At 68.9% G+C, this 57,671-nt stretch carries 50 protein-coding genes and 2 tRNA genes (2 of these 52 running past the window's edge); 28 read left to right on the forward strand and 24 right to left on the reverse strand.

Annotation, left to right across the window (positions count from 1 at the left end; all coding sequences use genetic code 11):
• Window positions 1–1,275, reverse strand: partial view of a replicative DNA helicase gene (gene dnaB, locus ACH4VO_RS13340; RefSeq protein ID WP_360994414.1) — the 5' portion only. Its footprint begins 204 nt before the window's first position; 1,275 of the gene's 1,479 nt are visible here — the first part of the coding sequence; its start codon is at window positions 1,273–1,275; its stop codon lies off the left edge, out of view.
• 458 nt (window positions 1,276–1,733) lie between these two features.
• On the opposite strand from dnaB, the gene ACH4VO_RS13345 reads away from it, so the two are divergent.
• Window positions 1,734–3,071: an MATE family efflux transporter gene (locus tag ACH4VO_RS13345; RefSeq protein ID WP_360994417.1), complete on the forward strand. Its 1,338-nt coding sequence runs from the start codon at window positions 1,734–1,736 to the stop codon at window positions 3,069–3,071.
• A gap of 272 nt (window positions 3,072–3,343) precedes the next feature.
• Here ACH4VO_RS13345 and rplI read toward each other — a convergent pair whose 3' ends face one another.
• From rplI to rpsF, 4 genes are all read right to left on the reverse strand, one after another.
• Entirely contained in the window at window positions 3,344–3,790 is a 447-nt protein-coding gene (gene rplI / locus ACH4VO_RS13350) for a 50S ribosomal protein L9 (RefSeq protein ID WP_014155197.1), read from the reverse strand.
• Window positions 3,791–3,808: 18 nt separating this feature from the next.
• Window positions 3,809–4,045, reverse strand: coding sequence for a 30S ribosomal protein S18 (gene rpsR, locus ACH4VO_RS13355; RefSeq protein ID WP_003967857.1), 237 nt, complete (start codon window positions 4,043–4,045; stop codon window positions 3,809–3,811).
• Between the two features lie 43 nt (window positions 4,046–4,088).
• Complete coding sequence (locus ACH4VO_RS13360) at window positions 4,089–4,706, reverse strand: single-stranded DNA-binding protein (RefSeq protein ID WP_360994420.1); 618 nt, start codon at window positions 4,704–4,706, stop codon at window positions 4,089–4,091.
• A 71-nt stretch (window positions 4,707–4,777) separates the two neighbouring features.
• Entirely contained in the window at window positions 4,778–5,068 is a 291-nt protein-coding gene (gene rpsF / locus ACH4VO_RS13365; protein WP_016644628.1) for a 30S ribosomal protein S6, read from the reverse strand.
• A gap of 287 nt (window positions 5,069–5,355) precedes the next feature.
• Between rpsF and ACH4VO_RS13370 the strand changes: the two genes are divergently transcribed.
• The 3 genes from ACH4VO_RS13370 (at window position 5,356) to ACH4VO_RS13380 (ending at window position 8,119) form a co-directional block, all read left to right on the forward strand.
• Complete coding sequence (locus ACH4VO_RS13370) at window positions 5,356–5,712, forward strand: hypothetical protein (RefSeq protein ID WP_360994423.1); 357 nt, start codon at window positions 5,356–5,358, stop codon at window positions 5,710–5,712.
• A 183-nt stretch (window positions 5,713–5,895) separates the two neighbouring features.
• Complete coding sequence (locus ACH4VO_RS13375) at window positions 5,896–7,014, forward strand: peptidoglycan bridge formation glycyltransferase FemA/FemB family protein (protein ID WP_360994426.1); 1,119 nt, start codon at window positions 5,896–5,898, stop codon at window positions 7,012–7,014.
• Between the two features lie 73 nt (window positions 7,015–7,087).
• Window positions 7,088–8,119: an alanine racemase gene (locus ACH4VO_RS13380; protein ID WP_360994429.1), complete on the forward strand. Its 1,032-nt coding sequence runs from the start codon at window positions 7,088–7,090 to the stop codon at window positions 8,117–8,119.
• Window positions 8,120–8,126: 7 nt separating this feature from the next.
• On the opposite strand, the gene ACH4VO_RS13385 is transcribed toward ACH4VO_RS13380, so the two are convergent.
• Both ACH4VO_RS13385 and ACH4VO_RS13390 read right to left on the reverse strand, forming a co-directional pair.
• On the reverse strand, window positions 8,127–9,641 hold the full coding sequence (locus ACH4VO_RS13385) for a glycosyltransferase family 87 protein (RefSeq protein ID WP_398440947.1): 1,515 nt from the start codon (window positions 9,639–9,641) through the stop codon (window positions 8,127–8,129).
• 130 nt (window positions 9,642–9,771) lie between these two features.
• Complete coding sequence (locus ACH4VO_RS13390; protein WP_360994435.1) at window positions 9,772–12,498, reverse strand: transglycosylase domain-containing protein; 2,727 nt, start codon at window positions 12,496–12,498, stop codon at window positions 9,772–9,774.
• Window positions 12,499–12,885: 387 nt separating this feature from the next.
• Here ACH4VO_RS13390 and ACH4VO_RS13395 point away from each other — a divergent pair, with 387 nt between their 5' ends.
• The 3 genes from ACH4VO_RS13395 (at window position 12,886) to ACH4VO_RS13405 (ending at window position 16,142) form a co-directional block, all read left to right on the forward strand.
• On the forward strand, window positions 12,886–13,587 hold the full coding sequence (locus ACH4VO_RS13395) for a helix-turn-helix transcriptional regulator (RefSeq protein ID WP_360994438.1): 702 nt from the start codon (window positions 12,886–12,888) through the stop codon (window positions 13,585–13,587).
• Between the two features lie 62 nt (window positions 13,588–13,649).
• Window positions 13,650–14,732, forward strand: coding sequence for an inositol-3-phosphate synthase (locus ACH4VO_RS13400; protein ID WP_360994440.1), 1,083 nt, complete (start codon window positions 13,650–13,652; stop codon window positions 14,730–14,732).
• 120 nt (window positions 14,733–14,852) lie between these two features.
• Window positions 14,853–16,142, forward strand: coding sequence for an MFS transporter (locus ACH4VO_RS13405; RefSeq protein ID WP_360998301.1), 1,290 nt, complete (start codon window positions 14,853–14,855; stop codon window positions 16,140–16,142).
• A 147-nt stretch (window positions 16,143–16,289) separates the two neighbouring features.
• On the opposite strand, the gene ACH4VO_RS13410 is transcribed toward ACH4VO_RS13405, so the two are convergent.
• Window positions 16,290–17,732, reverse strand: a complete 1,443-nt coding sequence (locus ACH4VO_RS13410; protein WP_360995647.1) for a CCA tRNA nucleotidyltransferase — start codon at window positions 17,730–17,732, stop codon at window positions 16,290–16,292.
• A gap of 180 nt (window positions 17,733–17,912) precedes the next feature.
• On the opposite strand from ACH4VO_RS13410, the gene ACH4VO_RS13415 reads away from it, so the two are divergent.
• The 3 genes from ACH4VO_RS13415 to ACH4VO_RS13425 all read left to right on the forward strand — a co-directional run bounded on the left by ACH4VO_RS13415 (window position 17,913) and on the right by ACH4VO_RS13425 (window position 24,282).
• A complete protein-coding gene (locus tag ACH4VO_RS13415) occupies window positions 17,913–20,210 on the forward strand; it encodes a DUF6049 family protein (RefSeq protein WP_360995645.1) in 2,298 nt (765 codons plus the stop codon).
• Between the two features lie 49 nt (window positions 20,211–20,259).
• Window positions 20,260–22,422, forward strand: coding sequence for a murein biosynthesis integral membrane protein MurJ (gene murJ / locus ACH4VO_RS13420; RefSeq protein WP_360995642.1), 2,163 nt, complete (start codon window positions 20,260–20,262; stop codon window positions 22,420–22,422).
• A gap of 153 nt (window positions 22,423–22,575) precedes the next feature.
• The gene (locus ACH4VO_RS13425) at window positions 22,576–24,282 is read left to right on the forward strand and encodes a protein kinase family protein (RefSeq protein WP_360995640.1); all 1,707 of its coding nucleotides are present in this window, start codon (window positions 22,576–22,578) and stop codon (window positions 24,280–24,282) included.
• A gap of 96 nt (window positions 24,283–24,378) precedes the next feature.
• Here the strand turns inward: ACH4VO_RS13425 and ACH4VO_RS13430 are convergent, their stop codons facing one another.
• Window positions 24,379–24,570 carry a hypothetical protein gene (locus tag ACH4VO_RS13430; protein WP_360995638.1) on the reverse strand — a complete coding sequence of 64 codons (192 nt, stop codon included), beginning with the start codon at window positions 24,568–24,570 and terminating at the stop codon, window positions 24,379–24,381.
• Between the two features lie 349 nt (window positions 24,571–24,919).
• On the opposite strand from ACH4VO_RS13430, the gene sigM reads away from it, so the two are divergent.
• The 4 genes from sigM to trxA all read left to right on the forward strand — a co-directional run bounded on the left by sigM (window position 24,920) and on the right by trxA (window position 27,986).
• Window positions 24,920–25,615: an RNA polymerase sigma factor SigM gene (gene sigM / locus ACH4VO_RS13435; protein WP_360995635.1), complete on the forward strand. Its 696-nt coding sequence runs from the start codon at window positions 24,920–24,922 to the stop codon at window positions 25,613–25,615.
• Window positions 25,612–26,520, forward strand: coding sequence for a hypothetical protein (locus ACH4VO_RS13440; protein WP_360995632.1), 909 nt, complete (start codon window positions 25,612–25,614; stop codon window positions 26,518–26,520). Before sigM ends, ACH4VO_RS13440 begins: the two co-directional genes overlap by 4 nt.
• Before the next feature lie 116 nt (window positions 26,521–26,636).
• The gene (gene trxB / locus ACH4VO_RS13445) at window positions 26,637–27,608 is read left to right on the forward strand and encodes a thioredoxin-disulfide reductase (RefSeq protein ID WP_360995630.1); all 972 of its coding nucleotides are present in this window, start codon (window positions 26,637–26,639) and stop codon (window positions 27,606–27,608) included.
• 45 nt (window positions 27,609–27,653) lie between these two features.
• Window positions 27,654–27,986: a thioredoxin gene (gene trxA / locus ACH4VO_RS13450; RefSeq protein ID WP_360995628.1), complete on the forward strand. Its 333-nt coding sequence runs from the start codon at window positions 27,654–27,656 to the stop codon at window positions 27,984–27,986.
• Window positions 27,987–28,078: 92 nt separating this feature from the next.
• Here trxA and ACH4VO_RS13455 read toward each other — a convergent pair whose 3' ends face one another.
• The 9 genes from ACH4VO_RS13455 to rpmH all read right to left on the reverse strand — a co-directional run bounded on the left by ACH4VO_RS13455 (window position 28,079) and on the right by rpmH (window position 34,975).
• The gene (locus ACH4VO_RS13455) at window positions 28,079–28,696 is read right to left on the reverse strand and encodes a GNAT family N-acetyltransferase (protein ID WP_360995626.1); all 618 of its coding nucleotides are present in this window, start codon (window positions 28,694–28,696) and stop codon (window positions 28,079–28,081) included.
• A gap of 308 nt (window positions 28,697–29,004) precedes the next feature.
• Window positions 29,005–30,078, reverse strand: a complete 1,074-nt coding sequence (locus ACH4VO_RS13460; RefSeq protein ID WP_360995623.1) for a ParB/RepB/Spo0J family partition protein — start codon at window positions 30,076–30,078, stop codon at window positions 29,005–29,007.
• Window positions 30,075–31,151 (reverse strand): ParA family protein, encoded by a 1,077-nt coding sequence (locus ACH4VO_RS13465; RefSeq protein WP_360995664.1) that lies wholly within the window; start codon window positions 31,149–31,151, stop codon window positions 30,075–30,077. Before ACH4VO_RS13465 ends, ACH4VO_RS13460 begins: the two co-directional genes overlap by 4 nt.
• A gap of 294 nt (window positions 31,152–31,445) precedes the next feature.
• The gene (rsmG, locus tag ACH4VO_RS13470; RefSeq protein ID WP_360995621.1) at window positions 31,446–32,168 is read right to left on the reverse strand and encodes a 16S rRNA (guanine(527)-N(7))-methyltransferase RsmG; all 723 of its coding nucleotides are present in this window, start codon (window positions 32,166–32,168) and stop codon (window positions 31,446–31,448) included.
• Window positions 32,169–32,277: 109 nt separating this feature from the next.
• Complete coding sequence (locus ACH4VO_RS13475; RefSeq protein ID WP_360995618.1) at window positions 32,278–32,787, reverse strand: R3H domain-containing nucleic acid-binding protein; 510 nt, start codon at window positions 32,785–32,787, stop codon at window positions 32,278–32,280.
• A 14-nt stretch (window positions 32,788–32,801) separates the two neighbouring features.
• Window positions 32,802–34,088 carry a membrane protein insertase YidC gene (yidC, locus tag ACH4VO_RS13480; protein ID WP_360995615.1) on the reverse strand — a complete coding sequence of 429 codons (1,287 nt, stop codon included), beginning with the start codon at window positions 34,086–34,088 and terminating at the stop codon, window positions 32,802–32,804.
• A 3-nt stretch (window positions 34,089–34,091) separates the two neighbouring features.
• Window positions 34,092–34,451, reverse strand: coding sequence for a membrane protein insertion efficiency factor YidD (yidD, locus tag ACH4VO_RS13485; protein WP_360995612.1), 360 nt, complete (start codon window positions 34,449–34,451; stop codon window positions 34,092–34,094).
• Window positions 34,448–34,819: a ribonuclease P protein component gene (gene rnpA, locus ACH4VO_RS13490; protein ID WP_360995609.1), complete on the reverse strand. Its 372-nt coding sequence runs from the start codon at window positions 34,817–34,819 to the stop codon at window positions 34,448–34,450. Before rnpA ends, yidD begins: the two co-directional genes overlap by 4 nt.
• Before the next feature lie 18 nt (window positions 34,820–34,837).
• Window positions 34,838–34,975, reverse strand: coding sequence for a 50S ribosomal protein L34 (gene rpmH, locus ACH4VO_RS13495; RefSeq protein ID WP_014047156.1), 138 nt, complete (start codon window positions 34,973–34,975; stop codon window positions 34,838–34,840).
• A 381-nt stretch (window positions 34,976–35,356) separates the two neighbouring features.
• On the opposite strand from rpmH, the gene dnaA reads away from it, so the two are divergent.
• From dnaA to ACH4VO_RS13540, 9 genes are all read left to right on the forward strand, one after another.
• Window positions 35,357–37,132 (forward strand): chromosomal replication initiator protein DnaA, encoded by a 1,776-nt coding sequence (gene dnaA / locus ACH4VO_RS13500; protein WP_360995607.1) that lies wholly within the window; start codon window positions 35,357–35,359, stop codon window positions 37,130–37,132.
• 1,162 nt (window positions 37,133–38,294) lie between these two features.
• Window positions 38,295–39,425, forward strand: a complete 1,131-nt coding sequence (dnaN, locus tag ACH4VO_RS13505) for a DNA polymerase III subunit beta (RefSeq protein ID WP_360995605.1) — start codon at window positions 38,295–38,297, stop codon at window positions 39,423–39,425.
• 130 nt (window positions 39,426–39,555) lie between these two features.
• The gene (gnd, locus tag ACH4VO_RS13510; protein WP_360995603.1) at window positions 39,556–40,434 is read left to right on the forward strand and encodes a phosphogluconate dehydrogenase (NAD(+)-dependent, decarboxylating); all 879 of its coding nucleotides are present in this window, start codon (window positions 39,556–39,558) and stop codon (window positions 40,432–40,434) included.
• Between the two features lie 52 nt (window positions 40,435–40,486).
• Window positions 40,487–41,617, forward strand: a complete 1,131-nt coding sequence (recF, locus tag ACH4VO_RS13515) for a DNA replication/repair protein RecF (protein ID WP_360995600.1) — start codon at window positions 40,487–40,489, stop codon at window positions 41,615–41,617.
• A 26-nt stretch (window positions 41,618–41,643) separates the two neighbouring features.
• Window positions 41,644–42,204, forward strand: coding sequence for a DciA family protein (locus ACH4VO_RS13520; RefSeq protein WP_360995661.1), 561 nt, complete (start codon window positions 41,644–41,646; stop codon window positions 42,202–42,204).
• Window positions 42,205–42,633: 429 nt separating this feature from the next.
• Entirely contained in the window at window positions 42,634–44,703 is a 2,070-nt protein-coding gene (gene gyrB / locus ACH4VO_RS13525) for a DNA topoisomerase (ATP-hydrolyzing) subunit B (protein WP_360995597.1), read from the forward strand.
• Between the two features lie 46 nt (window positions 44,704–44,749).
• On the forward strand, window positions 44,750–47,377 hold the full coding sequence (gene gyrA / locus ACH4VO_RS13530; RefSeq protein ID WP_360995595.1) for a DNA gyrase subunit A: 2,628 nt from the start codon (window positions 44,750–44,752) through the stop codon (window positions 47,375–47,377).
• Window positions 47,378–47,470: 93 nt separating this feature from the next.
• A complete protein-coding gene (locus ACH4VO_RS13535; RefSeq protein ID WP_069171627.1) occupies window positions 47,471–48,070 on the forward strand; it encodes a DUF3566 domain-containing protein in 600 nt (199 codons plus the stop codon).
• Between the two features lie 71 nt (window positions 48,071–48,141).
• Window positions 48,142–48,218, forward strand: a tRNA-Ile gene (locus ACH4VO_RS13540).
• 295 nt (window positions 48,219–48,513) lie between these two features.
• Here ACH4VO_RS13540 and ACH4VO_RS13545 read toward each other — a convergent pair.
• Window positions 48,514–48,876 carry a DUF6344 domain-containing protein gene (locus ACH4VO_RS13545; RefSeq protein WP_360995592.1) on the reverse strand — a complete coding sequence of 121 codons (363 nt, stop codon included), beginning with the start codon at window positions 48,874–48,876 and terminating at the stop codon, window positions 48,514–48,516.
• Window positions 48,877–49,193: 317 nt separating this feature from the next.
• On the opposite strand from ACH4VO_RS13545, the gene ACH4VO_RS13550 reads away from it, so the two are divergent.
• A complete protein-coding gene (locus tag ACH4VO_RS13550; protein WP_003958712.1) occupies window positions 49,194–49,328 on the forward strand; it encodes a DLW-39 family protein in 135 nt (44 codons plus the stop codon).
• A gap of 270 nt (window positions 49,329–49,598) precedes the next feature.
• Here the strand turns inward: ACH4VO_RS13550 and ACH4VO_RS13555 are convergent, their stop codons facing one another.
• A complete protein-coding gene (locus tag ACH4VO_RS13555) occupies window positions 49,599–51,020 on the reverse strand; it encodes a protein kinase (protein ID WP_360995589.1) in 1,422 nt (473 codons plus the stop codon).
• Window positions 51,021–51,138: 118 nt separating this feature from the next.
• Window positions 51,139–51,687, reverse strand: a complete 549-nt coding sequence (locus tag ACH4VO_RS13560; protein ID WP_360995586.1) for a DNA-binding protein — start codon at window positions 51,685–51,687, stop codon at window positions 51,139–51,141.
• Window positions 51,688–51,857: 170 nt separating this feature from the next.
• On the opposite strand from ACH4VO_RS13560, the gene ACH4VO_RS13565 reads away from it, so the two are divergent.
• A tRNA-Ala gene (locus ACH4VO_RS13565) sits at window positions 51,858–51,930 on the forward strand.
• Between the two features lie 102 nt (window positions 51,931–52,032).
• Here the strand turns inward: ACH4VO_RS13565 and ACH4VO_RS13570 are convergent.
• Window positions 52,033–52,632, reverse strand: coding sequence for a TetR/AcrR family transcriptional regulator (locus ACH4VO_RS13570; RefSeq protein ID WP_360995583.1), 600 nt, complete (start codon window positions 52,630–52,632; stop codon window positions 52,033–52,035).
• Between the two features lie 80 nt (window positions 52,633–52,712).
• Between ACH4VO_RS13570 and ACH4VO_RS13575 the strand changes: the two genes are divergently transcribed.
• The gene (locus ACH4VO_RS13575) at window positions 52,713–53,534 is read left to right on the forward strand and encodes an NAD(P)H-binding protein (protein WP_360995581.1); all 822 of its coding nucleotides are present in this window, start codon (window positions 52,713–52,715) and stop codon (window positions 53,532–53,534) included.
• 24 nt (window positions 53,535–53,558) lie between these two features.
• Here ACH4VO_RS13575 and ACH4VO_RS13580 read toward each other — a convergent pair whose 3' ends face one another.
• Window positions 53,559–54,473, reverse strand: a complete 915-nt coding sequence (locus tag ACH4VO_RS13580) for a serine hydrolase (protein WP_360995579.1) — start codon at window positions 54,471–54,473, stop codon at window positions 53,559–53,561.
• Window positions 54,470–55,342, reverse strand: coding sequence for a LysR family transcriptional regulator (locus ACH4VO_RS13585; protein WP_360995577.1), 873 nt, complete (start codon window positions 55,340–55,342; stop codon window positions 54,470–54,472). The genes ACH4VO_RS13580 and ACH4VO_RS13585 overlap by 4 nt, the downstream gene beginning before the upstream one ends.
• A gap of 221 nt (window positions 55,343–55,563) precedes the next feature.
• Between ACH4VO_RS13585 and ACH4VO_RS13590 the strand changes: the two genes are divergently transcribed.
• Entirely contained in the window at window positions 55,564–57,213 is a 1,650-nt protein-coding gene (locus ACH4VO_RS13590; RefSeq protein WP_398440938.1) for a penicillin-binding transpeptidase domain-containing protein, read from the forward strand.
• 123 nt (window positions 57,214–57,336) lie between these two features.
• Window positions 57,337–57,671 carry the 5' end (the start) of a class A beta-lactamase gene (gene bla / locus ACH4VO_RS13595; protein ID WP_360995575.1) on the forward strand. Its footprint extends 655 nt past the window's final position, so the window shows 335 of its 990 coding nt (coding positions 1–335); the start codon lies at window positions 57,337–57,339; its stop codon lies beyond the right edge, outside the window.

Consider the following 57,671-nt stretch of genomic DNA (forward strand, 5'->3'; position numbering starts at 1 on the left):
GACCATCGGCTTCTTGTCGGTGCGCTGTTCGGGGCCACGGTTCAGCTGGGAGAGCGCGATGACGGGGAGCTCCAGCTCCTTGGCGAGGAGTTTGAGGTTTCGGGACATGTCCGAGACTTCCTGCTGCCGGCTCTCGGCGCGCTTGGCGCCGCCGGACTGCATCAGCTGCAGATAGTCGATGACCACCAGCTTGAGATCGTTGCGCTGCTTGAGGCGACGGCACTTCGCCCGGATCTCCATCATGGACAGGTTCGGCGAGTCGTCGATGTACAGCGGTGCCGCCGAGACGTCCGGCATGCGCCGCGCCAACCGCGTCCAGTCCTCGTCCGTCATCGTGCCGGAGCGCATGTGGTGCAGCGCGACCCTCGCCTCGGCGGACAGCAGGCGCATCGCGATCTCGTTGCGTCCCATCTCGAGGGAGAAGATGACGCTCGGCAGGTTGCTCTTGATCGAACAGGCGCGGGCGAAGTCCAGAGCGAGCGTGGACTTACCCATGGCGGGCCGCGCCGCGATGACGATCATCTGGCCGGGGTGGAGGCCGTTGGTCAAGGAGTCGAGATCGGTGAACCCCGTCGGCACTCCGGTCATCTCGCCGCTGCGCGAACCGATGGCCTCGATCTCGTCGAGCGCACCCTCCATGATGTCGCCGAGCGGCAGGTAGTCCTCGCTGGTGCGCTGCTCGGTGACGGCGTAGATCTCGGCCTGCGCCGAGTTGACGATCTCGTCCACGTCGCCGTCGGCCGCGTAACCCATCTGCGTGATCTTCGTGCCGGCCTCGACGAGGCGCCGGAGCACGGCGCGTTCGTGGACGATCTCGGCGTAGTACGACGCGTTGGCCGCGGTCGGCACCGACTGGACCAGGGTGTGGAGATAGGGGGCGCCGCCCACCTTGGTGATCTCACCGCGTTTGACCAGTTCGGCCGCCACCGTGATCGGGTCGGCCGGCTCACCCTTGGCATACAGGTCCAGGATCGCCGTGTAGACGGTCTCGTGGGCCGGGCGGTAGAAGTCGTGGCCCTTGATGATCTCCACGACGTCGGCAATGGCGTCCTTGGACAGCAGCATGCCGCCGAGGACGGACTGCTCCGCGTCGAGATCCTGTGGTGGCACCCGCTCGAAGCCGGACGAGCCACTGTCCCAGCCGCTCTCCCGCCCGCGCTCGTGCTGCTCCTCGCGCCCCCTGCCGCCCTCTCCGCGGCGCTGACGGGACACAGGCAGACGGTCGCTGGGACCGACATCGGCCCAGGGGTCGTCCAACGGCTCGGGAATGCTCACCCGGCCACCTCCTCCCGTCCGCTTCGCGGACCTAGCCGTGCCACTCTTTCTTACGGCACGGCACCGACAAACAAGACGCCCGACTCCGGTTCCGGCGCGTCAAGTTCTGCGGACTTCCAGGCCGGAACGGAGTGCGGGCGCCGCACCACGGTAGGCCGGTCCGCACCGTCAGCCAATCCGGTTATCCACAGGGCATGTGGATGACCAACCAGATGCTGTGGAGAACTCACCGGATCCTGTGCACGGAGCGGGGGACAGCACTGTGGACAAACTCATATCCCCTCCCCCGGAACCGCCCTGACCTGCCACTTCTCCGTCCACCGGCTGTGGGGGAGAAAAACTTTTCCCCTTCTCTCAAGATCACGGGGAGCGGCCGACCACGCCGGTGCGGACCACGCCCAAAGTAAGGACTCCTACTGCATTGCATCTCTTACCTGTGGAAGATTAGATTGGCAGCCATGACCCAGGCCCCCGCGACCCCACCACCGTCCCGCCGTCGGCATGACCGCGAGATCATCGCCCTCGCCGTTCCGGCCTTCGGCGCGCTCGTGGCCGAGCCGCTCTTCGTCATGGTCGACAGCGCCATCGTCGGCCATCTCGGCACCCCGCAGCTTGCCGGCCTGGGAGTCGCGGCCGCCCTGCTCACCACCGCTGTGAGCATCTTCGTCTTCCTGGCCTACGCCACTACCTCCGCGGTTGCCCGCCGGGTCGGCGCAGGGAACCTCCCCGCCGCGATCCGCCAGGGCGTGGACGGCATCTGGCTCGCTCTGCTGCTCGGGGCCGTGGTGGTCGCCGTCGCACTCCCCTCGGCCCCCTGGCTGGTCCAGGCGTTCGGGGCGTCCGACACGGCCGCGCCGTACGCCACCACCTACCTGCGGATCTCCAGCCTCGGCATCCCCGCGATGCTCGTCGTGCTCGCGGCGACCGGCGTGCTGCGCGGTCTTCAGGACACCAGGACACCTCTATACGTGGCCATCGGCGGCTTCACGGCCAACGCGGCCCTCAATGTGGGGCTCGTGTACGGGGCCGGTCTGGGCATCGCCGGCTCGGCCTGGGGCACCGTCATCGCCCAGGCGGGCATGGCACTCGTCTATCTCGTTGTCGTGGTGCGCGGAGCCCGACGGCACGGGGCGTCCCTGCGGCCCGACACCGCAGGGATCCGGGCCAGTGCACAGGCGGGTGTTCCGCTCCTGGTCCGTACACTCTCCCTTCGCGCGGTCCTGATGATCGCCACTGCCGTGGCCGCGCGGCTGGGTGACACCGAGATCGCCGCTCACCAGATCGTCCTGTCCCTCTGGAGCCTCACGGCCTTCGCCCTCGACGCCATCGCCATCGCAGGGCAGGCCATCATCGGCCGCTACCTGGGCGCGAACGATGCCAAGGGCGCCCGGGATGCCTGTCGCCGCATGGTCCAGTGGGGCATCGTCTCCGGGGTGGTCCTCGGAGTGCTGATCGTCCTGGCCAGGTCCCTGTTCGTGCCGATCTTCACAGACGACAGCCATGTCCAGGACACGCTCCTCCCGGCACTGCTGGTCGTGGCTCTCTCCCAGCCCGTCGCCGGAGTGGTCTTCGTCCTGGACGGCGTACTCATGGGGGCCGGCGACGGCCGCTACCTCGCCGGGGCCATGCTCCTGACACTGGCGGTCTTCGCCCCGGTGGCGCTGCTGGTCCCCAGCTTCGGAGGCGGCCTCACCGCACTCTGGTGGGCGATGACGCTGATGATGACCGTCCGGCTGGCAACGCTCTGGCTTCGGACCCGCTCGGGCCGGTGGATCGTCACCGGCGCCACCCGCTGAACAGCGGTCACCGAGTGGACGCCGGCGGATCGGCCTGGTGTGCAGGGGCCGCATCTGCCCGGCCGCGATCGCGGACGGGGCTGTTTCACGTGAAACAGCGCCCTGTGCTCGGAGCCCCAGCTCCCCGGACGTCCCCACGCCACGGCACTACGGCACCCAGGGCACCACGCCCACCGGGACGCCGCGGCGCACGACGGCACCCCGGCGCGGCGCACGACGAAGGGCCGCACCCAGGGGTGCGGCCCTTCACCTAGCTCTGCTGAGCTGCGCCCTTAGGCAGCAACGACCTCGATACCGAGCTTCGCGGCAACCTCGGGGTGCAGACGGACGGACACCTGGTGCCCACCCAGCGTCTTGATCGGCGAGCCGAGCTCGACGCGACGCTTGTCGACGTCCGGACCACCGGCGGACTTGATCGCCGAGGCGATGTCAGCCGGGGTGACGGAGCCGAAGAGACGGCCGGCGTCGCCGGAGCGAACAGCCAGACGCACCTTCACGGCCTCGAGCTTGGCCTTGATCTCGTTGGCCTGCTCGATCGTCGCGATCTCGTGGATCTTGCGGGCGCGGCGGATCTGCGCCACGTCCTTCTCGCCACCCTTGGTCCAGCGGATGGCGAAGCCACGCGGAACCAGGTAGTTACGGGCGTACCCGTCCTTGACGTCCACGACGTCGCCGGCGGCACCGAGGCCAGTGACCTCGTGGGTGAGGATGATCTTCATGATTCGGTCACCCTTCCCTTATCGCGCGGTGGACGTGTAGGGCAGCAGCGCCATCTCACGGCTGTTCTTGACTGCCGTGGCGACGTCACGCTGGTGCTGCGTGCAGTTGCCGGTGACGCGGCGGGCACGGATCTTGCCACGGTCGGAAATGAACTTCCGCAGCATGTTCGTGTCCTTGTAGTCCACGTACTGGGTCTTGTCCTTGCAGAACGCGCAGACCTTCTTCTTAGGCTTGCGCACAGGCGGCTTCGCCATGGTGTTTCTCCTGTGTGATCAAGAAGTGGGGTACGAGCAGCCCTTAGAAGGGAGGCTCGTCCGAGTAGCCGCCGCCGGAACCGCCGGAACCGCCGGAGCTTCCGCCCCAGCCGCCTCCGCCGCCCTGCTGGCCCCCGCCCTGCTGACCGCCGGCCGGCGCGCCGGTGGCCCACGGGTCGTCGGCGGGAGCACCGCCACCGCCCTGCTGGCCACCGCCACCGGGACCGCCGCCCCAGTTGCCGCCGGCCTGCTGGCCACCGCCGTAACCACCCTGGCCGCCGCCCTGACCACCTCGACCTGTCGTCTTGGTGACCTTGGCCGTGGCGCTCTTCAGGCTGGGGCCGACTTCCTCGACGTCCAGCTCGTAGACCGTGCGCTTGACGCCCTCGCGGTCCTCGTAGGACCGCTGCTTCAGCCGGCCCTGCACGACGACGCGCATGCCTCGCTGAAGCGACTCCGCGACGTTCTCCGCCGCCTGACGCCAGACCGAGCAGGTGAGGAACAGGCCTTCGCCGTCCTTCCACTCATTGGTCTGCCGGTCGAAGATGCGGGGAGTGGACGCGACACGGAACTTCGCGACCGCCGCACCGGACGGGGTGAAGCGCAGCTCGGGGTCGTCGACGAGATTGCCGACGACCGTGATGACGGTCTCGCCTGCCATGGGTGAACCTCTCGGCGGGGATTGCTTCTGGCTGCTTGCTACTCGAACCCGATGACCGCTGAGCTAGACGCTCAGTGCATCTCGGGACGGAGGACCTTGGTCCGGAGGACCGACTCGTTCAGGTTCATCTGTCGGTCGAGCTCCTTGACAACCGCAGGCTCGGCCTGCAGGTCGATGACCGAGTAGATGCCCTCAGGCTTCTTCTTGATCTCGTAAGAGAGACGACGACGGCCCCAGGTGTCGACCTTCTCGACCTTTCCGTTGCCCTCGCGGACGACGGAGAGGAAGTTCTCGATCAACGGGGAGACTGCGCGCTCCTCGAGATCGGGGTCGAGGATGACCATCACCTCGTAGTGACGCATGTGTAACCCACCTCCTTTGGACTCAGCGGCCACGGTCGTTCCGTGGCAGGAGGGTCGTGATGCGTGAGCATCGGTGTCTCCGAGTAAAACAGCCACCACTGACAACGCCCTTTCCGGGAAATCCGAGGGGGGTTGTCGTGCTGGCTCCGGGCAGACACCGGTGCAGAGGGTACAGACTACCCGCAGACCGCCTTCCGGTTGAAATCCGGTGTTCAGGGAGCACAATCGAGACAGATGCGGTGTGACAGGCACTACATCGCACTGCCCTTCCCGCCTGGAGGTGCTTCATGGCGCAGACAGTTCGTTCCCCCGGCAGGCGGCCCGCTCCCGGCCGGGGAGCCGGCAGGCGCCGGGCCACCGGTTCCCTCTTCGCCACGGACGGCAGGCCGCATCCGCGGCAGGAGCTCCTGATGGCGGTGACCGGGGTGCTGGGAATCCTCGCCTTCGTGACGGCGATGTTCCACAGCCTGCACCTGATCAGCTCGTGGGCAGGACTGATCGGCATCCTGACGGGCGCCTACGGGCAGTACATCTCCAAGACCACCTGGGAGCGGTTCGGCCTGATCATGGGCCTCGGCTCCTCCGCCGTCGGCTTCTTCCTCGGCATGGCGCACGGCGGCCTCTTCGGTGGCGTGATCACCTGAGCGGCAGAGCTGCGGCCGGGTCGCCGGCACCCCCCGCGCAGCGCTCCGGCAGGTGGTCCCGGATGGCGGATACCCGGTCCGGTCCCGACGGGCCAGACCGGGCACCCGTCGGTCACAGTAGGCTTCGGCGCGAGAGCCGGAGCCCCTGACCGATGGGGACACACCTGCCGAGGAGCGCCCCGCATGAGCCTGACCCTGAGGACCATCAGCCGAGAGCAGCATCTGGCGTACATCCAGAGTCTGCCCTCGGCCAGTCACTGCCAGGTCCCGGCGTGGGCGGACGTGAAGACCGAATGGCGCTCGGAGAGCCTGGGATGGTTCGACAAGAGCGGTGAGATCGTCGGCGCCGGCCTGGTGCTGTACCGGCAGCTGCCCAAGATCAAGCGCTACCTCGCGTATCTTCCCGAGGGCCCGGTCATCAACTGGTACGCCCCCAATCTGGACGACTGGCTCCGGCCGATGCTCGCCCACCTGAAGCAGCAGGGCGCCTTCTCGGTGAAGATGGGCCCGCCCGTCGTCATCCGCCGCTGGGACTCGGCCGCGATCAAGTCGGGCATCCAGGACCCGGACGTGAAGCGCCTTCGGGACGTGGAGGCCAGCCATATCGAGCCGCGCGCCTTCGAGGTCGCGGACCGGCTGCGGAAGATGGGCTGGCAGCAGGGCGAGGACGGCGGAGCCGGTTTCGGTGACGTACAGCCCCGCTACGTCTTCCAGGTCCCGCTGGCCAACCGTTCCCTGGAGGACGTCCTCAAGGGCTTCAACCAGCTGTGGCGGCGCAACATCAAGAAGGCCGACAAGGCCGGTGTCGAGGTCGTCCAGGGCGGCTACGAGGACCTCGCGGAATGGCAGCGGCTCTACGAGATCACCGCGGTGCGCGACCGGTTCCGGCCGCGGCCGCTCTCCTACTTCCAGCGGATGTGGACGGTCCTCAACAACGAGGACCCCAACCGCATGCGTCTGTACTTCGCCCGGCACAACGGCGTGAACCTCTCCGCCGCCACGATGCTCGTCGTGGGAGGGCACGTCTGGTACTCGTACGGCGCGTCCGACAACATCGGACGTGAGGTGCGGCCCTCGAACGCGATGCAGTGGCGGATGCTGCGCGACTCCTACGCGATGGGCGCCACCGTCTACGACCTGCGCGGCATCAGTGACTCGCTGGACGAGACGGACCACCTCTTCGGCCTGATCCAGTTCAAGGTCGGCACCGGGGGCGAGGCCGTCGAGTACGTCGGCGAGTGGGACTTCCCCCTCAACAAGCTGCTGCACAAGGCGCTCGATATGTACATGTCGCGCCGCTGAGCAGCCACCCATCCCGTTTCAGCCCTCCTCCTTCCGATTCCACCGCAGCCACCAGAAAGGTTCCGGGCCGGCCATGGCGCTCTCCCTCTACGTCGACACCGCGCGCTGGCGGGCGCACCAGAAGTCGGTGCTCGACCAGTTCCCCGGTCTCGTGCCCGTCTGCAAGGGCAACGGCTACGGCTTCGGCCACGAGCGGCTGGCCGAGGAGGCCATCCGCTTCGGCTCCGACACGCTGGCGGTCGGCACCACGTACGAGGCCGCCCGCATCAAGGACTGGTTCAGCGGCGACCTGCTGGTGCTGACGCCCTTCCGCAGGGGCGAGGAGCCGGTGCCGCTGCCCGACCGGGTGATCCGCTCCGTCTCCTCCGTGGACGGCGTGCACGCCCTGGTGGGCGCGCGGGTGGTCATCGAGTGCATGAGCTCGATGAAGCGGCACGGGGTGAAGGAGGAGGAGCTGGGGCTGCTGCACGCGGCGATCGAGGACGTGCGTCTCGAGGGCTTCGCGCTGCACCTGCCACTGGACCGCACGGACGGTTCGGACGCGGTCGAGGAGGTCATCTCCTGGATGGACCGGCTGCGCGCGGCCCGGCTTCCGCTCCACACCATGTTCGTCAGCCACCTGCGGGCGGAGGAGCTGGCCCGGCTGCAGCAGCAGTTCCCGCAGACCCGCTTCCGCGCCCGTATCGGCACGCGTCTGTGGCTCGGTGACCACGAGGCGACCGAGTACCGCGGCGCGGTGCTCGACGTGACGCCTGTCGTCAAGGGCGACCGGTTCGGCTATCGCCAGCAGAAGGCCGCCTCGGACGGCTGGCTGGTGGTCGTCGCCGGGGGGACGTCCCACGGTGTCGGGCTGGAGGCCCCCAAGGCCCTGCACGGCGTGATGCCGCGGGCCAAGGGGGTCGCACGCGCGGGGCTCGCCACGGTCAACCGCAATCTGTCGCCGTTCGTCTGGTCGGGCAAGCAACGCTGGTTCGCCGAGCCTCCGCACATGCAGGTGTCGATCCTGTTCGTGCCCTCGGACGCGCAGGAGCCGAAGGTGGGTGACGAACTGGTGGCCCATCTGCGCCACACGACCACCCAGTTCGACCGCCTCGTGGACCGGTAGGCGCCGGTCAGCCGGAGGCCCTTTCGCCTACCCGGTCCCGTTCGGGGCTCGGCTCTCCGGCCTCCGGGTGTGCGCCGGGGCGCGCGCGGCGCACCATCCGCCCCAGCGACACCTTGTCCGGAGCCCCGTCGAGCACCCCGCCCGACGGGTCGTCCGATCCGTCGCGCCGTACGGGGTCGCGCTCGGGCGTCAGGATGTCCCTGACGATCACGGCGCAGAGGTACAGGGTGCCCAGGAGGTGCAGGACGATCACGACCTGGTAGCCCTCCTGGGGCAGCCCCTGGTGCTTGTCGGCGCTCGTGGTGTACGCGAGGTACAGCCAGATCCCCAGGAAGTACATGACCTCGCAGGCCTGCCAGACGAGGAAGTCCCGCCAGCGCGGCCTGGCCAGCGCGGCCAGCGGGATCAGCCAGAGCACGTACTGCGGTGAGTAGACCTTGTTCGTGAGGATGAAGGCGGCCACCACCAGGAACGCGAGCTGGGCGAACCGCGGCCGGTGCCGGGCTGCCAGCGCCAGGCCCGCGATCCCCGCGCACAGCACGATCATGAGCAGCACGGAGGCCGTGTTCACCGTGTCCACATCGACAGGGCGGCCGGTGCGCTGGGTGATGATCAGCCAGAAGGAGCCGTAGTCGATCTGCCGTTCCCGGCTGAAGGTGTAGAACTTCTTCCAGCCCTCGGGTGCGTACAGCATGACCGGAAGGTTCACCACCAGCCAGGCCGCCGCCGCGCCGAGCAGAGCGGAGGTGTACTCCCGCCATCTCCCTGCCCGCCAGCACAGGACGAGCAGCGGTCCCAGGAGCAGCGCCGGGTACAGCTTCGCAGCCGTCGCCAGGCCGATGAGGATGCCGAAGGCGAGCGCCCTGCCGCGGGACCACATCAGCATCGCCGCGGCCGTCAGCGCGACGGCGAACAGGTCCCAGTTGATCGTCGCGGTGAGCGCGAGCGCCGGTGCGAGGGCGACGAGGAGACCGTCCCAGGGGCGGAGCCGGTGCGTGCGGGCGACGCACACCACGATGATCACGGCGCAGATCATCAGCATGCCCGCGTTGACCATCCAGTACATCTGTTCGTGCTGCTGCATGGAATCCGAGTCGGGCGTCGGCGTCAGCCAGGACGCGACCTGCATGAACAGACCCGTCAGGACGGGGTACTCGAGGTAGTCCATGTCGCCGCTGAGCCGGTCGGCATAGGGGACGAGGCCCTCGGCGAAGCCGCGGCCGAGGTAGAGGTGCGGGATGTCCGAGTAGCAGGCGTGCGTGTACTGCGAGCTGGTCCCGCGGAACCACGCCCAGTCGTAGCAGGGGATCTTCTGCACCATGCCGAGTGCGAACATCCCGATCGCCACGAGCACGATGACCCGTACCGGCGTGAGCGGTCCCGCCCCGAGTCGTGCCCAGCGGCCCACGGGACCGCCGATCAGCTCGCTGCCGGCCGCGGCGATCTCGTCCTGCCGCGTCGGTCGTACGACGGGGCGCTCCTGGTGCACGCTCGTGTCCTCTGCGCTTGGCATGCCGCACATCCTGCCGTACCGGGCTGTGGGTGACACGTGGGCCGCGTACGGGACACGAGAGGGCCGCCGGCACCTGGGGGTGCGGGCGGCCCTCGTCACGCGTGTCCGGCAGGCCTTGGGGGCCCGGGTGGGGTGGGGGCTACCCGCCGCCTCCGAAGAACCCGCCGTTGCCGTTGCCGTTACCGTTACCGCTCGTGGTTCCGGTCGAGCCGTCGGTCGAACCGTCGGTCGTTCCGGTGGTCGTTCCGGTGTCCGTCCCGCCGGTCGTGGTGTCGCCGGTCGTGGTCCCGCCGTTGGTGGTCCCGTCCGTGGTACCGCCGTTGCCGTTACCGTTGGTGGTGCCCCCGTTCGGGTTCTGGCACTCCCAGTCGAACGCTCCGCAGGTCTCGGTCGGTGTGGGGGACACGGAGGATTCGGTGGGCGCCGGCGGGGTGGGTGACTCGCTGGACTGGGACGGCGTGGGGGTCGGGCTGGGCGTCGGGCTGGGACTGACCGCGCCGCCGCCGAACAGCTTCTCCCCGTACGGTTCCGGCTTCGGGAACTTGGCGATCTTCATCCCCTTCACCGCCTCGGCCATGTAGTCGTGCCAGATGTGCGCGGGGAACGAGGCACCGTGGATCTTCGCCTCGCCACCCGTGCCGAACATCTCGAGGAACTCGCGGTTCTTCTTCGTCTCGTCGTCGTCCATCCGGAACATGCTGACGGCCGTGGAGATCTGCGGGGTGTAGCCGACGAACCAGGCCGACTTGTTGCCGTCCGTCGTACCCGTCTTGCCCGCCACGTCGCGGCCGGGGAGCTGCGCGGGCGTACCGGTGCCGTTCTCCACGACGTTCTTCAGGACGTCGGTGACGTTGTCGGCGATGACCCGCTTCAAGGCGGTCTTGGTCACCGTCTCGTGCTGATAGATGACCTCACCCTTCTCCTTGACCTCGGTGACCGAGAAGGGGTCGTTCCGCTTACCGCTGGTGGCGAAGGTGGCGTACGCGCCGGCCATGCGGATGGCGCTCGGCGACGACGTGCCGATGGAGAACGACGGAACCTTCGAATCCGCCATGTACTCGTCGTCACGCAGCCCCGCGGCGACGGCGACGTCCTTCACCTTGTCCGTACCGACGTCCATGCCCAGCTGGACGTACGGGGAGTTGGCGGACTCCTGCATGGCGTACCGCAGGGTGATGTCCCCGTAGGACTTACCGCCGTCGTTCGTCTGCAGCCACTGCTCGCCCTTCTCGTTCTGCCAGACGTCGCCGTTGTACAGCTTGATCTTCAGCTTGTTGTCGCCGTTGTACTGGGCCATGGGGGAGACCGGGGTCCGGTCCGTCTCGCTCTGCTCCGCGGGAAGCTCCGGATCACGCTTCCCGTACTCCATGGCGGCGGCCAGCACGAAGGGCTTGAAGGTCGAACCGACCTGCGCCCCGGTGGCGTCCGCGTTGTTGGTGTAGTGCTTCGTCGCGTCCTGACCGCCGTAGGTGGCGAGGATGGCCCCCGTCTCGGTGTCCACCGAAGCCCCGCCGAACTCGACGTGCGTGTCCTTGTCCGGCCGCTTCTTCGGGTCGATCTTGGCCTTGTACACCTTCGTGACCGCGGCTTCGAGCGCGCTGACCTTGTCCTTGTCGAAGGTCGTGTGGATCTCGTAGCCGCCCTGGGCCAGCTGCCGTTCGGTGATGTTCCGGTCGTTGTGCGCGAGGAAGTACTTCGTGGCCAGGTCCACCAGGTAACCCGTCTGGCCGCCCAGCTTGGCGTCCTTCTTCGGCTCCTGCGGCATGGGGAACTTCGTGTACTTGTCGCGCTCGGCCGCGCTCAGCCGGCCGTCCTTGACCTCTTCGTCGAGAATCCACTTCCAGCGCTTCTGCGCGCGTTCGGTGTTCTTCTCCCGCGTGGCCTGCACCGGGTCCACCTCGGGGGCGCCCGCCGGGTCGTAGTAGCTCGCGCCCTTGAGGAGGCTCGCCAGGAAGGCACACTCGCTCGCGTTCAGCTTCGTGGCGTCCTTGCCGTAGTACGCGCGTGCGGCGGCCTGCAGTCCTGAGGCTCCGCGGCCGTAGTAGGAGACGTTGAGGTAGCCCTCCATGACCTTCTCCTTGGGCACGGTCCTGCCGACCTTGAGCGTGATGAAGAGCTCCTTGAACTTGCGGCTCAGCGTCTGGTCCTGCGTGAGCATCGAGTTCTTCACGTACTGCTGGGTGATCGTCGAACCACCCTGGGTCTCGCCCCCCTTGGCCATGTTCCAGATGGCGCGGGCGATACCCATCGGGTCGATGCCGTAGTCGTCGTTGAACGACTTGTTCTCGGCCGAGATGACCGCGTTCCGCATCTCCTTGGGAATCTGCGCGTAGTCGATGGCCTGCCGGTTGACGGAACCGCCCGTGGCGACCATCTGCGTGTTGTCGGACCAGTAGTAGACGTTGTTCTGCGCCTTGGCGAGGTCCTTCACCTGGGGCGGCACGACGAGGGCATACGCCACGCCGGCCGCGCCCATCAGGAGGCCCAGGAAGCCCAGGCACAGGCCGGAGACCAGCTTCCACGACGGCACCCAGCGGCGTACGCCGTACTTTCCGGCCCGGGGGTAGTCGACGAGGCGCTTCTTTCCGGGGCGGCCGCCCGCACGGCCGCGGCCGTGCCCGTCCGGGCCGCCGGCGTCGCCGCCGCCACCGCGCCGTCTCCCCCCGCCGCCGCCCCGCTGGGCTGCGCGACGGGCCTCAGCACGGCTGCCGTACGACGGTTCCTCGTCGTAGGCCTCTGAGGGTGTTGATGACGTTGCTCTGCGTGACGCACCGTTGCGGCGTCCGGCAGGCTGTTGGGCGGCTCGTCTGGCCGCGGCACGTCCGCCACCTTGCGGTTGCGGCGCTTTGCGACGGTGCTCGCTCATCGAACGACTACTCCTCGGGCAGGCGAGAGCGCCTGGAAGCGGCAGTTGAGTTCCGGTCCCCCCGAATGACGGACAAGCCCTGCGGAAGGCTCACCCGCAGTACATCCGGCAGTCCGCGATGAGTGACGCACGACGGCGTCTCGCGGTTCCCGGTGGTCTGCATCCCGCACAGAGTACGCACGGTCGAAAACCTCCGGAGGCCGAACTTCACCCCAAATTACGCAAGTCACTCGCCGAGAATCTTCGATGTGACGCCGCTCACCCTTCTCCCCCTTGTTGAACATGACGTGTCGATCTATCGTGCTGATGTATCGAGTCGATACATCGAGACGGAACAACGTGGCCGCCCGGGCCCCGCGGAAGCACCCGGCAAAGGAGGAGGCGAAGGTGAGCAGACGCTCCGGCATCCTTGAATTCGCCGTCCTGGGCCTGCTCCGCGAATCCCCGATGCACGGGTACGAGCTGCGCAAACGCCTCAACACGTCGTTGGGAATCTTCCGCGCCTTCAGCTACGGCACCCTCTACCCCTGTCTCAAGACGCTGGTCGCCAACGGCTGGTTGATCGAGGAGACAGGGAGCGATCCGGCACTTCCGCCCGCAGCCGGCCGGGGGGTCGCCCCCGCGTCGTCACTCGCGGGGCGCCGCGCGAAGATCGTCTACCGGTTGACGGCGGAAGGTAAGGAGCACTTCGAGGAGTTGCTCTCCCACACCGGCCCCGACGCCTGGGAGGACGAGCACTTCGCCGCTCGCTTCGCCTTCTTCGGGCAGACGGAGCGCGACGTGCGCATGCGCGTGCTCGAAGGCCGCCGCAGCAGGCTGGAGGAGCGGCTCGAGAAGATGCGCGCCTCCCTGGCCCGCACCCGTGAACGACTCGATGACTACACGCTTGAGCTGCAGCGGCACGGCATGGAGTCCGTGGAGCGCGAGGTGCGCTGGCTGAACGAGCTCATCGAGAGCGAGCGGTCGGGACGGGATCAGCGACGATCCTCGCCCGAGGGTTCCCCTCAGCACGACACATCAGGAGAGACGGGCGGCCTGCCCCGGCACCGGGACCACACCCGGCCGGATCCGTCCGACGACACCAAGTGAAAGCCCCCGCAGACCCGCAAGGCGTCACGGGCAACACCGAGAACACACAGGGAGCAATCGGCATGGGTTCGGTTCGCGTAGCCATCGTCGGCGTGGGCAACTGCGCCGCCTCACTGGTGCAGGGCGTCGAGTACTACAAGGACGCCGATCCGGCCGGCAAGGTGCCCGGTCTGATGCACGTCCAGTTCGGCGAATACCACGTGAGCGACGTCGAGTTCGTCGCCGCCTTCGACGTCGACGCGAAGAAGGTCGGCCTCGACCTCGCGGACGCCATCGGCGCCAGCGAGAACAACACCATCAAGATCGCCGACGTGCCGAACACCGGCGTGACCGTGCAGCGCGGCCACACCCACGACGGTCTGGGCAAGTACTACCGCGAGACGATCGAGGAGTCCGCCGAGGCCCCGGTCGACATCGTCCAGATCCTCAAGGACAAGCAGGTAGACGTCCTGGTCTGCTACCTGCCCGTCGGTTCCGAGGTCGCTGCGAAGTTCTACGCGCAGTGCGCCATCGACGCCAAGGTCGCGTTCGTCAACGCCCTCCCGGTGTTCATCGCCGGCACCAAGGAGTGGGCGGACAAGTTCACCGAGGCCGGTGTCCCGATCGTCGGTGACGACATCAAGTCCCAGGTGGGCGCCACCATCACGCACCGCGTGATGGCGAAGCTCTTCGAGGACCGGGGCGTCATCCTGGACCGCACGATGCAGCTGAACGTCGGCGGCAACATGGACTTCAAGAACATGCTCGAGCGTGAGCGCCTGGAGTCCAAGAAGATCTCCAAGACGCAGGCCGTCACCTCGCAGATCCGTGACCGTGAGCTCGGTGCGGACAACGTCCACATCGGCCCCTCCGACTACGTGGCCTGGCTCGACGACCGCAAGTGGGCCTACGTGCGTCTCGAGGGCCGCGCCTTCGGTGACGTTCCGCTGAACCTGGAGTACAAGCTCGAGGTGTGGGACTCCCCGAACTCCGCGGGGGTCATCATCGACGCCGTGCGCGCAGCGAAGATCGCCAAGGACCGCGGCATCGGTGGCCCGATCCTCTCGGCCTCCTCGTACTTCATGAAGTCCCCGCCGGTCCAGTACTTCGACGACGAGGCCCGCGAGAACGTCGAGAAGTTCATCAACGGCGACGTCGAGCGCTGATCCGGCCGGTCACGGCTTCAGCCTCACCGGGGTGAGGGGCGGCAACGCCCCCACCTCCGCACGCGGGGGGTCCCCGGGCAATCCGCCCGGGGACCCCCCGCGTGTGTGACCCTTGCCCACATGCCTGTCGTGCGTGATCTGGGCGTACTCCTGCGCCTCCGGAACTTCCGTCGCCTTCTCGCCGTGCGGCTCCTCTCCCAGGCGGCCGACGGCGTCTATCAGGTCGCGCTCGCCACGTACGTCATCTTCTCCCCGGAGAACCAGACGACCGCAGGCGCCATCGCCTCCGCCATGGCCGTACTGCTCCTCCCGTACTCGCTGATCGGCCCGTTCGCGGGAGTCCTGCTGGACCGCTGGCCTCGGCGCCAGGTCTTCCTTTACGGAAACCTCCTGCGGGCCGCCCTGGCCTGTTGCACGGCCCTCCTGCTCCTGCGGTCGGTGCCCGAGTGGATGTTCTACGTATCGGCTCTCTGCGTCACCGCGGTCAACCGCTTTGTCCTTGCAGGGCTTTCCGCCGCCCTCCCCCACGTCGTCGACAACGACCGGCTCGTGGTGGCCAACTCGCTCTCCCCGACGGCAGGCACTCTGGCAGCCACCGCGGGCGGCGGCCTGGCGCTGGCCATACGGCTCCTGACCAATGGGTCCGACGCCGCGGTGGTCCTCCTGGGCGCGGTGCTCTACCTGCTGTCCGCACTGGCCTCCCTGTCACTGGCCCGTGAGCTCCTCGGCCCGGATCGCGGCCAGCCCCACGTGCGTCTGCGGGAGGCGCTGGCCACCACCGCACGGGGGCTCGTCGCCGGCTTGCGCCATTTGGCGGAACGGAAGGACGCGGCGCGCGCCCTGGCCGCCATGACGGTGATCCGCTTCTGCTACGGGGCCCTGACCGTGATGCTGCTGATGCTGTGCCGCTACGCGTGGTCCGACGGCGCTTCCGACGGCCTCGCCCTGCTCGGCCTGGCACTGGGAGCCTCCGCCGCCGGATTCTTCATGGCCGCCGTCATCACTCCCTGGGCCGTCGGACGCTTCGGCCGCTACGGCTGGCTGGCGGTGTGCGCAGGCGCGGCGGCCATCCTGGAGCCTGCCCTGGGGCTCGCTTTCGCGCCCGCCCCGATGCTGCCTGCGGCGTTCGTACTCGGGCTGGTGACACAGGGCTCGAAGATCGCGACGGATACCGAGGTGCAGACCTCCGTGGACGACGCCTTCCGCGGCAGGGTCTTCTCGCTCTACGACGTGCTGTTCAACATCGCGTTCGTCGCAGCCGCCGGGATGGCCGCTCTCGCACTTCCGGCGGACGGCAGGTCAGTCGTGGTGGTGCTCACGGTGGCCACTCTGTACGCCGCAGTGTCGGCGGCCATGCTTCGCGGAAGACACGTCAGCAACTCTGAGCCGGACGCCCACCCCGGGGTGTGAACACTGCCGCTTCACCAGGTCGCGCAGTCCAGGCACCGCTCCGGCTCATGGACGAGGGGCGTTGTTTCACGTGAAACAACGCCCCTCGATGCCCGGCCCTGCGGTGTTCATGTTTCACGTGAAACATGAACACCGCAGGGCCGGGCCTCACTGTTGCGCGGCCCACCATCGCTTGAGAGCGGTGACAGCCGCGTCGTGCTCCATCGGCCCGTGCTCCAGCCGGAGCTCCAGCAAGTAGGAGTACGCCATACCGATCACCGGGCCGGGGCCGACTCCCAGGATCTCCATGATCTGGTTGCCGTCGAGGTCCGGACGGATGGAGTCCAGCTCCTCCTGCTCCTGCAGTTGCGCGATGCGCTGCTCAAGGCCGTCGTACGTCCGCGAGAGCGCGTTCGCCTTGCGCTTGTTCCGCGTCGTGCAGTCCGAGCGCGTGAGCTGGTGGAGCCGGTTCAGCAGGGGCCCCGCGTCCCGTACGTACCGACGCACCGCGGAATCGGTCCATTCCCCGTCGCCGTAGCCATGGAAGCGCAGATGGAGTTCCACCAGCTTCGACACGTCCTTGACCATGTCGTTGGAGTACTTGAGCTCGGTCATCCGCTTCCTGGTCATCTTGGCACCGACCACTTCGTGGTGGTGGAACGAGACCCGGCCGTCCTTCTCGAACCGCCGCGTCCTCGGCTTCCCGATGTCGTGGAGCAGGGCCGCAAGACGCAGGACGAGATCGGGGCCGTCCTCCTCGAGGTCGATCGCCTGCTCCAGGACCGTCAGTGAGTGCTCGTAGACGTCCTTGTGGCGGTGATGCTCATCACTCTCCAGCCGCAGCGCGGGGAGCTCGGGCAGCACCCGGTCCGCAAGGCCCGTGTCGACAAGGAGACCGAGCCCCTTGCGGGGGTGCTCGGAGAGGAGCAGCTTGTTCAGCTCTTCCCGAACTCGTTCAGCCGACACGATCTCGATCCGGCCGGCCATGTCCGTCATCGCCGTGACGACGTCCGGGGCGACCTCGAAGTCGAGCTGAGCGGCGAAGCGGGCGGCGCGCAGCATCCGCAGCGGGTCGTCCGAGAAGGAATCCTCGGCCGTGCCCGGCGTACGCAGCACACGCTCCGCGAGATCCTCGAGCCCTCCGTGGGGGTCGATGAACTCCTTCCGGGGCAGGGCGACGGCCATGGCGTTGACGGTGAAGTCACGCCGCACGAGGTCTTCCTCGATCGAATCACCGTAGGAGACCTCCGGCTTGCGCGAGGTCCTGTCGTACGCCTCCGACCGGTAGGTCGTGACCTCGATCTGGTAGCCGTCCTTCTGCGATCCGACCGTGCCGAACGCGATCCCGACCTCCCAGACCGAGTCGGCCCACGGCCGGACGATCTTGAGCACGTCTTCGGGTCGGGCGTCCGTGGTGAAGTCCAGGTCGTTCCCGAGCCTGCCGAGCAACGCGTCGCGGACCGACCCTCCGACCAGGGCGAGGCCGAATCCGGCCTGCTCGAAGCGGCGGGCGAGGTCGTCGGCGACGGGGGACACCCGCAGCAGTTCACTCACTGCGCGGTGCTGCACCTGACTCAGTGCACTGGCGTTGTCTTCGTTGGCGTTCGGCACAACAGAAAAGGGTACGTGCCCCGACCGGCCCGGGCGTCATCGTTTCTCGGGGCCCTGCGAGACTCTCCCGATCATGTGGCACGGTCCCCGGCACTCAGCCGTCGGGCGCATCGTTACCATGCGTGGACGCAGAGACCGGCAAGACCGGTACCAGCTGACGACGACGAGGGACGGATACGCGTGGCCGAGGCGGCAGACTCTCAGGGGATGAATCCCTCCCCTGCCCGCCGGTGGCTCCGGCGCACAGCCTCCTTGATCGTCGGAGTGCCGCTCGTCGCCGGCCTCCTGGCCGGCCCGGCGGCGCCGTCGGCACAGGCCGGCGGCACGGCCAAGGCGCCGACCGGATCCCGTACCGTCGATGTGTCCCTGGACACCCTCGCGCCGAGCGCACCGGTCGAGGGCGACACACTCACCGTGTCCGGCACCCTGACCAACAAGGGCAAGAAAACGATCACGGACGCCGAGGTGGACCTGCGTGTCGGACCGAGGCTCTCCGGCCGGTCCGCGATCGACGAGGCCGCCCGGCGGACCGGTTACCTGCCCGGCAGCGACCCAGCGAAGCTCGGCGGCCCGTACACGGTGAAGATCGCCGAGCTCGCTTCCGGCATAAGCCAGGACTTCACGCTCTCCGTCCCGGTGGACAAGCTGGGCCTGGAGGACGCGGGCGTCTATCAGCTCGGCGTCTCCCTCACGGGCCACACCTCCGACAACGTCTACGACCAGGTGCTGGGCATCCGGCGGACCTTCGTTCCCTGGCAGCCGGAGGACGCCGAGAGCAAGACCGGCCTGACCTTCCTCTGGCCACTGATCGCGTCGGCACACGTCACGGCCGAGACGGGATCCGACGAACAGCAGACGCCTGTCTTCGCCGACGACGAACTCGCCCTCGATCTCGCCCCTGGAGGCCGACTGGAGCAGATGGTCTCCCTGGGCCGTCAGCTCCCCGTGACCTGGGTGATCGACCCGGACCTGCTGGCAGCGGTCGACGCCATGACGAAGAACTATCGCGTGAGGGTCGGTGACACCACCGTCGCGGGTACCAATCAGGCCATCGCCAAACAGTGGCTCACCTCACTCGAAGCCGCGGTCAAGGACGGCAAGGTGGTGGCCCTGCCGTTCGCGGATCCGGACCTCGCCTCCATCGCTCACCGCGGCAAGAACGTGACGGGCACGCTAAGCCATCTGCAGACGGCAACCGAGGCGGCGGGGCTCACGGTGGAGACGGTTCTCCATGTGAAGCCGTCCACCGACTTCGCCTGGCCTGTGAACGGTGCCATCGATCCCTCCATCGTCGACGTGGCCACGTCCGCCGGCGCTCACAAGGTGATCGCCCGTAGCGACAGCCTCGAGGAGACCGGTGATCTTCCCTACACGCCGACGGCAGCGCGTCCCATCGGGGGTGGCACCACGGCAGTGGTCTCCGACCACCGGCTCTCCACCGCGTTCGAGGGCGATCTGTCCAAGGCGGGCAACGCGACGCTGGCCGTCCAGAAGTTCCTCGCCCACACGCTGACACTCACCGAGCAGGCACCGGACCGCGAGCGCAGCATCGTCGTCGCGCCGCAGCGGACCCCCACGGCCGCCCAGGCACAGGCCATGGCCCGCGCCCTGCAGGCGCTGACCGACGAGCACTGGACGCAGCCCCTCGACCTGGTCGCCGCAGCGGCTAAGAAGCCCGACGCACAGGCCACGACCAAGGTGCCGCGGGCTTCCCGGTACCCGAAGAAGCTCCGCAGCCAGGAGCTGCCCAACCAGGCCTTCCAGGACATCAGGACGACGCAGGAATCGCTCAACAGCTTCCAGGTCATCCTCACCCAGCCCGATCGCGTGGTCACGCCGTTCGGCAACGCGATCAACCGCTCGATGTCGACGTCCTGGCGCGGCAGGGCCCTGGAGGCTCAGCGCTACCGTGACGCGGTCCGCGTCTATCTGCGGAGCCTCACCAACGAGGTGCAGCTCATCGCGAAGTCCGACGTCACCCTGTCCGGGCGCAGTGCGACGATCCCCGTGACCGTGCAGAACAAGCTGGTACAGGGCGTCGACCACCTTGTGCTCCGCCTGACGTCGGGCAACGCCACCCGGCTCAACCTCAACAGCGGCGGAGCCGTGGCCGAACAGCCGGTCCGGATCGCCGGCGGTCACAGCCAGTCGGTGAAGTTCGACGCCTCGGCCAATGCCAACGGACAGGCCCAGGTCACCGCCCGCCTCTTCACCCAGGACGGAACGCCGTACGGCGAGGAGATGACCTTCACCGTGAAGGTCTCGGAAGTCACACCCACGGTGCTTCTGGTGATCGCCGGAGGCCTGCTGCTGCTGGTCCTCGCCGGCATCAGGATGTACACCCACCGCAAGCGCACCGCGGCCGCAGGCCCGGCGGAGAACGACCGCGGTGAACCCGAGCAGCCGAGTGACCCGGCGCCGGACACCGGTCCGGAAAGCGGGAACCCGTCGGGCCCGGGTGAGAAAGTGGACCGTTGAGCGATGTCTGTCGTGGCCGGTCGGCCGGGGACAATGAGGTGGGGTTTCGATGAACGCGCCGTACGACGGTGACCGCGGCCAGGGCGCGGGCGGAGCTGGGTCTTCCGGCGGTCCGCCGGTACCACCCGCATCCGGACAGGACGGGGTGACGCCCGACCCGTACCTTCAGCACGCCTACGACCACGATCCGTACCGTGCGCAGGACCTCGCCGCGCAGGACCCGGTGGCCGAGGCCCTCTACGACCGCGCCTCCCATCCCCCCCCGCCCCCGGGCACGTATCAGGAGCCACCGGCGCTCTACCAGCAGCCCCCCGCCGGCCAGTACGCCCCCGACCCCCGCATCTGGGCCCAGACGCCGCCACCGGAGCCCGCAGGTCCCTCACGGCACCTTCCATACGGGGACAACCCGGCGACCACCCAGTACGTCGGGGTGGACGACCTGGTCACCCAGGCCGCCGCCGACGGTGAGCAGCCCGACGCCTTCGCCCACCTCTTCCGTGACCAGGAAGGGTCGGGACGCCCTCCGGTCCCGCCGGCCGAGCCAGCGGTGGCGGCTCCGGCCCCCGTGCCGCCCAAGTCCGGTGGCCGTGCCGCGGGAATACTGAAGTCGAGCGCTCTGATGGCTGCCGGGACCCTCGTGTCCCGGCTCACGGGCTTCATCCGCAGCCTGGTGATCACCGCGGCGCTGGGTGCGGCACTGCTCGGTGACAGCTTCACCATCGCGTACACCCTGCCCACCATGATCTACATCCTCACCGTGGGCGGCGGGCTCAACTCGGTCTTCGTCCCCCAGCTCGTCCGCTCCATGAAGGACGACGCGGATGGCGGCGAGGCGTTCGCCAACCGTCTGCTGACACTCGTCATGGTCGCGCTCGGTGCGATCGTGGCCCTGGCGGTCTTCGCCGCCCCCCTGCTCATCCGCATGATGTCCTTGCCGATCGCGAACGATCCGGCAGCCAACAGCGTCGCCGTCACGTTCGCCCGCTTCTGCCTGCCGACCATCTTCTTCATGGGCATCCATGTGGTGATGGGCCAGATTCTCAACGCCCGCGGAAAGTTCGGCGCGATGATGTGGACGCCGGTCCTCAACAACATCGTCATGATCTTCACCTTCGGCATGTTCATCTGGGTCTACGGCACCTCGGCCGAATCCCGGATGGGCGTCGAGACGATCCCGCCGGAGGGTGTGCGCCTCCTCGGCATCGGCACGCTGCTCGGTCTGGCCGTCCAGGCCCTGGCGATGATCCCGTACCTCCGGGAAGCCGGCTTCCGCTTCCGTCCGCGCTTCGACTGGAGGGGCCACGGGCTGGGCAAGACGGTCAAGCTCGCCAAGTGGACGGTCCTGTTCGTCCTGGCCAACCAGGCAGGCGTGCTGGTCGTCACCCAGCTCGCCACCTCGGCGGGCAAGCTCGCGGACAAGGACGGTTCGGGCTTCCTCGCCTACTCCAACGCCCAGCTGATCTGGGGGATGCCGCAGGCGATCATCACCGTCTCCGTCATGGCCGCGCTGCTGCCGCGTATCTCCCGCGCAGCCCACGACAACGATCCCGGAGCCGTGCGCGACGACATCTCGCAGGGACTGCGCAACTCCGCCGTCGCGATCGTGCCCGTCGCCTTCACGTTCCTGGCGCTCGGCCTGCCGATGTGCACCCTGCTCTACGCCTCGAGCGGTACGGAGGCCGCCCGGTCCATGGGCTTCATCCTGATGGCGTTCGGCCTGGGCCTCATCCCCTACTCGGTGCAGTACGTCGTGCTGCGCGGCTTCTACGCGTACGAGGACACCCGCACCCCCTTCTACAACACGGTCATCGTGGCCGCCGTCAACGCCGCCGCGTCCGCACTCTGCTACGTGGTCCTCCCTGCTCAATGGGCGGTCGTCGGAATGGCCGCCTCCTACGGGTTGGCCTATGCGGTCGGCGTGGGGATCGCTTGGCGACGCCTGCGCAACCGGCTGGGGGGCGATCTCGACGGCGCCCGGGTGGTGCGCACCTACGCCCGCCTCTGCCTGGCCGCGATCCCCGCGGCGCTCCTGGGCGGCGCCGTGGGCTTCGCTCTCCTCGAGGCACTGGGGGAGGGGGCCGGCGGGTCGGTGGTCGCCCTCGTCTGCGGCAGTGTGGTCCTGCTCGGCGTCTTCTTCGTCGCTGCCCGAAAGATGCGGATCGAGGAGCTGAACAGCATGGTCGGCATGGTCCGGGGGCGGCTCGGACGCTGACGGCTTCGCGTGGGGAGGTCGTGAAGGAGGACCGGCCCGCACAACCATCGCTGGGCACCGCGTGTCGTGCATAGCGCCGGAGTGTGGGCACAATTGGCATGACTGTGCAGAGCTGGCTGGCATCGCGCAACGGATGGGGAGGCAGGAACGACGGTGGCGGAACGTAGCACGGCTGCTGTGGATGTGGCCGACAACGACGGCGACAAACCGTCGGCCGCCAAGGCGGACGAGGCCACGCCCGAAGGGACGGCCCAGAACTCCGAGGGCGCGAGCCCGAAGAGCTCGGGCGGCGGACCGACGGGTGCGGGGCCCGTACCGGCAACCCCCGATCTGCACAGTGGTCACAAACTGGCCGGACGCTACCGCCTCGAAGAGTGCGTCACCCGTCTGGACGGGTTCAGCAGCTGGCGTGCCGTCGACGAGAAGCTGCGGCGTGCGGTGGGCGTCCATCTGCTGACCGCCGACCACCCGCGTGCCCGCTCGGTGCTCGCGGCCGCCCGCTCCTCCGCGCTTCTGGGAGACCCGCGCTTCGTGCAGGTCCTGGACGCGGTGGAGGAGAACGACCTCGTCTACGTCGTCCACGAGTGGCTCCCGGACGCCACCGAGCTCACCGCCCTGCTCGCGGCCGGGCCGCTGGAGGCCCACGACGCGTACCAGCTGGTGAGCCAGGTTTCCCAGGCCATGGCCGCCGCGCACCGGGAAGGCCTCGCGCACCTGCGGCTCACTCCCGGCGCCGTGCTGCGCAGCTCGACCGGGCAGTACCGGATCCGCGGCCTCGCCGTGAACGCCGCACTGCGGGGCATCACCGCGGACCAGCCGCTGCGTACGGACACCGAGGCCATCGGCGCGCTCCTCTATGCGGCGCTGACCCGGCGCTGGCCCTACGAGAGCGACGCCTACGGCTTGGCCGGACTGCCCAAGGACCTGGGACTGATCCCCCCGGACCAGGTGCGGGCGGGAGTCCACCGAGGCCTCTCGGAGCTCGCCATGCGGGCCCTCGCCAACGACGGAGCCACCGCCTCACGCCAGGAACAGCCCTGCACCACGCCGGACGAGCTGGCGAAGGCGGTCGCCGCCATGCCGCGCGTCCTGCCCCCGGAGCCTGTCTTCACCGCCCCGCCCGAGTACCGGCGGACGACCTACCAGCAGGGGACCTACGGACGCCCGCCGAACAGCCCGGCCGCCGCGACACAGCCGGTGGTCGTACCTCCGCCCCCGCTCCAGAGCCGTACCGGCAGGGCGCTCAAATGGGCCGTCTCCGCACTTCTCATCGCCGCCCTGGGCCTCGGCAGCTGGCAGCTGGCCGAAACAGTCCTCAACCGCAGCAACAAGTCCGACGAACCCGCGCCCACCCAGTCCCCCGCCGACGGGGGCGACGACAAGAAGCCGGCCGACCTCAAGGACCTCCGCATCGTCGACGCGGAGGAATTCACTCCCAGCGGTTCGGGAATTCAGCAGCAGGCGGTTCCGAACACCATCGACGGCAAGTCGGACACCGCTTGGGTCACTCCCCGGTACGTGGGTTACGCCAACTTCGGCAACCTTGCGAACCGCAAGCAGGGCAGCGGCATAATCGTCGACCTCGGCAGCGCCCAAGACGTAGCCGGCATCGACATCAAGATGTACCGCAGCCAACAGAAGGCCGAAGTGCTGGCGGCAGACGAGGACGCTTCGCAGCCCACGTCGCTGTCCGACTTCCCTCATCGCCTCACGAATCTGGAGACGACAGGGAGCACCGTACATAAGACCCTCACCGAGCCGGTCCGGACCCGCTACATTCTGGTCCGCATCGCGGAGTTGCCACCCGACGGCTCCTCAGGCTTCCGGGGCGGCATCTCGGAGATCTCGGTACTCGGATGAACGAACGGGCCGGCGAGGGAACTCCTTACCGGCCCGTTTTCCGCCGCCGCCTGCGTGACCCCACGCCCGTCTTGTCGCGGTGTCACGGAAGTGGAGCTAGCCCCAGTCGCTCTCCGTGCCGACCATGCCTATGCGCCCGCCGAACTGCACGCACGTGCCCTTCGCGTAGATCGTGACTGGTCCTGCGTACTGACTGCAGAGACCGTAGTCGGACACCTGGGTGCCACCGTTCACCTTGATGGAGACGCCCAGCTGTAGCTTGACGCCGGGATTTCTGGGGATGGCCACGGCACAGTTAGTCGTAACCGCCGTTCGCATACAGATCGAACCAGCCGGTGTCCACGCTCATTCTCTCGATCCTGCTGCCAGGACACAACGCCGCCGCACTTGCCGTACCCGCTCCTCCAACAACGCTCACACCAGGAAGCGTTGCGACTGAGATACTCATGGCCGCAGCCTTCTGCAAGCTAGGCTTCTTCATCTCCAGGCTCTCGTCGGTCGAACAGTGACAGATGGGCCGGCACACCGGTCAGGTCGGCCGTCCAAGATCCATCCGTACGGTCGGACTGTCCGCAGCAAAATCGAGAAGATCCTACGGATCACAGGCAGGCAGGGCCCAGAAGTAGGGAGGGGGACCGTGCATCACTCCGACCCACCCAGCGACCAGGATCTCCTGGCCCAGCACGTGGCAGGCGAACCGGACGCCTTCGGTGAGCTCGTGAGGCGGCATCGTGACCGCCTCTGGGCGGTCGCGATACGCACCCTCGGTGACCGCGAGGAAGCCGCCGACGCTGTACAGGACGCCCTCGTGTCCGCCTTCCGCGCAGCCCACACCTTCCGCGGCAGGTCCGCCGTCACCACCTGGTTGCATCGCATCACCGTCAATGCCTGCCTGGACCGGGCCCGTAAGGCGGCCTCACGCAGAACCTCGCCGGTCGAGGACGCCGAGCGGCTCGAGCAGCTTCTGGAGCCGCACGAGTCCGCCGAGGCTCCCGCCGAGCGGAAGGATCTGCACCGTGAGCTCCTGGCGGCGTTGGCCACCCTTCCCGCCGAGCAGCGCGCGGCACTCATCCTGGTGGACATGCAGGCCTATCCCGTCGCGGAGGCTGCCCGCATCCTCGATGTACCGACCGGCACCGTGAAGAGCCGCTGCGCCCGGGGCCGGGCAAGACTGCTTCCGCTGCTCACCCACCTACGTGACCAAGGAGACGGCGCGGGCAGCATCATGGAAAGGAACCGGACGCACGGGACATCCGTCCCACCGGCGTCAGGACCACGGGATGCAGGCACAAGCGATCCTGCTGCTGTACAGGGTGGAGGTGGGCTCGCATGACATCCACGGCCGACACGGCTCAGCACCCGGACGTCTCGGAGATCTCCGACCTCACCGAAGGTCTACTCTCCCCCTCCCGCTCCGAAGCCCTCCGTCGCCACATCGACGCCTGCGGGCCGTGCGGCGAGGTCCACGACGCTCTGGAGGAGGTTCGCTCCCTGCTCGGCACCGTGCCCGCGGAGGAGCACATGCCCGACGATGTCGCCGAGCGCATCGACGCCGCGCTGGCGGCGGAGACGCTCGCCGACCCTGCGGACGCTTCTCATCATGTTTCACGTGAAACACCCGAGCAGTCTCCGGAGGGAACGGCCTCCGGGCGCCCTCAAGGGCACCCCCGCGGAGCCACCGGCCCTGGTCGGCATACCGCCCGACGTCGCCGGCGCACAGTCGTTCTCGGCACCGCCCTGGGAGCGGCCGTGGTCGGCATGAGCGTCTTCATGCTTCAGTCGGTGCACCAGTCGCCGGAGTCAGCGGGAATGAAGGCCGACCAGGGCCTCAGTGCCGCCTCCGACGAAAAGCGTCGCGAGTTCACCGAAGGCACGCTCGAGGGAGATGTCCACGCCCTGCTGAGCGACACCGACACGAGCGGCACACCGGACGAGCCCTCCATGGACACGAAGTCCTCTCCGCGGAACCTCACCCCCGAGGCCTCGTCGCCCCGCACCCCTCTGCTGACCCCCGCCGTGGACGTGCCCCTCTGTATCCAGCAGGGAACCGGCCGAGAGGCCCCGGCCCTGGCGGTGGAAGAGGGCAGCTACGAAGGAACCGCCGCCTTCCTGGTCGTCCTTCCCCACACGACCGACCCGAGCCGCGTACAGGCCTATGTCGTAGATGCCGCGTGCGTGGACTCCGGGACTGTGGGCAAGGGCCGTCTGCTGCTCGCGCACTCGTACGCGCGTCACTGAGGCGCGACCCCGGACCGGATCCGGTACTTCGGGAATGTGTGCCCCGTAGGATCCGTTGGGTGGGGTGAGAGTCGAGGAACCGACCCCAGGCAGTCTGCAGAGACGAGGAAGAACCCGTGAGCGACGTCCGTAATGTGATCATCATCGGCTCCGGGCCGGCCGGTTACACCGCCGCCCTGTACACCGCTCGCGCGTCGCTGAAGCCTCTGGTCTTCGAGGGCGCCGTCACCGCAGGCGGTGCGCTGATGAACACCACCGACGTGGAGAACTTCCCGGGCTTCCAGGACGGAATCATGGGCCCTGAGCTCATGGACAACATGCGCGCCCAGGCCGAGCGCTTCGGTGCCGACCTCATCCCCGACGACGTGGTCTCCGTCGACCTCTCCGGCGACATCAAGACCGTCACGGACACTGCCGGCACCGTGCACCGTGCCAAGGCCGTCATCGTCACGACGGGATCGCAGCACCGCAAGCTCGGTCTGCCGAATGAGGACGCGCTCTCCGGCCGAGGCGTTTCCTGGTGTGCCACCTGCGACGGCTTCTTCTTCAAGGATCAGGACATCGCCGTGGTCGGTGGTGGCGACACGGCCATGGAGGAGGCAACCTTCCTCTCCCGGTTCGCCAGGTCGGTCACGATCGTCCACCGCCGTGACTCCCTGCGGGCCTCCAAGGCGATGCAGGAGCGGGCCTTCGCCGACCCGAAGATCAAGTTCGCCTGGGACAGCGAGGTCGCCACCGTCCACGGGGACCAGAAGCTCTCCGGTCTGACCCTTCGCAACACAAAGACGGGCGAGACGTCCGAACTGTCGGTGACCGGTCTCTTCATCGCCGTCGGTCACGACCCCCGTACCGAGCTGTTCAAGGGCCAGCTGGACCTCGACGACGAGGGTTACCTCAAGGTCGACGCCCCCTCGACCCGCACCAACCTGACGGGCGTCTTCGGTGCCGGCGATGTCGTCGACCACACCTACCGGCAGGCAATCACCGCGGCCGGGACCGGCTGTTCCGCAGCCCTCGACGCGGAGCGCTTCCTGGCTGCGCTCTCGGACGAGAAGCTCGCCGAGCCGGAGAAGACCCCGGCAGTCTGACCGCCTTCCCCCCTCCACACACCCCACGTAGTTAAGGAGGTCGCCGTGGCCGGCGCCCTGAAGAACGTAACCGACGACTCCTTCGACGAGGACGTCCTGAAGAACGACAAGCCCGTCCTGGTGGACTTCTGGGCGGCATGGTGCGGCCCGTGCCGGCAGATCGCCCCGTCCCTGGAGGCGATCGCGACCGAGTTCGGCGACAAGATCGAAATCGTCAAGCTCAACATCGACGAGAACCCGGCCATCGCTGCGAAGTACGGCGTCATGTCCATTCCGACGCTCAACGTGTACCAGAACGGCGAGGTCGCCAAGACCATCGTCGGTGCCAAGCCGAAGGCCGCGATCCTTCGCGATCTCGAAGCCTTCATCGGCGAGTAGGACGGCACCGCACACTGTTTCACGTGAAACGGGCCCACCCGGAGGGTGGGCCCGTTTCGTTCCGTCCGCAGGGACCTGTCCCCCTCTCGCGATCAGAGGGGACGTAGCGCTGGTTCCTTCTGTACCGCACCGAGCAATCTGTCCAGAGCCAGTTCGACGTCCTCTTTCCAGGAGAGCGTCGTACGCAACTCCAGTCGCAACCGTGGGTACACCGGGTGGGGACGCACCGTCTTGAATCCCACCGCCAGCAGATGGTCGGCGGGCAGTACACAGGCAGGCTCTTTCCAGCGGGCGTCACCGAAGGCCTCGATGGCTCTGACGCCCCGCCGCAGGAGATCCTTGGCGACCGTCTGCACCATCACCCGCCCCAGCCCCTGCCCCTGGAACCCGGGCGAGATCAACGCGGTGATGAGCTGGACAGCATCAGGAGACACGGGGCTGGTGGGAAACGCCATGGACCGCGGCACATATGCGGGCGGTGCGTAGAGGACGTAGCCGGCCGGGACATCGTCCACGTAGACGACCCGCCCGCAGGAACCCCACTCCAGCAGAACAGCGGAGATCCACGCTTCTTTCTCCACCTCAGGCCTGCCGGCCTTTACCGCTGCTTCCCCGCTGACCGGATCAAGTTCCCAGAAGACACACGAGCGGCATCGCCGGGGGAGATCCGGAAGGTTGTCCAGTGTGAGCGGTACGAGCCGACGCCCCATGTAGGCGGTTCCTCACTTCCTTCGCCCGCCGCATCCCGTGCGGCTGCCAGCGCACTCCGTTCTCGGAACAGGCTGCCGACGAAGCCCCCGACAGCACCAAGCCCCAATCCAACTGTCACCAGGTGGCTGCGATTCACTGATCGCACGGCCCCCGCCTCCTCTGAGGTACATCACGGTGGTGGAAACGCCATACCAGAACGCATCGTATCCACCCAGACATGATGCGGACACCGAGGAAATGCAAAGGGCGGGCCGTGTTCCGGAAACTTCTCCGGCACAGGGCCCGCCCTACGGCCTCCTCGGAAGGCTCAGCTCTCGTCCTCGCCCTGCTCCTCCGAGAGGCTCCGCTCCAGCACTCGCCCCTCGCCCGGAGCCAGGCTACCGAGAATCCGGTCCAGATCCTCCATCGAGGCAAACTCGACGACGATCTTTCCCTTCTTCTGTCCGAGGTCGACTTTCACCCGGGTCTCGAAGCGGTCCGAGAGCCGGGAGGCGAGATCAGTGAGGGCCGGCGAGACGCGGCCGCCCGCCCGGGGACGCTTCGGCTTCACCGAACTCGTGGGCTCGGAGCCCAGCAGACTCACGATCTCCTCGACCGCGCGCACCGAAAGCCCCTCCGCCACGATGCGGTGGGCCAGCCGGTCCTGCTCTTCCGAGTCGTCCACCGACAGCAGCGCCCGTGCGTGGCCTGCCGAGAGAACACCGGCCGCTACCCTGAGCTGCACCGGCGGAGAGAGTCGCAGCAGACGCAGAGTGTTCGAGACCTGAGGGCGGGAACGGCCGATCCGGTCCGCCAGCTGATCCTGTGTGCACTGGAAGTCCTTCAGCAGCTGGTCGTACGCCGCCGCTTCCTCCAAGGGGTTCAGCTGGGCCCGGTGCAGGTTTTCCAGGAGCGCATCGAGCAGGAGCTTCTCATCGTCCGTGGCACGGACGATGGCCGGAATGCGTTCCAGGCCGGCCTCGCCGCAAGCCCTCCACCGACGCTCACCCATGATGAGCTCGTAGCGGTCGTCGGCCACCTTGCGGACGACCACGGGCTGGAGAAGACCGACCTCCTTGATGGAGGTCACCAGCTCCGCCAGAGCGTCCTCGGCGAAAACCTCACGAGGCTGCCTTGGATTCGGCGTGATCGAATCCAGCGGCACTTCGGCGAAGTAGGCCCCGGCGGAGTCGGTCGAGTCGGCAACGATCTCGAGCTCGGCCGGGGGAGAACTCGGCTCCGGCACCAGCGGACCGGACGGGAGACCGGCCACCCCACGGTCAGCGGTCATCAGGGCCGAGGCCGCCGGACCCGAGGGGGGAGCGGCCGCCTGCTTCTCCGACGGAGCGGCGGGGATCAGTGCACCGAGCCCACGCCCCAGCCCTCTACGACGCTCACTCACTGCATGCCCTCCGTGTTGCTCTGCTGGCTGTTGTGCATGCCCGTGTGGGGCTGCTGCGCCTCATAGTGCATCCCCACGCCCCTCAGGGCGATCTCACGGGCCGCTTCGAGGTAGGACAGTGATCCGCTGGATCCCGGATCGTAGGTCAGCACGGTCTGCCCGTAGCTCGGTGCCTCGGAGATGCGTACGGACCGCGGGATGCTCGTCCGCAGCACCTCCTTGCCGAAGTGGCTGCGAACCTCCTCCGCCACCTGAGAGGCGAGCCTGGTACGCCCGTCGTACATGGTGAGGAGGATCGTCGAGACATGGAGATCCGGGTTCAGATGTCCCCGCACGAGGTCGACGTTGCGCAGCAGCTGACCCAGGCCCTCCAACGCGTAGTACTCGCACTGAATCGGGATGAGGACTTCGGCCCCGGCTACAAGCGCGTTGACCGTCAGCAGCCCCAGGGACGGCGGGCAATCGATGAGGATGTAGTCCAGAGGCTGCTCGTAGGCCTGAATGGCCCGCTGAAGCCGGCTCTCCCGCGCTACCAGCGACACCAGCTCGATCTCCGCACCGGCGAGATCGATGGTGGCCGGCGCACAGAAGAGACCCTCGACGTCCGGAACGGGCTGGACCACCTCGGAGAGCGGCATGCTGTCGACCAGCACGTCGTAGATGGAGGGAACGTCCGCGTGGTGGTCGATCCCCAGAGCCGTAGAGGCGTTCCCCTGCGGATCAAGGTCCACCACCAGGACGCGCGCCCCGTGCAGCGCGAGCGAAGCGGCGATATTGACCGTCGAGGTGGTCTTGCCGACTCCGCCCTTTTGGTTGGCAACCACCATCACGCGGGTCTGCTCAGGCCGAGGCAGGCCCTCACCGGCGCGGCCGAGGGCCTCAACTGCCAGTTGGGCCGAACGACCGATGGGTGTGTCGTCCATCGGAGGCGGCGTTTCACGTGAAACACCGTCCCCCACGGACTCGGTACGGGGACCGGGGACCGGATCGGTCATCGGTCCCGCGATATTGGCGTCGGACCGCAAGGATTCACTCTCCTCGACTTCAGGCTCGCAATGAACAGAGCCTGCCATGCTTTCGGGGTTGCGAACCAGCGAGGCCGACTCTTCTGTGGATGAATCCACTTCTGTGGACAACTCGGTAACCCTTACGGGCCTGCGGTCGCGCGGCGATGCCGCCGCACGACCGCGGTCGATAATTCCCTGCAGCAGAGAGCGACGTTTCACGTGAAACACGATGCCCCTGGAGCGACGCGCCGACGTTTCGACACTCCGCGAAGGTCACATATAGCCGCACGCTCCGCACGCACGGGCAAAACGCCGCATACGGAATGAATACGAAAAAGGGCGCGCCGATGGCGGCGCACCTCAGGCCTGGCGACGCCGGCGCGTCCGTCCCACGCGCGCAGCCTTGGCGCGCTTTGCGGCGAACCTCACACCACCCGGGCTCTCCCCGACCACCACGCGCACCACGGTGGACGCAGGCTCGACCAGCCCCTCACCCACGTGAAGCACCTCGGTCTCCACCACACCGAGCTTGCTCAGCGCGGCACGAGCACCCTGGATCTCCTCCTCCGCGGTGTCTCCCTTGAGAGCCAGCATCTCGCCGTACGGACGCAGGAGAGGTACGCCCCAGCCGGCAAGGCGATCGAGGGGAGCGACGGCCCGAGCCGTCACCACATGCACCGGCTGCAGGGATCCGAGGACTTCCTCGGCCCGGCCGCGTACGACCGTCACGTGGTCCAGGCCGAGCAGCTCGACGACTTCCTGGAGGAAGTTCGTACGACGCAGCAGCGGCTCCAGCAGCGTGATCTTCAGGTCGCGGCGCACCAAGGCGAGGGGAATCCCGGGCAGGCCCGCCCCCGACCCGACATCGCACACCGTGACGCCGTCAGGAACCACTTCGGAGAGCACGGCACAGTTCAGCAGGTGGCGCTCCCACAGCCGCGGCACCTCGCGGGGGCCGATCAGCCCCCGCTGGACCCCGACGTCCGCGAGCAGTTCCGCGTACCTGACAGCCATGGGAAAGGACTCACCGAATACCGCTTGCGCCTCCTTGGGCGCCTGAGGGAGCTCTGCTGCCTCGCTCACGAGGACCGTCCTTCCGTACCGCACTAGCGCACTGTGGGTGGCTGACTATCAAGCTGACAACGATCGGCCCCGTCTGCGGACAGACGGGGCCGACAGTACAAGGGTCCGGTCAGGCCGGAAGAACAACGACGAAGCGCTGCGGCTCCTCGCCCTCCGACTCACTGCGCAGGCCCGCCGCCGCCACGGCGTCGTGCACGACCTTGCGCTCGAACGGCGTCATGGGCTCCAGCTTCACGGGCTCACCGGAGCTCTTGACCTCGTCGGCGGCCTTCGCACCCAGGGCGGCGAGCACTTCCCGCTTCTTGGCACGGAAGCCGGCGATGTCCAGCATCAGGCGGCTTCGGTCACCGGTCTCCCGGTGCACTGCCAGACGCGTGAGCTCTTGGAGCGCCTCCAGCACCTCGCCGTCGCGGCCCACAAGCTTCTGCAGGTCACGCGGCGAGTCACTGATGATCGACACCGCGGCCCGGTCCGCCTCCACATCCATGTCGATGTCACCGTCGAGGTCGGCGATGTCGAGCAGACCTTCGAGGTAGTCGGCCGCGATCTCCCCCTCCTGCTCGAGGCGGGTGAGAGTGTCGCTGCCCTCAGCGGCCGTGGTGATGGTGCCGTCCGTCACGGATGGACTCCTTCTTACTTCTTGGACGGGTGCTTGGGCCGCTGCGGGCCCTTGCGCTGTCCGGGCTTGGCTTGGCGTGAGGAGCCGGACGCGGTGGGCTTGCCCGCCGGCTTCGGCTTGTCGTCCTGCGATGCGTCCTGCTTCTCCAGCGAGGTCTTGGGCTCCGAGCCGACAGCTCCGGAATCCTTGGCGGCTCCGGAGTCCTTGGCCGCACCGGGCTGCGTCGCAGCGGTCTGACGCTTCGACTTCGTCTGGCGCTTGGGCTGCTGCCGCTTGGCCGCGGCACCGCCCTCGGCTTCGGCCACAGCCGTCTCGCTCTTCGCCACCGTGCCGTCCTCCTGGGCGGCGAGACCCAGCTTGGCCAGACCGGTGATGAACTTGCGCTCGATGTCGTTGCGGTCGGGCCCCTTGGCGACGATCCGCTTGACGGTGTTGCGCCTCGTCCTGCCCCGCACCTCACCATGAGCGGTCACGCTCTTCAGCAGACGTCCCAGGTACTGGTCCTGCGCCTTGCTGCCCGGCGTCGGGTTCTGGTTGATCACATACATCTGCTGGCCCATGGTCCACACGTTCGTGGTCAGCCAGTAGACGAGGACACCGACGGGGAAGTTGATACCCATGACGGCGAAGATCACCGGGAAGATGTACATCAGCATCTTCTGCTGCTGCATGTACGGGGTCTTCACGGTCAGGTCGACGTTCTTCGTCATCAGCTGGCGCTGCGTGAAGAACTGGGACGCGGACATCATCACGATCATGATCGCGGTGACGACGCGGACGTCGGTCAGCGAGGCACCGAGCGCCGCGACCTTGTCCTGGCTGTCCATGAACTTCGCGGCCAGCGGAGCTCCGAAAATGTGCGCCTGACGTGCGCTGTCGAGCAGCGGCTGGTCGATGACGCCGATCGTCTTGCCCGAGGCGATGGCCGAGAGCACGTGGTACAGAGCGAAGAAGAACGGGGACTGCGCCAGGATCGGAAGGCACGAGGAGAGCGGGTTGGTGCCCGTCTCCTTGTACAGCTTCATCATCTCTTCGGACTGGCGCTGCTTGTCGTTCTTGTAGCGCTCCTGGATCGCCTTCATCTTCGGCTGGAGCACCTGCATGTTGCGGGTGGACTTGATCTGCTTGACGAACAGCGGGATCAGACAGATCCGGATCAGGACCACCAGGGACACGATGGACAGGCCCCAGGCCCAGCCCGTGTCGTCACCGAAGATCGCTCCGTACAGCGAGTGGAACTGGACGATGACCCACGAGACAGGTGTGGTGATAAAGCTGAACAGACTGGCAATCGTGTCCACTAATCAGGCTCCTTGAGCATTGGACGAGGTCTCTGTGGCCGGGCTCAGGGGTTCGCAGGCCGACCCCCCGGCAGGCACATCGGCGGCGGAGTCCCCGCCCTTGCCACCACGCACACGGCTGCGCAGCAGTTCGTGCCAACGCGGACGTGTACGCGGCGGCACGTGATCCACACCGCCGGGTGACCACGGATTGCACCGCAGGATGCGCCAGGCCGTCAGCGCCGTTCCCTTGATCGCTCCGTGCCGGTCGATCGCCGTATATCCGTAGTGGGAACACGACGGGTAGTAGCGGCAGACGGGCCCGAGAAGCGGGCTGATCGTCCACTGGTACAACTTGATGAGAGCCAGCAGCGGGTACTTCATCGGATGCCACCTCCCAGCAGCCGCTCCAGAGCGGCGTCCAGGTCTCGGGCCAGCTGTGCATGATCGGCGTCGCCCGATCCGGGCAGCGCTCGTACGACAACAAGGCTACCGGGGGGCAGCTGAGCGAGCCGCTCGCGGACGAGGTGACGAAGCCTTCGCTTCACCGCCGTGCGAACGACTGCTCCGCCCACTGCTTTGCTGACGACGAAACCCGCACGTGACGGGGGAGCACTCTCCCCCGTCACGTGCGGGTCCGTGGCACCGCTGCGTAGATGTACGACGAGGAGCGGGCGGCCGGCCCGACGCCCTCGGCGTACCGCGGTCGCGAAGTCCTCGCGCCGCCTCAGCCGATTCTCGGTAGGCAGCACGTCATGACCTGACGGCGATCAGGCGGAAAGGTTGGCGCGACCCTTGCCACGGCGGTTCGCGAGAATCGCGCGGCCGGCACGGGTACGCATACGCAGCCGGAAGCCGTGGGTCTTGGCGCGGCGACGGTTGTTCGGCTGGAAGGTGCGCTTGCTCACTCGGGGGCTCCAGAAATGATTCGTGTGTTGGCGGGACATCGCCTGGCTGTCACCGTGCGCCCACGAGGAACTCGCGTAAACGCCTTAGTGCACCGCTTCACAATCACAGATCGTGATCTTTGCCCATCGGAGGCAGGCGGCAGCAGCCATCGACAACTCGACCTGGCCACGGTACGCGCGGCCGCGCCGTCCGGTCAAACCCGCTCCACGACGCCCTGTGCTGTACACAGCCTGTGGACAACGACTTGAACCGTGCGGGTCGGCCTGACTACCGTGGCTGAACTCCGGTTCCTTTCCTTCCCCCCTGCCGGGCCTCACCCGACCCGACCCATCCCGTCCCGAGAACCACACATTCGTGGGACATGCGAGAGAGCGTGCCTTGTGGCTGATGTACCTGCCGATCTTGCCGCAGTGTGGCCACGCGTGCTGGACCAACTCCTCGGGGAGGGTCAGCAGGGCATCGAGCCGAAGGACAAGCAGTGGATCGAGCGCTGTCAGCCGCTGGCCCTCGTCGCCGACACCGCCCTGCTGGCCGTCCCCAACGAGTGGGGAAAGCGGGTGCTGGAGGGCAGGCTCGCGCCGCTCATCAGCGAGACGCTGACCCGTGAGTGCGGGCGCCCGATCCGGATCGCGATCACGGTCGACGACTCCGCGGGCGAGCCTCCGTCCCCGCCGGCGCCCCCCATGCACCCGTCGCACCAGGGCCAGCAGTCCCACCGGTACCAGGGACCGCAGCGCGACGAGCCTCTTCACAACGACGGGTACGACGGATACGGCCACCGGCCTGCCGACGACGGCATGCCGACGGCCCGCCCGGCCTACCCCGACTACCAGCAGCAGCGGCCGGAACCCGGTGCCTGGCCCCGCGCCCAGGAAGACCTCTGGCAGCCGCGGCACGGCGGGTACCAGGACCGCGATCCGTACGCGAGCGCGCGCCCGCAGCAGCCGCAGCACGACTACCGGACGCAGCCACCCGAACACCAGGGGTACGAGCTCCAGCGCGACGGGCGTGACCGGCACGAACTGCAGGAGCAGCCGCCGCACCGCCAGGGCGGCACCGGCAGGCCCGGAGGCGGCGGCCCCATGGGGACGAACTCCGCGCCCGCGCCGGGAACCACCGAGCCGCACGCCCGGCTCAATCCGAAGTACCTCTTCGACACCTTCGTCATCGGCGCGTCCAACCGCTTCGCGCACGCCGCGGCCGTCGCCGTCGCCGAGGCGCCGGCCAAGGCCTACAACCCCCTCTTCATCTACGGGGAGTCGGGGCTCGGCAAGACCCACCTGCTCCACGCCATCGGGCATTACGCCCGTAGCCTCTACCCGGGTACCCGGGTGCGGTACGTGAGTTCGGAGGAGTTCACCAACGAGTTCATCAACTCGATCCGCGACGGCAAGGGCGACACCTTCCGCAAGCGCTACCGCGACGTGGACATCCTCCTGGTGGACGACATCCAGTTCCTGGCGAGCAAGGAGTCGACGCAGGAGGAGTTCTTCCACACCTTCAACACGCTCCACAACGCCAACAAGCAGATCGTTCTCTCCTCGGACCGGCCGCCCAAGCAGCTCGTGACACTCGAGGACAGGCTGCGCAACCGGTTCGAGTGGGGTCTCACCACCGACGTGCAGCCGCCGGAACTGGAGACGCGCATCGCGATCCTCCGCAAGAAGGCGGTGCAGGAGCAGCTCAACGCGCCGCCGGAGGTACTCGAGTTCATCGCCTCACGCATCTCGCGCAACATCCGTGAACTGGAGGGCGCGCTCATCCGCGTGACCGCCTTCGCGAGCCTCAACCGGCAGCCGGTCGACCTCGGACTGACCGAGATCGTGCTCAAGGACCTGATCCCCGGCGGGGAGGACACCGCTCCCGAGATCACCGCGCCGGCCATCATGGCGGCGACTGCGGACTACTTCGGGCTGACGGTGGAGGATCTCTGCGGCTCCTCCCGCAGCCGGGTCCTGGTGACGGCCCGCCAGATCGCGATGTACCTCTGCCGCGAGCTGACGGATCTGTCCCTGCCGAAGATCGGGGCGCAGTTCGGCGGCCGCGACCACACCACCGTGATGCACGCCGACCGGAAGATCCGCGCACTGATGGCGGAGCGGCGCTCCATCTACAACCAGGTCACCGAGCTCACCAACCGCATCAAGAACGGCTGACAGGCCCGCACGCCCCCGGACGCACGCCCGCTCCGCCGCTCCGGCGGACGACCGGCGGAGCGGCATCCGCCGGAGCGGACCGGCACACCCGAGAACGCGCACCCAGCGCCCCGCGAGGACCGAGCGAGTCCTCGCGGGGCGCTTTTCGTCGTCGGGAAGCCGCTCAAGACAGTCCGAAGCCGTCCGGAGACTGCCCGGCCTCCTGACGGAGACGGCCCCGGCCACGTCAGGAGGCGAGTCGAAAGCGGCCCCGGGTGGGCTCCGCCGGAAGCCCGGCCACCGTTGCGAGGAGCGCGGCCGCAGCGAGCACGAGTCCTCCGGGAGAGCTCAAGAGCGTCGGCGCGAAGCACGGAGCACCTCTCCGGGCCCGCCGCGCAGTGCCCCGAAGCGGTCCGGCTGTTCGAATACTCGCCGCGCGTCGGCCCTTCTCCACAGAGAGGTCCGGAATTTGGCGTCCACAGCCTGGGGACTGAGAAGTTGTCCAGATTGCATCCACAGGGCCCGCTGCCGATACTCCATCAGGCCAGGTCACATGGGTGGGGATTTGTGGTCAACGATGATCCACAGGCTGTGGACAGATTTTTCGTCCACAGGGCTCGGACGATGTTGTCCACCGCCCGCCCACAGGCCCGTCCGCGTTGTCCCCAGCTTCTCCACACCCCTGTCCACTGTTCGGCAACCCGACACCGCCTTTCACTGGCGGGAGTGAAAGGCGTCACACCAAGACGCCGGGTTGGGCTGTGGGGAACGTGGGTAAAGCTGGGGACAGCCCTGGGGAGAAGTCACCCCCACCTGTGCACCGGGTGTGCAGAACTTTCGCGTGTCCACAGAAGCGCTTAGTTGTCCACCGGTTCCACCCACAGGGTCGGTGGACAAAAAACCGATGCTGACCTGTGCAAACGACGTTATCCACGGTTTCCACAGGGCCTACTACTACTACCACTCAGAGTTAGCCAGGAATCCGCTTCGAAGTGGGGCCTGTGCACAACTCGAGCCGCGAGCTCCGCGGGCCTCATGTCGCGACTTGACCCCGAGCAGCAACGAGTGTCGGTGCCGTACGTCAGACTGGACCCCGGCGGCCACCCCAGCCCGACGGCAGGGAGCCCCCGACCAGACGACGAAGGCCAGCAGGGCGAGCGAGCAACAGCAGGAGGCGGTTCCGGTGAAGATCCGGGTGGAGCGCGATGTACTCGCGGAGGCGGTGGCCTGGGTGGCCCGCAGCCTTCCGGCCCGTCCGCCGGCGCCCGTGCTCGCGGGCCTTCTGCTGAAGGCTGAGGACGGCGCTCTCAGCTTCTCGAGCTTCGACTACGAGGTGTCGGCCAAGGTCTCCGTGGACGCGGAGATCGAGGAGGACGGCACGGTGCTGGTCTCGGGCCGGCTGCTCGCCGACATCTGCCGCGCCCTCCCGAACCGGCCGGTGGAGATCTCCACCGACGGTGTGCGGGCCACCGTGGTCTGCGGCTCCTCGCGGTTCACCCTCCACACACTGCCTGTGGAGGAGTACCCGGCCCTGCCCCAGATGCCGACCGCGACCGGCACCGTTCCCGGTGAGGTGTTCGCCTCCGCGGCGGCGCAGGTCGCCATCGCCGCCGGCCGGGACGACACCCTGCCCGTCCTCACCGGTGTGCGCATCGAGATCGAGGGCGACACGGTCACCCTCGCGTCCACCGACCGCTACCGCTTCGCGGTCCGCGAGTTCCGGTGGAAGCCGGAGAACCCGGACGCCTCCGCCGTGGCCCTGGTGCCGGCCAAGACGCTCCTGGACACCGCCAAGGCGCTCACCAGCGGTGACACGGTCACCCTCGCGCTGTCCGGCTCCGGAGCCGGCGAGGGCCTCATCGGCTTCGAGGGCGCCGGCCGGCGTACGACCACGCGGCTGCTCGAGGGCGACCTGCCCAAGTACCGCACCCTGTTCCCCACCGAATTCAACTCGGTGGCCGTCATCGAGACCGCGCCGTTCGTCGAGGCCGTGAAGCGCGTGGCCCTGGTCGCCGAGCGCAACACCCCGGTGCGGCTCAGCTTCGAGCAGGGAGTGCTGATCCTGGAGGCCGGTTCCAGCGACGACGCACAGGCTGTGGAGCGGGTGGACGCCGTGCTCGAGGGCGACGACATCTCGATCGCCTTCAACCCGACGTTCCTGCTGGACGGTCTCAGCGCGATCGACTCCCCGGTCGCCCAGCTGTCCTTCACGACGTCGACGAAGCCGGCCCTCCTCAGTGGCCGCCCGGCCGTCGACGCCGAGGCGGACGACGCGTACAAGTACCTGATCATGCCGGTCCGCCTCTCCGGCTGATCCGGCGTTCGTTCCTCTGCGGCAGTTCCCGGCGGGCCCGTTCAGCGCGGAGCAGGCCCGCCGCCCTGCCCCCGGCCGGGCGTAGGCTCGGACCTGGGTACGAATCGGCACAACGCTTAAGGAATCTCTGATGGAGCTCGGTCTCGTCGGCCTCGGCAAGATGGGCGGGAACATGCGCGAGCGCATCCGCCGCGCAGGCCACACCGTCATCGGTTACGACCGCAACCCGGACGTCGCCGACGTCCACAGCCTCGAAGAGCTCGTGGGCGCGCTCGAGGGCCCGCGAGTCGTGTGGGTGATGGTCCCCGCCGGTGCCGCGACCCAGTCCACCATCGACGAGCTGGCCGAGCTGCTCTCCCCGGGTGACGTCGTCGTGGACGGTGGCAACTCCCGCTGGACCGACGACGAGAAGCACGCCGTCGAGCTCGGCATCAAGGGCATCGGCTTCGTCGACTGCGGCGTCTCCGGCGGTGTCTGGGGCCTGGAGAACGGCTACGCGCTGATGTACGGCGGCGACGCCGAGAACGTGGCGAAGGTCCAGCCGGTCTTCGACGCGCTCAAGCCCGAGGGCGACTTCGGCTCCGTGCATGCGGGCAAGGTCGGTGCCGGTCACTTCGCCAAGATGGTCCACAACGGCATCGAGTACGCCATGATGCAGGCCTACGCCGAGGGCTGGGAGCTCCTGGAGAAGGTCGACTCCGTCACGGACGTGCGCGAGGTCTTCCGCTCCTGGCAGGAGGGCACGGTCATCCGGTCCTGGCTGCTCGACCTGGCGGTCAACGCGCTGGACGACGACGAGCACCTCGACCAGCTCCGCGGATACGCCGCCGACTCCGGCGAGGGCCGGTGGACGGTCGAGGCCGCCATCGACAACGCGGTACCGCTGCCGGCGATCACCGCATCCCTCTTCGCCCGATTCGCCTCGCGGCAGGACGACTCGCCGCAGATGAAGATGATCGCCGCGCTGCGCAACCAGTTCGGCGGGCACGCGGTCGAGAACAAGAAGTAGTACGCACCACAGCGGCACACAGCAGAGCACGAAGTCGGGAAGGTCGGCGACCATGCACGTCACGCATCTCTCGCTGGCCGACTTCCGCTCGTACGCCCGGGCCGAGGTTCCCCTCGACCCGGGCGTCACCGTGTTCGTGGGAGCCAACGGCCAGGGCAAGACCAACCTCGTCGAGGCCGTCGGATATCTCGCGACCCTCGGCAGCCACCGGGTGTCGTCCGACGCGCCCCTGGTGCGGATGGGCGCCGAGCGGGCCGTCGTACGGGCCGCGGTGACCCAGGGCGAACGCGCGCAGCTGATCGAGCTGGAGCTCAATCCCGGCCGGGCGAATCGGGCCCGGATCAACAGGTCGTCGCAGGTCAGACCTCGTGACGTCCTGGGCATCGTACGGACGGTGCTGTTCGCCCCGGAGGACCTCGCCCTGGTGAAGGGCGATCCCGGTGAGCGGCGGCGTTTCCTCGACGAACTGATCACCGCGCGCTCCCCCCGCATGGCAGGGGTCCGGTCCGACTACGAACGCGTCCTGAAGCAGCGCAACACCCTGCTGAAGTCCGCGGCGATGGCCCGCAGGCACGGCGGCCGGTCGATGGACCTGTCCACGCTGGACGTGTGGGACCAGCACCTGGGCCGGGTCGGGGCGGAACTCCTCGCGCAGCGTCTCGATCTGATCGCCACCCTGCAGCCGCTGGCCGACAAGGCCTACGCGGACGTCGCCCCGGGCGGTGGCCCGGTGACGCTGGAGTACCGCAGTTCGGTCGGTGCGGGGATGGATTCGGCCCGTACCCGCGAGGAGTTGTACACGCACGTCATGGCGGCGCTCGTGGAGGCCCGCAAGCAGGAGATCGAGCGGGGCGTGACGCTGGTCGGCCCGCACCGTGACGATCTGGTGCTCGGCCTGCGGGGCATGCCGGCCAAGGGGTACGCGAGTCACGGCGAGTCCTGGTCGTACGCGTTGGCGCTGCGGCTGGCCTCGTACGACCTGCTGCGTGGCGAGGGCAACGAGCCGGTGCTCGTCCTGGACGACGTGTTCGCCGAGCTGGACGCGCGCCGACGCGAGCGGCTGGCCGAGCTGGTGGCCCCGGGCGAGCAGGTGCTGGTGACCGCCGCGGTCGACGACGACGTCCCCGGCATCCTGGCGGGCGCTCGGTACGCGGTCGCCGAAGGTGCGGTGGAACGGCTGTGAGCGGACCGGACGAGGCACAGCGGGTCCTGCCCGGCCCCGCCGGGCCAGCGACGGGGCCCGGCCCGGGTGCGAAGCAGCCCGAGGTGTCCGGCGTCGATCTGGCCCGGGTGGCGCTGCGCGCGGCGAAGGAACAGGCACGTGCGCGGGGCGCGGCGGCACAGCAGAAGAGGCAGGCGCGGCGGGGCGGCGGGCTGCGCTCGGGCGCCCGGTCCGACGGCCGTGATCCGCTGCCCCTGGGCTCGGCGATCAACCGGCTGATCACCGAGCGCGGCTGGGAGACCCCGGCGGCGGTGGGCGGCGTGATGGGCCGGTGGCCGCAGATCGTGGGGGACGACCTGGCCAAGCACTGCGTGCCCCTGCGCTACGACGAGGACCCCGCTCAGCGCGTCCTGACGGTGCAGTGCGACTCGACGGCGTGGGCGACGCAGCTGCGTCTGCTGGCTCCGCAGCTGGTGGCCCGGCTGAACGCGGACCTGGGCCACGGAACCGTGCGGATGATCAAGGTGAACGGCCCGGGCGGACCGCAGCACAGATTCGGTCCCTTGCGGGCGCCGGGAAGCAGGGGCCCCGGAGACACCTACGGCTGAGGAAACCGGCCCGCCGGGGCCAGCCGGGCCGGTGCAGGTGCCTGTTTCCGGCCCTCGGCCACCGCTGTGCGCCGACTCCCCGGTGGGCGTTCCGCCCTGTTGTGTCCTGGTCGGATGACCACCCCGCAGCTCCTTTTTGTGTGGTTCTGTCTGATTTTGGCCCGGGCGGGTGAGGTGAGGCGTCCCTCACCGTAGCCGGAGGTTGACAGCTCGAAGCGCTCAATGCCCGTGTGAGCCTCCCGGGGCCCCGTCCCGCATATGGGGAGTCGTCAGCCGCTCATCCAGGGCGGCACATGCGGACTCAGGTACCGGCAAACCCCCATTCATGTCGGCGCTACCGGTAGACTGATGGAAAATCCCGCTTCCGGGCGGGAGTCGTCGATACAAGCCGAACGACGCAGCCGCTCCCGCTTGTCCGGAGAACGGCCTGTGCTGTGCCAGAAAGGGCGCTTCGTGGCCGATTCCGGCAACCCCAACGAGAACATCCCCTCCACCGCCGGTGAGCACGGCGAGGTGACCGCCTCGTACGACGCCAGCGCGATCACGGTCCTCGAGGGCCTGGACGCGGTCCGCAAGCGACCTGGCATGTACATCGGCTCGACCGGTGAGCGCGGTCTCCACCACCTCGTGCAGGAGGTGGTGGACAACTCGGTCGACGAGGCGATGGCCGGGCACGCGGACACCATCGACGTCACGATCCTCGCCGACGGCGGGGTGCGCGTGGTCGACAACGGCCGCGGGATCCCGGTCGGCATCGTGCCGTCCGAGGGCAAGCCGGCCGTCGAGGTCGTGCTCACCGTCCTGCACGCGGGCGGAAAGTTCGGCGGCGGCGGTTACGCCGTCTCCGGTGGCCTGCACGGCGTCGGTGTGTCCGTCGTCAACGCCCTGTCCACACGGGTCTCCGTCGAGGTCCGCACGGACGGCTACCGCTGGACCCAGGACTACAAGCTCGGCGTCCCGACCGCCCCGCTGGCCCGTCACGAGGCCACGGAGGAGACGGGTACGAGCGTCACCTTCTGGGCCGACGGCGATGTCTTCGAGACCACCGACTACTCCTTCGAGACGCTGTCGCGGCGCTTCCAGGAGATGGCGTTCCTCAACAAGGGCCTGACCCTCAAGCTCACGGACGAGCGCGAGGAGGCGAAGGCCACGGCGGGCGCGGACAGCGCCGAGGTGGTCGACGTACCCGACGAGGAAACGACCCGCACGGTCACGTACCACTACGAGAACGGCATCGTCGACTTCGTCAAGTACCTCAACTCCCGCAAGGGCGACCTGATTCACCAGTCGGTGATCGACATCGAGGCCGAGGACAAGGACCGGCTCCTCTCGGCCGAGATCGCCATGCAGTGGAACACGCAGTACACCGAGGGGGTCTACTCCTTCGCCAACGCGATCCACACGCATGAGGGCGGTACGCACGAGGAGGGCTTCCGCGCCGCGCTGACCTCCCTGGTCAACCGGTACGCGCGCGACAAGAAGCTGCTGCGCGAGAAGGACGACAACCTCACCGGCGAGGACGTCCGCGAGGGCTTGACCGCGATCATCTCGGTCAAGCTGGGCGAGCCGCAGTTCGAGGGCCAGACGAAGACCAAGCTGGGCAACACGGAGGCCAAGACCTTCGTGCAGAAGGTCGTGCACGAGCAGCTCACGGACTGGTTCGACCGGAATCCCAACGAGGCCGCCGACATCATCCGCAAGGGCATCGCGGCGTCGACCGCCCGCGTGGCGGCCCGCAAGGCCCGGGACCTGACGCGGCGCAAGGGGCTCCTGGAGAGCGCCTCGCTGCCCGGAAAGCTGAGCGACTGCCAGTCCAACGACCCGACCAAGTGCGAGATCTTCATCGTCGAGGGTGACTCCGCCGGTGGTTCGGCGAAGTCCGGCCGTAACCCGATGTACCAGGCGATCCTGCCGATCCGGGGCAAGATCCTGAACGTCGAGAAGGCGCGGATCGACAAGATCCTCCAGAACACCGAGGTCCAGGCGCTCATCTCCGCCTTCGGCACCGGGGTCCACGAGGACTTCGACATCGAGAAGCTCCGCTATCACAAGATCATTCTGATGGCGGACGCCGACGTGGACGGCCAGCACATCAACACCCTGCTGCTGACGTTCCTGTTCCGCTTCATGCGGCCGCTGGTGGAGTCCGGTCACGTGTACCTCTCGCGCCCGCCGCTCTACAAGATCAAGTGGGGCCGGGACGACTTCGAGTACGCGTACTCGGACCGTGAGCGTGACGCCCTGGTGGGGCTGGGCAAGCAGAACGGCAAGCGGATCAAGGAAGACTCGATCCAGCGCTTCAAGGGCCTCGGTGAGATGAACGCCGAGGAGCTGCGCATCACGACGATGGACCAGGACCACCGTGTCCTCGGCCAGGTCACGCTGGACGACGCGGCGCAGGCCGACGACCTGTTCTCGGTGCTGATGGGCGAGGACGTCGAGGCGCGGCGCTCGTTCATCCAGCGCAACGCCAAGGACGTCCGCTTCCTCGACATCTGAGTCGGCCGCACAAGCAAGCCGCAGCTCGAAAGGACTTTGACCAGAAATGGCCGACGAGAACACCCCTGTGATGCCCGAGCAGGAGCCCATCGTTCCGGGCGTGGGCATGCGTGTCGAGCCCGTCGGGCTCGAGACGGAGATGCAGCGCTCCTACCTCGACTATGCGATGTCCGTCATCGTCTCGCGTGCGCTGCCCGACGTGCGGGACGGCCTCAAGCCCGTCCACCGCCGGGTGCTGTACGCCATGTACGACGGCGGCTACCGGCCCGAGAAGGGCTTCTACAAGTGCGCCCGCGTCGTCGGTGACGTCATGGGTACGTACCACCCGCACGGCGACTCCTCGATCTACGACGCGCTCGTGCGACTGGCGCAGCACTGGTCGATGCGCATGCCGCTGGTGGACTCCAACGGCAACTTCGGTTCTCCGGGCAACGACCCGGCCGCGGCGATGCGGTACACCGAGTGCAAGATGATGCCGCTGTCCATGGAGATGGTCCGGGACATCGACGAGGAGACCGTCGACTTCCAGGACAACTACGACGGCCGCAACCAGGAGCCGACGGTCCTGCCGGCCCGGTTCCCGAACCTGCTGGTCAACGGCTCGGCGGGCATCGCGGTCGGGATGGCGACGAACATCCCGCCGCACAACCTGCGCGAGGTCGCCGCCGGCGCGCAGTGGTACCTCGAGCACCCGGAGGCCTCGCACGAGGAGCTCCTGGACGCCCTGATCGAGCGGATCAAGGGTCCGGACTTCCCGACGGGCGCCCTGGTCGTGGGCCGCAAGGGCATCGAGGAGGCGTACCGCACGGGCCGTGGCTCGATCACGATGCGCGCGGTCGTCGCGGTGGAGGAGATCCAGAACAGGCAGTGCCTGGTCGTCACGGAGCTTCCGTACCAGACCAACCCCGACAACCTCGCGCAGAAGATCGCCGACCTGGTGAAGGACGGCAAGATCGGCGGGATCGCGGACGTGCGGGACGAGACGTCCTCGCGCACCGGTCAGCGTCTGGTCGTCGTGCTGAAGCGTGACGCGGTCGCCAAGGTCGTGCTGAACAACCTGTACAAGCACACCGATCTGCAGACGAACTTCGGCGCGAACATGCTGGCGCTCGTCGACGGGGTGCCGCGCACGCTGTCGATCGACGCGTTCATCCGCCACTGGGTGACGCACCAGATCGAGGTCATCGTCCGGCGTACGCGGTTCCGGCTGCGCAAGGCCGAGGAGCGGGCGCACATCCTGCGCGGCCTGCTCAAGGCCCTGGACGCGATCGAGGAGGTCATCGCCCTCATCCGCCGCAGCAACACGGTGGAGATCGCGCGGGAGGGCCTGATGGGCCTCCTGGAGATCGACGAGATCCAGGCCAACGCCATTCTGGAGATGCAGCTGCGCCGGCTCGCCGCGCTGGAGCACCAGAAGATCACCGCGGAGCACGACGAACTCCAGGCGAAGATCAACGAGTACAACGCGATCCTGGCCTCGCCGGAGCGGCAGCGGAAGATCGTGAGCGAGGAACTCGCGGCGATCGTCGACAAGTTCGGTGACGACCGGCGTTCCAAGCTGGTGCCCTTCGACGGCGACATGTCCATCGAGGACCTGATCGCCGAGGAGGACATCGTCGTCACGATCTCCCGCGGCGGCTACGTGAAGCGCACGAAGACGGACGACTACCGCTCGCAGAAGCGCGGCGGCAAGGGCGTGCGCGGTACGAAGCTGAGGGAGGACGACATCGTCGACCACTTCTTCGTGTCGACGACCCACCACTGGCTGCTGTTCTTCACGAACAAGGGCCGGGTCTACCGGGCCAAGGCGTACGAGCTGCCGGATGCCGGCCGGGACGCGCGCGGTCAGCACGTGGCGAACCTGCTGGCCTTCCAGCCGGACGAGCAGATCGCGCAGATCCTGGCGATCCGCGACTACGAGGCCGCGCCCTACCTGATCCTGGCCACGAAGGGCGGTCTGGTGAAGAAGACCGCGCTCAAGGACTACGACTCCCCGCGCTCGGGCGGTGTCATCGCGATCAACCTGCGGGAGACGCAGGACGGCGGCGACGACGAGCTGATCGGTGCGGAACTCGTGTCGGCCGATGACGACCTGCTGCTCATCAGCAGGAAGGCACAGTCGATCAGGTTCACGGCGACGGACGATTCGCTGCGTCCGATGGGCCGCGCCACCTCGGGTGTGAAGGGCATGAGCTTCCGCGAAGGAGACGAACTGCTCTCCATGAATGTTGTCCGGCCCGGTACGTTCGTGTTCACTGCCACCGACGGCGGATACGCGAAGCGGACCGCCGTCGACGAGTACCGGGTCCAGGGTCGTGGCGGTCTGGGTATCAAGGCCGCGAAGATCGTGGAGGACCGGGGATCGCTCGTCGGTGCGCTGGTGGTGGAGGAAACGGACGAGATCCTCGCCATCACGCTCGGCGGTGGTGTGATTCGCACGCGAGTCAATGAAGTCAGGGAGACGGGCCGTGACACCATGGGCGTCCAACTGATCAATCTGGGCAAGCGCGATGCCGTCGTCGGTATCGCGCGCAACGCCGAGGCCGGTCGCGAGGCCGAAGAGGTCGACGGGACCGATGAAGCCGAAGGCGCCACGGTCGAGGCCCATGCCGAGAGCGTGGTCGAGGGCACAGTCGAGGGCATGGAGCCTTCGGCCGGGGAGCACGAGGAGTAGAGCGTGAGTGGAGCCACGGGCGCAGGTTCGGCCGCTTCCGGAGCCGGTGCGAACGGCGCCCGTGGCCCTGCCACGGACTCCCAAGGGGGCACTGTGACGGACACTCGGGGACCTCAGCCCCAGTACGAGGGCTACGCGACCGGGCCGCTGCCCGGCGAGCGGGAGCCGGCAACGGGTCAGGCGGGGCCCTACCACCCGCCGCAGGCGTACCCGTCCCCCGCCGGGGGCGGCACGCAGGGTGGCGGCACACAGGGCGGAGCACAGGGCGTGAGCGGTGTACAGGCGACCCGGTTGCCCCGTACGGGGGCGCGGACCACTCCGCGTACGCGAAAGGCCCGTCTGCGGGTGGCGAAGGCCGATCCGTGGTCGGTGATGAAGGTCAGCTTCCTGTTGTCCATCGCGCTCGGCATCTGCACGGTGGTCGCGGCCGCCGTCCTGTGGATGGTGATGGACGCGATGGGCGTCTTCTCCACCGTGGGCGGCACGATCAGCGAGGCCACCGGTTCGAACGAGAGCAACGGATTCGACCTGCAGTCGTTCCTCTCGCTTCCCCGGGTCCTCATCTTCACGTCGGTCATCGCCGTGATCGACGTGGTGCTGGCCACCGCGCTGGCTACTCTGGGCGCCTTCATCTACAACCTGTCGGCGGGCTTCGTGGGCGGTGTCGAGCTCACGCTGGCCGAGGACGAGTAGGGCACCGGGTATCGATTTTGGGACTGGCCCCGACGTGCGCTAATCTTCAGAAGTCAGCGCAGCAGCGCGGCGGGGCTATAGCTCAGTTGGTTAGAGCGCATCCCTGATAAGGATGAGGCCACAGGTTCAAATCCTGTTAGCCCCACCAGCACGAAGGCCCCTCACCGGTAACGGTGGGGGGCCTTCGGCGTTCCCGCGGCAGCGCGCGGGGCGCGGGGCAGATGGGCTGGGGGCGCCGTGCTGGGGGTGCGGGTGGCTCGACTGGCGGGGAGGCGCGGGCCGTGTACGGCCTCCTGAAACGCGCGTATCGCCCCTGAGGCGCGTTCAGGGGCGGTCGTTGTCGTGCGGTCGCGGGAGCCGGACGCGGGGTGGTGCGGGGGCATGGAAAAGGCTCCCGCCGGTGGGGAACCGGGCCGGGAGCCTGGAGGTCGTCAGTGGCTCTCTCACGGCGGGAGCGGGGAGGAGTCCCCGGCCGGAGTGCCGCCGTGGGTGGAGCGGGTGGCGTTCGTCATGTGCGCGGTGTCCGTGGTGTCGGCGGACAGTTGGCGGGTGGCCGGTGAGGAACCGTGGGCCTCGGCCCGGATCCGCTGCTTCATCGTGGGCGGCAGTGCCCTGTCACGCGGAAGGGTCCATCGCACCGACGGGGTCGTCGCGGTTGCGGCGGCCGCCCCCGTGTGTTCGTGGGTCACGACCGCCGGCTCCGTGGCCGTGGCCTGGGCGGTGGTGGCGAAGCCCAGCGCCGCGAGGACCGCGAAGAAGGCGGTGACGAAGGCGGTCCAGATGTTCTTGACCTTGAAGGCGCTCATGGCCCCTCACTTTCCGATGGTCCGGTCTGCTTACCTTTCCGATGATGTGGATGTGCCAGGCGGATCCGGGGACCGACGCCCCTCCTGCGCCGATCTTCGGATGAACACCACTCGTATGGTTCAACCGGCCCGGAAAAGCCGCTCCGGAAGTCGCCGGGGGCCCTCCCGGGGGTCTTCCCGGGGGTCTTCGCGGGGTGCCGGCGAGGCCCCGGAACGGGGTGGTGGCCGGGGCCCGGGGAGGTCACCGATCGGTATCGGCCGGTGTGTATAGTCGGGCCGCAGAAGTCCCTTACGTCAAGGAAAGACGAGGTCGCGCGGTGAAGAAGCTTCTCCTGGTCGCACTGGCCGCCATCGGCGGGCTCCTCGTGTACCGCCAGATCCAGGCGGATCGCGCCGAGCAGGATCTGTGGACGGAGGCGACCGACTCCGTGCCCGCAGGTTCGGGTGTGTGAGACGGAACAGTCCGACGCGGGCCCCGGTCGCCGAGCGGCCGGGGCTTCGTGCTGTCCGGGCCCGGGCCGGTCTCCTGTTGCGGGACCGTGAGGGCTGTGCCGACGGGTTCGCCGCCGTGAATCAGCGGGGCGCGGGGTAGCCGGGTGCGGGGACGCGGCCGGGTGGACGCGCTCGGCCGGACCGGCGGCGCGGGACGTCCGCGGGCGGCCCCGGGCGTGAGGGCCCCCGGCGTGGTACGGGAGGCCGCCGGGCGCCGGTTGCCGGACGCGTCAGGCCTGGGTCAGCGCCCAGATACCCACGGCGAAGCAGACGAAGGCCACGAGCAGTACCGGGATCGCCACCTTCGGGGGCGGTCCCGTACGCGTGACGGGGGAGGTGCGTGGTACGCGGCCCGGCGGGGCGGCGGCGGCCGTCCCCGGGGGAGGTGCCGCAGAGTGGTGCGCCCCCGGGTGAGGCGCCTGCGGATGGGGCGCCTGCGGATGGGACGCCTGCGGGTGCTGGGCGGTGTAGGCGCGGGTGGGAGGCGTCCCGTACGGGACCGGGGCCGTGGGCGCCTGGGCGAGGGCCGAGGCGTCGGCGGGCACCGCGGTGGCGGGGTGGGGCGGCGGAGGTCCGTATGGCTGCCCGGCTGGCGGGGGCGCGGACTGCTGTGCCGGCGGCACCAGGTGAAAACTGCCCGTCTCGGACATCGACGGGGTGTGGGGGGCGGGCAGTTGCCGTCCGCCGTCCCGAGGCTCCGGTGTGCGATGGGGCGCCGGAGTGCCGTGGACATCCGGGGCGGTCCGAGGGCGCACCGCCGCCTGCGGACCGTGCACGGGGCCGTCGGGGCCGAACCCGGCGGGCAGGGGGCCGATCTGGTCGAAGATCTCCACCGGCTCGTCCTCGGCACCGGTCTCCGGCAGCATCTCGACGGCGGTGGTCAGGGCCTTGCGCGCACCCGTGGCCGTACGGAAGCGGGCCTGCGGGTCGGGCTGCAGCAGCCCGGCGATCACCTGCCACAGGGGCTCAGGGACGCCCTGGGGTGCTCCCGGGGTGCCGTGTGCGGCGAAGTACTCGACGAGCGCCTGGCCGTCGGGCTTCTGCCCCCGCAGCAGGTAGAGCGCCACCAGGCCGACGGCGAACAGGTCTGCGGGGAAGTCGGGCTCGGCGCCCATCATCTGCTCGGGGGCGAAGTAACCGGGCGTACCGACCACGTAGTTGGTGTCGGTCAGGCGCGGTTCACCCTTGCGCAAGGAGATGCCGAAGTCGGACAGGCGCAGATGCGGTCTGTCCGTCCCGGTGGCCTCCATGAGGATGTTGGCGGGTTTGATGTCGCGGTGCACGACGCCCTCCGCGTGCACCGTCGCCAGTCCGGAGAGCAGCTGGTCGAGCAGAAGGCAGACGAAGCGCGGGGGCAACGGCCCGTAGTCGCCGATGACATGAGCCAGCGAACCACCCCTGACGAGATCCATCGTGAACAGGACCTTGTCGTCGTCCGCCGCCCAGCTGGCCGGCGCCAGGACGTGCGGGTGCTCGATCCGCAGCGCCTGCTCACGGACGAAGCGCAGCAGGGTGTGCGCGTCGCTCTGCTGCAGGACCTTGGCGGCCACGTACCTGCGGCGGCGGTGGTCCCAGGCTCGCCATACGGCGCCCACCCCACCGCGCCCGACCGGGTCGACCAGTTCGTACCGGCCGGCGAAAACCTCACCCATCGCGCTGCGCCCGCTCCCCGTTCCGGTGTCGGCTCGTGGCCCGGTGCCGGCGGACTGCCGGGTCCTGTCGCGCAGGACCCCGCACCGGTTCGTACGGCGTCCGAGCCGGACGACGTGCCTAGCTCTGGTGGCCCTCGTAGTGTGCGACCGCCTCCGCGGTGCGTCCGGCGCCGTACACCCTGAGGAACTCTGCCAGTTCGGGGTGGGCCGGCGCGAGGGTGTCAGCCGCGTCGATGATGTCCCCTGCCGCGGCGACCGACCGCAGCAGGGACTGGATCTCACGGACGACGCGCCGCACGGTGGGTGCTCCGCCGGTGCTGGTGGTCTGGCCGGTGCCGGTCAGCACGGAACCCCCCTGCGACTTCTTGATCTCTTCCATCCGGTCGGTGGCCTCACCCGCGCTTATGCTCCCGTCCGCCACCTGCCCGGCGAGCTCCTGGAGGGCCTGGACCCGCTGGACGACCGCCGGGTTGCCGATCTTGGCCCGCTGGCCGCTCATCAGCTGGGACAGCATGGGCGCGGACAGCCCGAGCACCGCGGCGAGGCGTGCCTGGTTCAGCCCGAGGTCGTCGATCAGCCTGCGGAACAGCGCACCCAACGGCTCCCCGTACCAGCTGCGCTGGAGCTCCCGGGCTCTAGCCGTTGCCTCTTGCTGCGCTGCGTCCATTGCGTCTCCCCTTGGCTGCTGCTTCGCTGCTGCGAACCTCGTCGTGCATCTTACGGAGACCGGTTACGGACGGGGACCCCCAATCCTTTTGCAGGATTCAGGGGGTGACCCGGTACTCTGTTCTGCGACGGACGCCGCGACCCGGATGTGGCCGGTGGTGTCCGCGTATCGGGGCCTTAGCTCAGTTGGTAGAGCGCTGCCTTTGCAAGGCAGATGTCAGGAGTTCGAATCTCCTAGGCTCCACCTCACGGAACCCCTCCGAGCTGCGGAAACGCGGTCGGAGGGGTTTTTCGGTCCCGGCTCTTCCTGCTGCCGCGTCAGCACCGCGGAGAGGGGGAGGCTCGCTCAGAGCGTGCTGTCCGCCTTCAGGGAGTCGAGCCAGCGGGTGAGGCGAGCGCCCTGCCTGGCCATGATCTCCGGGTCGCGCAGGGCGTTGGTCAGGAGTGACATGCCCTGGTAGGCGGCGACGAGGGTGACGGCCAGGTCCTCGGGGTCGCGCAGGCCCATTGCCCGGAACTGGGCCTCGGCCCACTCCAGCAACTGCCTTATCACGCCTCCGACTTCGAGGTCGAGAGCGTCGTCGCCGCGTTTGTCGAGTTCGACGGCCAGGGTGCCGGTGGGGCATCCGTGGCGGGCCGCAGTGTCGCGGCGGCCGACCCAGGCCTCGACCAGGCCCTTCAGGCGGTCGCGCGGGTCGGGCAGTTCGTCCAGCCGGCCGGTGAGCTCGGTCAGGTGGGCGGTGTGTTCCGTCAAGGCGGCCTTGACCAGGTCGTCCTTGGTCTTGAAGTAGTAGTAGACGTTTCCGACGGGGACCCCGGCCGCGCCCGCGATGTCGGCCAGAGTGGTGCGCTCGACGCCCTGTTCGTGCAGGACCCTCGCCGCTGCCGCCGTCAGCCGGCGGCGCTTGTCGGTGCCCCGGGGGCGGCGCTTCTCTGAGTCAGTCACCCGACTCACTATAGGCACCGGTCCGGGGTGTCGTGCTACGGTCCTACCAAGTCAGTCAACTAACTAACACAGGGGGCAGCATGATCGTGGTGACCGGTGCGACCGGAAACGTCGGACGGACCGTGGTGCGCCTGTTGGCCGGGGACGGCGAGCAGGTGACGGCGGTGGCCCGGCGGATCAGCGGGGCCGACGTCCCGGACGGCGTGCGGGCGACCCCCGCGGACCTGGCCGATCCGGCGAGCCTGCGCCCCGCGCTGAACGGTGCGGACGCGCTGTTCCTCCTGGTGGCGGGTGAGGATCCCGAGGGCGTCCTAGCCGTGGCACGCGAGGCCGGCGTCCGCCGGGTGGTTCTGCTCTCCTCCCAGGGCGTGGGAACCCGCCCGCAGGCGTACCGGCATCCGGCCCTGTTCGAGGCCGCGGTGGTCGGGAGCGGACTGGACTGGACCGTCCTGCGGTCGGGAGGCATGGCGTCCAACGCGTTCGCCTGGGCGGAGCCGGTCCGCACGCACCGGACCGCGGCGGCGCCCTTCGGCGATGTGGCGCTGCCCTTCGTCGACCCCGACGACGTGGCGGCCGTGGCCTGCGTCGTCCTCCGCGCGGAGGGTCACAAGGGTGCGACGTACGTCCTGACCGGCCCGGAGCCCGTCACGCCGCGGCAGCGGGCCGCCGCGCTCGCCGACGCGCTCGGCGAGCCCGTCCGCTTCGTCGAGCAGACCCGTGAGGAGGCACGTGCCCAGATGGCGAGGTTCATGCCGCCCGCCGTGGCGGAGGGGACCCTGTCCATCCTCGGTGACCCCACCCCCGACGAGCAGCGGATCAGCCGGGCCGTCCCGGACCTCCTCGGCCGTCCCGCCACCGCGTTCGCGCAGTGGGCGCGGCGCAACGCCGCGGCCTTCCGCTGACCCCGGAGCCCGGGCCGCGGAGGGTCAGGTGCCCTGACTGCCGCGCAGTTCCTCCACGGCCGCCCGTGCCGCGGCGCCGATCACCGCGTCGGCGCGCGGCAACTTGGTGTCGGCACGGGCCGCCTGGGTGAAGACCACCGCGGTGTAGGTGCTTCCGTCGGCCAGTTCCACGACGCCCGCTTCGTGGCGCAGCGAGCCGAAGGTGCCGGTCTTGCCGTAGACGGTGACGTCGTCGTACGGGAATCCGGAGCCGAGCCGGTGGGTCCACGCCTGCCTGCGCATGACCTCGCGCATGAAGGCGCACCGGTCCTCGGAGGCGGCCCGATCCGTCCAGATGGCGCGCAGCAGCCGTGCCATGTCCGCCGGTGTCGTCGACGCCTTGGACGCCGGGTCGTAGACGCCCGGGGGCGCGACGACGTCGTTGTCCGCCACGTGGGCCAGCGCCGCGTCCAGGGAGGGGGCACCCGTCTCGGCGACCAGCCGGCTGAACGTACGGACGACTCCGCCGCGGATGTGGGTGTCGGGCAGTCCCAGGTCGCGGCACGTGGCGTCGACCGCGTCCGGGCCCACGGCACGGAGCACGGCGTGGGCGGAGGTGTTGTCGGAGATGGTCATCATCAGGATCACCATGTCGCGCAGCGAGAGGGTGACGGGGTCGCGCAGGACGGAGAGACCGGTCGGGCCGGGCACGCGCTCGTCCGGCCCCAGCGTGAGCCGCCGGCCCGGGTCGATCCGCCCGGCGTCCGCGAGCCGGCAGAACGCGGCCATCAGGGGCACCTTGTAGACCGAGCTCATGGGCAGCCGGTCACCGGGGTCGATCGTGACCTGGGCGGACGGCCGGTGCAGGTCCGCCACGTGCAGCCAGCCGCGGACGCCCGCGTCGTCGAACATGCCGCGGATGACGCGTTCCACGCCGCCGCCCCGCCGGGCCCCCCTCACGGTGCCACCTTCCGGGTCAGGGCTTCCTCCAGCAGGTGCGCCGTCCCGGCGGTCTCCTCGGCTCCCGGGCGGCGCGGGTCCCAGGCCACCCGCAGCCGCAGGGGCAGTGGTGGGTCCGTCGTCGCGCGCCGCTCGACCCCGGAGGCCGTCAGGCCCGCGTCGGCCGTGACGAGTACCGCCTGCCCCGCCGCCACGAGGGCGAGGCCTGCCCGCTCGTCGGACACCACCACGGTCTCCACCCGGCGCCCCCGGCCGGCCAGGGTGTCGATGAACAGGTCGTGCGCGGCGGGTGCCTCGGCGCGGGGGCGTACGGCGACGGGCAGACGTGAGGCCGGCACTGCGGCGGTGTCGCCGTGGCCGGCGGGGGTGAGGGTCCACGTCGGCAGCAGGATCACCCGGCCGGCGGCGAGACCGTGCAGCACGGAGGGATGCAGGATCACGGCGATGTCGAGCCGCCCGGCCGCGATGTCGCTGAGCAGCGTGGCGGTCGGCGCCGTCACCATGCCGATACGGCTCCGCCCACCGGCCCGTACCGGTGCGGCGGCCACGTCGGCCGCCAGGGCCGTCGGCACTTCGGGGGCCAGCCCGATCCGCAGGCGCCGGCCGTCGGCCTGCTCCCGTGCACCGGTCTCCCGGAGTTCGGCGAGGGCGGCCAGCGCTCTGCGGGCGTGCGGGAGCAGCAGGCTCCCCTCCTCGGTGAGCGACACCCCCCTTTCGCGGTCGAACAGACGGACGCCGAGCAGGGCTTCCAGCCGGCGCAGCCCCTGGGACAGAGGCGGCTGGGTGATGCCCACCCGCTGTGCCGCGGTGCCGAAGTGTTCCTCCTCCGCCAGTGCGACGAAGATTTCCAGATGCCGTTCGGTCAGCACCGGCCCCCCTGGCATGCGGTGATACGGCCGGTGAATCGGCCTGATGCCGAGATCGTATTCGACATGCGGCGCGGTGGCGGGCTTGACTCCGGAACGGGGCCGTCGCGCCGGCTTCGGGAGGGCCGCACCGGTCCGCCGGCGGGCGCCGCAGGCACCTGCGCCGACGCCGGGGGGCCGTCCCCGGCGAGCCGATCAGGCCCAGATCCGGAACGGAGAGCACCTTGAGACGTACCGACAACCGGAACGGTCCGGCCCCGCACGGGCGCCCGCGGCGCGGGCGGACGGTGTCCGGGATCACCGTGACCCTCCTCCTGCTGGCCGGCGGGGGATACGCCGCCTCCGGCCTCGTGCGCGGCGACGCGAAGGACGACACGGACGTGGCGTCCGCCCATGAGCCCCTGGCGGCCTTCCTCGCCGCGTGGGCCGGACACGACGCGCGGAAGGCCGCGGACTACACGGACACACCCGACGACGCGGCCTCGCTCCTCACGTCGGTACTGACCAACCTCGCCCCCTCCTCGACGACCATCGTCGACGGCGAAGGCCGTAAGGAGGACGACGGAACGGTGCGCTTCCCCTTCACCGTGACCATGGCGGTCCCGGGGGCGGGCGACGTCTCCTGGCGCTCCGGTGCGCAGGTGACCGAGACGTCGGGGACGTGGAAGGTCGCGTTCACCTCGCCGGTGATCCATCCGGAGCTGGAACCGGGGCAGACGCTCGCGTTGAAGAGCGGCGACGGCAGGGCGGACGTACTCGACTCCGCGGGCCGCCCGCTGAAGGCGGACAGCCTCGTCGGGACCGTCGACCCCGTCAGCGGCGAGGGCACGTCAGGTCTGCAGGCCCGCTACGACGACGTCCTGTCCGGCGGCGCGAAGCCCGGCCCGTCGCTGGTGGTGGCGGACCGGCAGACCGGACAGGCGGTCAAGGACCTGACCGAGGCGCCGCCGGCCCAGGGCCGCCCGGTGCGCACCACCATCGACCCGCGCGTCCAGAAGGCGGCGGCCGACGCCCTGGCCGGGGCCGAGGTCAACGCGGCCCTCGTCGCCGTGGATCCGCGCAACGGTCACATCCTCGCCGCCGCCAACCGGCCCGGAGGCTTCAACCGGGCCCTCGAAGGGCGCTATCCGCCCGGTTCGGTCTTCAAGGTCGTCACCGCGGCGGCCCTTCTCAAGGACGGCATACGGCCCGCAGACCCCGCGCCCTGTCCGAAGTTCGCCTCCGTGGACGGTCAACGGTTCGAGAACCAGCAGCAGTTCGAGTTGCCGGCCGGCTCGACCTTCGCGGACGTCTTCGCCCAGTCGTGCAACACCTACTTCGTCGAGGCCCGCGGCCGGCTCTCCGGCACCGCCCTGCACGACGCGGCCCAGGCATTCGGCATCGGCGGCAGCTGGGACGTGGGCACGACCACCTACGACGGCAGTGTGCCCGTCAACACGAGCGACAACGACAAGGCCGCAGCCACCATCGGCCAGGCCCGCGTGCAGGCGTCACCGCTGGTGATGGCGTCGGTGGCGGCCACCGTCAAGAACGGCAGGTTCACCCAGCCCGTCCTGGTGCCGGACGCGGTGGAGAAGAGGTACGAGGCCCCGGCGGCCCTGCGCCCCGAGGTGACGGGCCGGCTCCGCGAGCTGATGCGCACCACGGTGACCTCGGGCTCCGCCCACGCGTTGAAGGACCTGCCCGGAAGCCCGCACGCGAAGACCGGCACCGCCGAGTTCGGCACCGAGGTGCCGCCGCGCACCCACGCCTGGATGATCGGCTACCAGGGCGACTCCGACCTGGCCTGGGCGGTGCTTCTGGAGGACGGGGGCTCCGGTGGCGCCGACGCGGGTCCGGTCGCCGCGAAGTTCCTGCGCTACCTGGCCGACTGACACGACGGGACAGGACCGGGGGAGACGGCGACGAGGACGGCCCAGCCGGAAGGAGACAGGGGACCAGGACGACGGACCCGGCAGCACAGCAGGCAGACCCCACCGAGCAGAGAGCCCCTACCGATGCGCACCCCCACCACCGCCCGTACCGGAGACCCCGCGTCCCGCCGGGCCGCACTCGCCACACTGGCCGGGCTCGCCGTCCTGCCGCTCGCCGGATGCACCGGCGCCCCGGCCACCGCGCCCCCGACGCCGTCCGGCCCGTCGCCGGCCGCCCCCGAGCCCGCCCCGCCGGCCCCGGCCGACCCCCGTGCCCGGCGCGCGTTCGGCGCGCTGGAGCGGGAGTTCGGCGCCCGGCTGGGGGTGTACGCCCTGGACACCGGCAGCGGGCGGACCGTCGTCCACCGGCCCGATGAACGCTTCGCCTACGCCTCCACCTGCAAGGCGCTGCTCGCCGG

The organism is Streptomyces sp. NPDC020780, assembly GCF_044334475.1.
Lineage (GTDB): Bacteria > Actinomycetota > Actinomycetes > Streptomycetales > Streptomycetaceae > Streptomyces.

Excerpts from the sequence above, each read along its gene's own strand:
- ACH4VO_RS13345 (WP_360994417.1), top strand. The coding sequence starts at position 1,734 with ATGACCCAGGCCCCCGCGACCCCACCACCGTCCCGCCGTCGGCATGAC.
- rplI (WP_014155197.1), bottom strand. The coding sequence starts at position 3,790 with ATGAAGATCATCCTCACCCACGAGGTCACTGGCCTCGGTGCCGCCGGC.
- rpsR (WP_003967857.1), bottom strand. The coding sequence starts at position 4,045 with ATGGCGAAGCCGCCTGTGCGCAAGCCTAAGAAGAAGGTCTGCGCGTTC.
- ACH4VO_RS13360 (WP_360994420.1), bottom strand. The coding sequence starts at position 4,706 with ATGGCAGGCGAGACCGTCATCACGGTCGTCGGCAATCTCGTCGACGAC.
- rpsF (WP_016644628.1), bottom strand. The coding sequence starts at position 5,068 with ATGCGTCACTACGAGGTGATGGTCATCCTCGACCCCGATCTCGAGGAG.
- ACH4VO_RS13370 (WP_360994423.1), top strand. The coding sequence starts at position 5,356 with ATGGCGCAGACAGTTCGTTCCCCCGGCAGGCGGCCCGCTCCCGGCCGG.
- ACH4VO_RS13375 (WP_360994426.1), top strand. The coding sequence starts at position 5,896 with ATGAGCCTGACCCTGAGGACCATCAGCCGAGAGCAGCATCTGGCGTAC.
- ACH4VO_RS13380 (WP_360994429.1), top strand. The coding sequence starts at position 7,088 with ATGGCGCTCTCCCTCTACGTCGACACCGCGCGCTGGCGGGCGCACCAG.
- ACH4VO_RS13385 (WP_398440947.1), bottom strand. The coding sequence starts at position 9,641 with ATGTGCGGCATGCCAAGCGCAGAGGACACGAGCGTGCACCAGGAGCGC.
- ACH4VO_RS13390 (WP_360994435.1), bottom strand. The coding sequence starts at position 12,498 with ATGAGCGAGCACCGTCGCAAAGCGCCGCAACCGCAAGGTGGCGGACGT.
- ACH4VO_RS13400 (WP_360994440.1), top strand. The coding sequence starts at position 13,650 with ATGGGTTCGGTTCGCGTAGCCATCGTCGGCGTGGGCAACTGCGCCGCC.
- ACH4VO_RS13405 (WP_360998301.1), top strand. The coding sequence starts at position 14,853 with ATGCCTGTCGTGCGTGATCTGGGCGTACTCCTGCGCCTCCGGAACTTC.
- murJ (WP_360995642.1), top strand. The coding sequence starts at position 20,260 with ATGAACGCGCCGTACGACGGTGACCGCGGCCAGGGCGCGGGCGGAGCT.
- ACH4VO_RS13440 (WP_360995632.1), top strand. The coding sequence starts at position 25,612 with ATGACATCCACGGCCGACACGGCTCAGCACCCGGACGTCTCGGAGATC.
- ACH4VO_RS13455 (WP_360995626.1), bottom strand. The coding sequence starts at position 28,696 with ATGGGGCGTCGGCTCGTACCGCTCACACTGGACAACCTTCCGGATCTC.
- ACH4VO_RS13465 (WP_360995664.1), bottom strand. The coding sequence starts at position 31,151 with ATGGCAGGCTCTGTTCATTGCGAGCCTGAAGTCGAGGAGAGTGAATCC.
- yidD (WP_360995612.1), bottom strand. The coding sequence starts at position 34,451 with ATGAAGTACCCGCTGCTGGCTCTCATCAAGTTGTACCAGTGGACGATC.
- gnd (WP_360995603.1), top strand. The coding sequence starts at position 39,556 with ATGGAGCTCGGTCTCGTCGGCCTCGGCAAGATGGGCGGGAACATGCGC.
- recF (WP_360995600.1), top strand. The coding sequence starts at position 40,487 with ATGCACGTCACGCATCTCTCGCTGGCCGACTTCCGCTCGTACGCCCGG.
- gyrA (WP_360995595.1), top strand. The coding sequence starts at position 44,750 with ATGGCCGACGAGAACACCCCTGTGATGCCCGAGCAGGAGCCCATCGTT.
- ACH4VO_RS13545 (WP_360995592.1), bottom strand. The coding sequence starts at position 48,876 with ATGAGCGCCTTCAAGGTCAAGAACATCTGGACCGCCTTCGTCACCGCC.
- ACH4VO_RS13555 (WP_360995589.1), bottom strand. The coding sequence starts at position 51,020 with ATGGGTGAGGTTTTCGCCGGCCGGTACGAACTGGTCGACCCGGTCGGG.
- ACH4VO_RS13560 (WP_360995586.1), bottom strand. The coding sequence starts at position 51,687 with ATGGACGCAGCGCAGCAAGAGGCAACGGCTAGAGCCCGGGAGCTCCAG.
- ACH4VO_RS13575 (WP_360995581.1), top strand. The coding sequence starts at position 52,713 with ATGATCGTGGTGACCGGTGCGACCGGAAACGTCGGACGGACCGTGGTG.